The following is a 57,671-nucleotide window of genomic DNA, read 5'->3' on the forward strand; positions in this document are numbered from 1 at the left end:
TTTCATTGTTCTATCAAATAGTGCTTACGACAATTTTCTGATAATGGATTGTGTCGCATATTCATCGGGAGTGGCTGCTTTTAGCAGTATCTGATCGATATTTTCTATTTTGGTAAGTTTTGGTTTCCAGTGTGTTGAAAGCGGATTGTCTTGTTGATTTTTAATGAAATCGAATAGTTTTTGTAAGCTTGGTATTGGTGAACCTGTGCGATCATAGGTATGAGCTAAACGGTCACCAATTCTAGTATTAAATGCCTCTGTATGCGTTTCCCTGTCAGGGATGTAGGTCTTTTTCGCTTGATTCTCTGAATCTGAACATCCTGAGTTCTCATTGTTTGTGGATACAGGTTGATAGCCCTGAATATTATGACTATATGGTGAAAAATTCATAAAAACCTTGTTGTTAAGATCTCAGAGAGAACTGCATACCTTAGTGTTTGATAAAACAGAACCTAACGTGGCAAAAAAACATAAAGCTTGCCTGGGGATTGCTGCTTGCCCGCAAGTTGCTCAACTTCTTCACCCAGCCCAAGATAGATATCACCGCGAGCAGCACCTTTTATAGCACTGCCGGTATCCTGGGCAACCATCATTCGTTGGAACGGTTCGCCAGTTGCTGTCAGGGTTGTATCGAGCCAGACTGGAACGCCAAGGGGAATGTAGGATGGATCAACAGCTAATGTTCTTTCTGATGTTGCAGGAACGCCCTGTGCAGTGATGGCACCTTCATTTGAAAAGCTGAAGAAAATATAGCGAGGGTTTTGGTTTAGCAGCCAGTCTTGTTTGTCTGGATTATCTGCCAGCCATGTCTGGATAGTTTGCATGGAGACATTCTCCAGCTCGCCTTCCTGCTTTAACACTTTGCCTATGGCTACGTAGTTGTGGCCATTATGGCCGGCATAACCAACGTGCATGATTTTTCCATCCGGCAGTTCAACGTTGCCGGAACCCTGAATTTGCAGGAAGAATTTATCCACAGGGTTTTTCAGCCATAACAACACATCGCTATCTTTAGGCACGGTTTGATTAATGTCAGCCCGGCTACCGTAAGGTTTTAAAAAGCCTCGATCAAGGCGACCCACCAGCTGGCCGCTCATGCCAAAATCGGAAAGTCGAACTCTCACCAAATCCTTGGGTAGCTTTAAAAGAGGAATGGAGTATTCAGGTGTTTTTTTCAGGCTGCCAGGCATCACCGGCGAGTAGTACGCCGTAAACAGTCCCTTTTCTTGTGGCGCGATGGAAATCGGTTTGAAGTTTTGCTCAAAAAAGAGTTTGAGTTGGCGATCTGGCGTTTGTGCCAACTCTTTGCACAGTGATTTCCAGGTATTGTAGTTACCCCACAAACTGTTGTCCGTCAGCACCGAGGGGTTCAGGTGGTTACAGCTTTTCAACAGAGCAGGACGTGTAGCAATCGCCTGCTCATTGCTCCAGCCTTTTAGGTCGCTGAACTGAGCATGCTTTTGCGCCGGGGCTGGATTAAATAAACTGCAGCCAGCCAGTAGAAGGTAGCAGGAAAAGGTAATGAGCTTTCGGGTCATGAGGCAAACATAAATAAGAAACCAGCCTTAGAGCATAAGGCCGGTTTATGGTAACTGCCAATTAAATTGCAGGTGCCGGCATTTCTTTCAGCAGTTTGGCAATTTCCTGATCAATGTAATAGAGCCCTTTGTTTTCCATTCCAATCATGTCGATTTTATCAAGAATGGTTTTGAACAGCTTCTCCTCTTCGTGTTGCTCTGCAACGTACCACTGTAAAAAGTTGAACGTCGAATAATCTTTCTCGGTAAAGGCCGTGTGCGCCAGCTCGTTGATTTTTTGAGTCACCGTGCACTCATGCTCATAGGTTGCGAGGAATACGTTGCGGACAGATTCAAACTGATGAGGCGGTGCCTGAATAGCGCCAATGATTGCCATTGCTCCGGTTTCGTTCACGTAATCAAACAGTTTCTGCATGTGCTCCATTTCTTCCCGGGCATGGCGGCGAAGAAACCCATTACAACCTTCAAGGCTCTGGCTTTCACACCAGGAAGCCATTTGCAGATAAAGGTTGGAGGAGTAAAACTCCAGATTAATTTGCTCGTTGAGTTTTTCGATCATTGTTGGACTGAGCATGGAATACTCCTGAGTGCTGGTTAGCTCAGGGTTATCGCTGCGCACTTGATTGCGAATGATTTGCAATAACCCTATGAAAGGTCAGGTTTATTTGGGAGAGTCTAACCTATTGCTCAGGTTTTGCAGAGTTTTAGTATTGAGACTCTGGTAAATGAACCACCATTCCATCCATTGCATCGGTCACGACAATTTGACAGCTGAGCCGACTGTTCTCTCTGGGCTCACGAACCACATCCAGCATTTCATGTTCAGAGCCTTCTGCACGACCGGTGACGTCAATCCATGGCTCATCAATGTAGCAATGGCAGGTGGCGCAGGTGCATGAGCCGCCACACTCTCCAAGAATGCCATCGATCATGTTATCCACCGCACCTTGCATTAGCGTGCTGCCAGTCTCAATTTCTGCTTCGTATTGGTTACCGTCGTGGGTAACAAACTGAATCAGTGGCATGTAGATCCTATACAGTGTTCTTATTGTTCCGACACTGTATCGAACCTGTGCTGCAATGGGAAGATCAGCTGTTGTAGATGCCAGGTGTGTCGAATGGGCCGTTACAGCCAAGCTCCGGCCTTTTGCCGGGATGAGATAAAAAGAACTCATGCATCTTTTCGAAGTCCTGAGGAAGGTCGCCAGTCAGATCAATCGGCTCACCAATCACCACTTTTCGGGCTTTGAAGTCAAAAGAGATAGGCAGCACAGGAATATCTGCGCCCCGGGCAATATGGTAGAAACCGGTTTTCCAGCGCTGTACTTTGGAACGGGTACCTTCTGGAGCAATCACCAGAATAAATTTTTCACTGTCCCGGATCTCTTTAGCCGCCTGATCCACTCGGTTAATGGATTTGCTGCGCTCAATGGGAACACCACCAAGACCACGCATTAGAATGCCCAGAGGACCCGAAAACAGAGAATGTTTACCAAAAAAGCGCACTCGGATTCTCAAAATAAGTTTGGCGGCGACGCCAATAACAAAATCCCAGTTGGATGTATGTTGGGCGACGATGATCACATATTTATTGAGATCAGGCAGTGTGCCTTCAATTTTCCATCCACCCATTAACCAGAACACAAAGCGTCCCAGAGCGTGTTTCAGCGGATTATAAGGTGCAAAATTTTCGTGAGTTGATGACGGCATAATGAGTAGCGGTAATAACAGGGAAGCGTAGTATTTCAGAGATCGACCAGAAAGAAGAAGGCTCTGTTACAAAAATAAAACAAGACAAAACGATAACTTAGAAGTATCGCACGTTATACAGCAGTCGTCAGCTAACTGGCTAGCTAGCTTGGTTCACAGCCGATCATGGGATGAGCTTCAATAGAAACATCATCAAACTTCCACTCTTTTGGACTACCAGGGTTAATGATCACTTTCAGCTGTACAATCACTGCCTGCTCAACGTGATAGTTCTCACGACTTTCACTGTTGTCGATCAAGTTATATTCATTGAAGCAGCAGGAAAAACTAAGGGACACTTTACCGTCTGGCAGGCAGGCAAATTCAGATTCCCTTTTGGCGCCAACAGCAATAATGCCGAAGCCTTTGCCAAACAGTGAATAGCCAAAGTTTTTTAAATATTGGTCCATGGCGCTGTAGGGTGCCAGCGTGCAGAAGTTAGCCAAGACCATCATCATCTTTTTGGCTGTGCCCAGATCGTTACAACTCTCAATCGAAAAGACCTTCAGTGCTTCTTTGCAGATGACAATCAGGTCTTTATCCTTTTTGTGTTCTTCTCTTGTGGCAGATGAATCGAAAGACATGGCTGCAGAAGTGATCTGGAAATTCACGCCTTTTACTAAATCGATATCAAACTGGGTCGCGATATCATCATCGCCTTCAGAAAAACTGTTGAAAACTTGACGCAACTGTTTCGATAGATCAGTGCTCATGGCGTTATCGGCGGGATATACACCGTTAAACTGGTTGATTTTTCCGGGTATATCCAGCAATTCATCGGTGGGTAATTCAGCCGTTTGCCTTGGGTTTTCTTCAGGCGCACTTTGTATCAATTGCTCACTGGCGGAGACATCAATACCGAAAAGGCCGGTAAAACTAGCCCATGATGGGCTTTTGCAAAGCGCTTTGATTCTGCTCAATGTGCCGGATGGCTGGTTTCCGTTTGCCATGTTGCTTGCCATATTTGTTGTCCTGAGATCACTGATCTGAATAGATATCGGCAGTGATTTCAGGCTTTAAATCGACGATTTAGCGCTGGCACTTACTGCAGAAGCAGCTGCTTCTATTTCCCAGTTTTATCTCTTGGATGGGTTTTCCACAATTCAGGCAGGGCTGTCCTGCACGGCCATAAACAGCCAGCTCCTGTTTGAAATAGCCAGGTTTGCCATCGCCGCCAACAAAGTCTTTCAATGTTGTGCCACCCTGTTCTATCGCCTTGGCAAGGGTTTCGATAATGGCATCGGTCAGTCGTTCATAACGTTGTTTGGATACTTTTCCGCACGGGGTATCAGGCCTTATTCCAGCCTTAAAGAGCGCTTCACTGGCATAAATGTTACCGACACCAACGACGACTTTATTGTCCATAATAAAGGTTTTTACTGCCTGACTTTTCTTACGGGATAACAGGAACAGTCGTTGTGCGGTGAACTCGCCATCTAATGGTTCTGGCCCAAGGTGACTCAGCAGTTTGTGTTCATAAATCGGTGCTTCTGTCCACAGGACAGCACCAAATCGGCGGGGGTCGGTATACCGTAATTTTTGTCCATTAGTGAAGATAATATCGATATGGTCATGTTTGCCAACGGGCGCATCCTCAGTCATTACCCTGAGGCTACCGGACATACCCAGATGAATGATCAAGTGGCCAGAGCCAGTATCCAGCAATAAATACTTCGCCCGCCGTTTTACCGAAAGGATGGTTTTTCCTTTCAGTATTTGATTAATGTTCTCTGGAACAGGCCATCGTAAACGCGAGTCACGTACAACGACTTCAGCGACGTTGTGCCCTTCAATGTAGGGCTCAATCCCCCGCCGGGTAGTTTCGACTTCTGGTAATTCCGGCATGCTGATTCACCTTAATGCGTCATAAGGGGGAAAAGTATCCCAACTTTCAAGAAAAGAGTCATCGCATAAGCATAAATGCCGCGCTTTATTTCGAATTGAATAATAAAGACTTATATTCATTCGCTGATAGAATATCAAAACCTTCGTCCCGTTCCTGCTTGGCGTTGGATGTGTATTCTGTGAGCGACAATGACAACAAGCGTTTCTGTATTTGCCCGGTATTGGGGCGAGCTTCGTGAACTTCTCTATCTTTCTGGCCCTATTTTAGGGGCGCAATTGGCAACCACGGGTATGAGCTTTGTGGATACCAGTATGGCAGGGCAATACTCAGCCGTGGATCTGGCGGCTATTGCTTTGGGCTCCAGTATCTGGGTGCCGGTGTATTTGCTGGTACGTGGCATATTGATGGCACTGACGCCCACTGTCGCTCATATGTACGGCGCTGGTCGAACCGGTGAGGTGGCCAGTCAGGTTCGTCAGGGGCTATGGATTGCACTGTTAATGAGCCTGTTGTCGTTAGGATTTATTTTCAAATCTGACGCGATATTACAATGGCTAGAGGTTGAGCCGGAAATGGCTGGCGTTACTTTGGAGTATCTGAAAGCACTGGCCTGGGGTATTCCTGCCATCTGTCTTTTTCAGGTATTGGCTTGCTATTGCGAAGGTTTGGGCAGGACAAAACCTGGTATGGTGTTCAGCTTTATCGCTCTGGCACTGAATATTCCGCTTAACTATGTGTTGATCTATGGGAAATTTGGCTTCCCTGAATTAGGCGGTGTTGGCTGTGGTTATGCGACAGCGGTCTGTTTCTGGGCCATGTTTCTGATGATGGCTGTTTATACGCTATTTAGTCGTCAACACCGCAAGATGGGAATCTTCGAACAATGGGAACTACCAAAGCTGTGTGTCATTGCCAATCTGATGAAGCTAGGTGTGCCGATCGGGTTGGCTATCTTCTTTGAGGCGAGCATTTTTTCTGTGGTGGCATTGTTGATTGGTAAGTTGGGTGCCATTGTGGTTGCAGGTCATCAAATTGCACTGAACTTCACATCACTGGCCTTTATGCTTCCCTTAAGTCTTTCAATGGGGCTGACTATTCGTGTCGGTCAGGCTTTGGGAGCCGGTAAACAGGAACAGGCTGCCTATTCAAGCTATGCAGGTATTGTGACGACATTGGCCACTGCCACTATCAGTGCTTCTGTGATGCTGTTTATGCCAGGGCTTGTGACGTCTATTTACACCCAGAATGCTGAGGTAGCAACATTGGCGGCGCAATTGCTAATTTATGCGGCAGTGTTCCAATATGCTGATGGCATTCAGATTGCCGCCAATGGCGCTTTACGCGGTTTTAAAGATACCCGTGTGCCCATGGCCATTGTGCTATTTGCCTGTTGGATTGTGGCGCTTCCGTTAGGGTATGTTTTAGGGTTGACGGACTGGGTTGTGGAGCCAATGGGGCCTCATGGGTTGTGGATTGGTTTGGTGATCGCTTTAACAGTGGGTGCGCTCTTACTGGCAATACGGTTGCGTCAAATCATCCAGAGAAGTGCTGTAGACAACATTCAGGCGACTAAACCAAAAACATCAATTGCTTAATCTAATAAGGAGAGCAATTGAGTCGGTCTCGCCCTTTCTATTGTGGCAAAGGGCGCCGTTCTTTTATAATCTCCTCCCTTTCCCGGAGCAAATGTTCCGGCCAGATAATATCGTCGCTGCACGAGTGGATTCATGAGCAAAACGAAAGTACTTACAGGTATAACGACAACAGGAACACCACACCTGGGTAACTACGTGGGGGCTATCAAGCCTGCAATTGAGGAAAGCTGGCGCGATGATATGGCTTCCTATTTTTTCCTGGCGGACTACCACGCGCTGATCAAAGGTCGCGACCCTAAGCGCCTGCATCAGTCGACTCTGGAAATTGCGGCTACGTGGTTGGCGCTAGGGCTGGATACAGATCGTGCTACGTTTTATCGTCAATCCGATATTCCTGAGATTGCCGAATTAAACTGGATCATCGGCACGATGACTGCCAAAGGGTTGATGAACCGTGCCCATGCCTACAAAGCGGCAGTGCAGGATAACCTTGAAGCAGGTGAGCAGGATCCAGATAAAGGCGTCACTATGGGGCTGTTCAGTTATCCGGTGTTAATGGCTGCAGATATCCTGATGTTCAATGCTCATAAAATTCCGGTAGGCCGCGACCAGGTGCAGCATATTGAGATGGCACGAGATATTGCGGGTCGTATGAACCATCACTACAAAACCAAATTTGCTTTGCCAGAAGCAGTGGTTGGTGAGAGCACTGCAGTACTGAATGGGTTGGATGGTCGTAAGATGAGCAAGAGTTACGACAACACCATTCCTCTGTTTGTGCCAGAGAAAAAGCTGCTGAAGCTGGTTCGTAAGATCAAAACCAACTCTCTGGAGCCTGGTGAGCCCAAAGATCCGGATACTTGCACACTCTTCCAGATTTACTCTGCGTTTGCGGATGCTGAACAAGTAAAAGCTAAACGGCAGCAGTATGCTGATGGCGCCGGCTGGGGTGATTTGAAAAATGAACTCTTTGAGTTCTTGAACGATCACTTGAAAGCGCCTCGTGAGCATTACAATGCTCTGATCGAAGATCCTGCTTTTATTGAAAAAGAGTTGTTGAAAGGTGCTGAAAAGGCCCGTGCAGAAGCTGCGCCTTTCCTGATAGAAGTGCGCCATGCAGTAGGTCTAAGACCTCTGGCGTAAACCTGTATCGCAGCTATTGAAGAATCATTTTGATAGCTGTGAAAACCTATAAAACCTTTCTATTTTAGCGATATTTCCAGCTACCTCTTCCGTTAGGCCGTGCGTTTATGAAACAGTTTCAGATATTGATTTTACTGTCAGCGTTTCTGCTGTCTGGTTGCTCTTACCTGAATAGCTTTATGGGGAGCTCATCCCAGCAAAAAATTGAGTTTCAACTGGATCAGCTGGACACTGATGGTTTATATGGCCCGGAAGATGGCAAGCGTTCGGTGAGTTATGAATTCTGCATCCCCGGTGTTGTAGAATATGCACAACAGGTGATGTCTATTGATCAAACGGCCATTATCTATAAAGATTCTCCAGGACGAATTCAGTGTAAAAAATATGAATATTTAGTGATTGGTGAAACCTCTCAGCCAGACTTTAAAACGACACTACACAATTTAGCGACACTGGATTACGTGACCAGAATTGTTGAAGCTCACTTTGAATAATACCAATGGCGCCGGAAAAAACAGCACTCCATGATGGGGTTTTAGTTCGTAGTCGTTTAGTCAGATTGGTTTTTCAATGTCTTGCTGTCGTCTGTATCTTGCTTGGGTTGATTGGTGTTTTTCTCCCTCTACTGCCCACAACGCCCTTTCTATTACTGGCTGCTTTCTTCAGTATTCGCTCTTCCCCCGCAATACATACCTGGCTGGTTAACCATAAAATACTGGGGCCACCGTTACAGCAGTATCTAATAGACAGAAGTATCACCCGGTCTGTGTTTTATCGCGCGGTGAGCTTTCTCTGGCTGACTATCAGCCTGTCTATTTGCATAATTACTCTTGTCTGGGTGAAATGGCTGCTGATATTTATTGCTGTTAGCGTCACTGTCTATCTGAACAGACTCAAGCAACGCAATAAGAGCTAGGAGCCTGACCGAGAATAGGTTGCCCTACTTCGGTGGTAGTAAATTGGTCTAAAAATTCTGTTTTGTTCAGCAAATAGCACCACTATTTACTTCAAAAAACAGAATTTTTATCCTCAATTTTCTACCATCCTCGCTACGGGCGCTATTCTCGGTCAGCCTCCTAGTCGATTAGCTGACATACTTGACGCGACTATCTATACTCTTTCACTGCAACCACCACTTTGGTTGCTCTTGTGGCGCAGGGTGCCTGTTCATTTTTCTGAAGTGAATGAACAAGCTGAGATGATACCTGTTGAACCTGATCCGGCTAGTACCGGCGAAGGGACTGCCATGGAACTGCCGTCTATTTTTTAGCTGAATCTTCGGCTGTTTTCTTGCTGTCTTCGGGCATTATTCCAGCACTGTGCGTCACGCCTTTTTCCTAAATCAGGACGGACGCATGAGCTCTATTGTTTTTCAGAAAACAGAAACACCAAGACTTTCTCTGCTACTGAATTGGTATGCCAACCCCTACCACACCCCGATCTTCATAGCTCAACAACTGGGTTTTTATGAAGAAGAAGAAATTTTTCCTGGCATTATGGAAACCACAGACCCTTCGGATGTGACGGATTTAATTGGTCAGAATAAAGTGGACATTGCCCTCAAAGCGATGATTCATACCTATGCTGCCCGGGCAAAAGGGTACAAAGTGGTGTCTACCGGCACGCTGTTTCATGAGCCTCCCACCGGCATTATTTTTCTAAAATCCAGCGGTATAAAAGGGTTTGAGGATATAAAAGGTAAACGGATTGGCTACATTGGCAGTTTCGGCAAAATCATCATTGATGACTTGGCTCGCCGTGCAGGCATCAATGTAGGCGACTATGAGACGGTTCGAGTCGGCATGAACCTTACGGATGCAATCATGAAAGGCACGGTGGATGCTGGCATGGGTATCGGTTGTTTTCAGCAGGTTGAGCTTGAGCATGTAAGCGGACAAGAGACAGGTATGTTGCGGGTAGATGAATTGGCCGGATTGGGTTGTTGCTGTTTCTGCTCAATTCTTTTTCTGGTGCATGAATCGTATCTGGCTAAAAATCCGAACACGGTTGCAGGGTTTATGCGGGCAACTCAGCGGGGAATGCACTGGACTCTGGAAAACCCGGAAAAAGCCTGGGAGATGCTGTGTGACAAGATTCCATCATTGCGTACAGAGGTGTTCCAGAAAATATACATCAGTTGTCTTCCGTATTTCTCCAGAGATCTTGTTAATGTGGATCGGGATTGGGAAAAGGTAGGTGTCTATGCCCAGCAGCTGGGTATTACCGATGGCAGCATGGATAGTCTTAGTTGTTATACCAATGACTACCTGCCTGAACGTCCTCATGCAGAGCTTGAACCATTGGACGGACATTATATTTCAGAGCAGCTTTCTCAACAGAGTGGCGCGCTGTAAATCTTTAAGGCCTGACGATGAGTCAGGCTTGCCTCACGGTTTCGTGATGATTTCCATGGGGCGCCTATATTTACTTAGCCCGAAGAGAGTATCCCCAAGGCATGCTGAACCTCGGGCTCTCGGTGAAAACAGGCTGCCATTCCCTATCAATTTGAGTCGAGACGTTTTTGCAAAGTGACCATGAGATTCAAAAAGCAGCATTACATGATCAGAAATTGTGATCTTCAATTTACCCTGCAGCTTTGATTTTGCCTTTTAATGTCGATAGGCTGATCGCCTGATTTGAAAACGGAGTGCAGTATGGACAGTCAACTGGACCAACTGAAGCGCATGACGAAAGTGGTTGCAGACACCGGTGATATTGAAGCGATACGCCGATATCAGCCGGTGGATGCAACCACGAACCCGTCGCTGATCCTGAAAGCTGCCGGGCTCGACAGTTATCAGACTCTGTTCAAAGAGGCCATTGCTTACGGTCGTAGCTGTGCTCAGGATAAAGCCTATGGCGTACCTTTTGCCTGTGATTGGCTGACGGTTGGTATTGGTCGTGAAATTCAGCAGGTGGTACCTGGCCTGGTTTCCACCGAAGTGGATGCAAGACTCTCTTTTGATACCGAAGCAACAATTCATAAAGCCCGCCAGTTGATTGATTTATATAAGCAGCAGGGTGGTGATCCGGATCGGGTGCTCATCAAAATCGCCTCCACCTGGGAGGGCATTAAAGCGGCGGAAGTGCTGGAGAAAGAAGGCATCCGCTGTAATCTGACGTTGTTGTTTAATTTTGCTCAGGCGCAAGCGTGCGCTGAGGCAGGTGTCTATCTGATATCTCCGTTTGTGGGTCGGATTCTGGATTGGTACAAAAAGGCGGAAGGTCGCGAATACTCAGCATCAGAAGACCCCGGTGTTGTATCGGTCAGCCGGATTTATAACTACTACAAACAATATGGCTATCAAACCGTCGTCATGGGTGCGAGCTTCAGAAGCACCGGCGAAATTACCGAGTTGGCTGGTTGTGATTGTCTAACCATTGGGCCAGATCTTTTGGATCAACTGGCCGGTTCCAGCGAATCTCTGGAACAAAGATTGTTTGGTGATTCGCCTGTATGCAGTGACGAAAAGACCATTTTGAATGAAGCTGCGTTCCGCTGGGCAATGAATGACGATGCCATGGCAACCGAAAAATTGGCGGAAGGGATTCGTAACTTTGCCCGTGATCAGGAAAAGCTGGAGCTATTGGTAGCGGATTTATTTTAATGAATGAAAGGGCACTTAAAAGCGCCCTTTTTTGTATTATCTGAACTGCTTGGCAGCCATAGTAATACGGGAGATACAGGTTGGGCGCCCTTGATCATCTTCAATTTTGATTTCCCACACCTGAGTGCTTCTACCAATGTGAACGGGACGAGTGGTTCCGGTCACTTTGCCAGAAGTGGCTGAGCGTAAATGATTGGCGTTAATTTCCAACCCGACACAATAATAGCCATCTTCACAGCAAAGATTGGCTGCGATGCTGCCCAGTGTTTCTGCCAGAACGACCGAGGCGCCACCATGAAGTAGCCCCATAGGCTGAATGGTACGATGATCAACGGGCATAGTGCCCCGAAGAAAGTCGTCGCCTACTTCGGTAATTTCAATCCCTACATGATCACACATGTTGTCCCGGAACTGAGCTTTTGCGGGATCGTAGGGGCGTTTCCAGATCGACATCTTATTTTCTTTCCTTATATCTGGTTTCTCAAGCCTAGCTGATCCGGATGAGGATTCAGATAAGTTTGGCTTTTGATGTAGTCACTGCCATGATTTTCGACAAAATGGCGAAGCATGGTCATTGGCGCAATGAGCGGCACCATTTGCTGGCGATACTCTTCAACCAGTGTCAAAAACTGATTTCTCTCTTTGCTGTCCACGGTCTTTTTAACATATCCAAGAATATGCATCATGGCATTTGTATGAGATTTTCGATTTGCCCGCCGTTTCAGCGCCTGCATAAAGTGGGTGAAGTATTCATCCAGTAACTCTTCTAAAGGCAACTGTCGCCCTTTTGCTACAATCTGACCAAGCTCCTCATAGCCCTGAGGATAGTGTGCCATGAGCATGTATTTATGGGTGGAGTGAAAGTCACCCAGTGCCTTGTAAGACGGTTTCTGCAAGACCATTGTCTGCCAACGATGGTAGGCATATACCCGGGTAAAGAAATTTTCACAAAGCACCGGATCGTGCAGACGACCTTCCTCTTCTATGGGAAGTAGAGGCTTTTCTTCCATCAACACTTTAGCGTAGGCACCCGGTGAACTTTCTCCCAAAGGGTGCCCGTTTTCATGGTAAACCTTGACCCTTTCCATGCCGCAACTTGGGGATTTCTGCATAAGCACATAGCCAGAGATGCCCTTCAGGGTTGCCGCTTTTTCATGGCCAAATTTTTCCAGAGCATCCGTCACATCCAAACTGGCTGTTTCTGTACCGACCACTCTGACCTTTAATGCTTTTTGCGGGTCAGAAGACGACATGAGTTGTAAGCTTTTGGTTTCTTGAGGTTCTGCAAGTTCGCCGACCAGTCTAATGGGCTCCCTGGGCGTGCCAAGGCCGATGGCCATTTCCGGGCAGACGGGCTCAAAATGGAAAAAGCGATCCAGAGTATTTACACAAAAAGAGGAGCGTTTGTGGCCACCGTTGTAACGCACTTTCTGCCCCAGCAGGCAGGAGCTGATACCCAGTGTTATCACTTTTTCAGGATCAGGTATTGACACAATAGCCACCGGTTTTGCCTCCGGGATTTATTTTTTGGAATGGAAGTCAGGATTGATAACCTCCTGTAACTGCATGATACGATAAAAGTTTAACTTTGGTTCTAACCATTGAAAGCATTTTGTGAAGATGGAACTTTTTCTGCCTCACAGACACTAATGGCTGCGAAAACGCAAATTGATCTTAATGTGAATTTGACTGAATGATGAGACTGAAAGAACTTTTCCAGCCTACTGGCTGTCCAATAAGTGACATTACAACAGGCTTGTTGGGAGGCTGTTAAACTGTGCTGATCGTTACCGATACACCACGACTGATAGTGCGTACATGGCAGCTGGCGGATGTAAGCGCATTCTCTACGCTGTTAGGGCATGACCCGGTCGCATCATCCGGCATTGCTGCTACTGAGCCAGGCAGTATTGCTGAGACTGAGTTGTGGCGATATCAGGCTGAGCTGGATAAAAGAGGCTGGTCCCGCTGGGCCGTGGCTTATAAAGAAACGAATCAATTGATTGGCTATTGTGGTTTCACACCCTATGGCAAGCACATTGAGATGAGCTGGCGGTTTATGCCCGAGTTCCGGGGGCAGGGGCTGGTACTGGAAGCGGTTGAAGCTGTTACTCAGTTTGGTTTTAACCAACTGGGCATGGAAGAAATTATCTCCTATACGGCGCCCAATAATGAGTTCGCTCAAGGTGTTATGGAGCAATTGGGTATGGTGCTTGATCGCTTTGAAGGCTGGAGCACCTGTACGGTTGCCCGTTACAGAATCCAGTCGCCCATCTGATATTCAACAGAGCTGAATTGATTTTATTTTATTGTGTTTCCCTCAAACACAATATTCACTACCATCCTCTCTTGTTCTGCATTTTATCATTTGAGACTCTATGACTGACACTTGCCCTAATGTTCTCAAGGAATGGGAGCAACGCTTTATCGACTGCCTGCAAAATCTTGGGCAGGATCACGATGACGATTCCCATGATTTCTTTCATTTCCAGCGGGTTTGGAAAACCGCCTGTCAGATTATGGATCAGGATGGTGCGGCCGCAGATCGACTGGTTGTACTCGCAGCCTGCTATTTTCACGATGTGGTCGTGTTGCCAAAGAATCACCCGGAGCGATCCAAGGCATCAACGCTGGCTGCTGCAAAAGCCAGAGAGCTACTTCAGCATATGGCTTTCCCTGAAGCTCAGCTGGAGAACGTTTGCCATGCCATTGAAAGCCACAGTTATTCCGCAGGTATCGTGCCTGAAACGTTGGAAGCAAAGGTCGTTCAGGATGCTGATCGGATGGAAGCGTTAGGTGCTATTGGGCTGGCAAGAGTCTTTTATACGTCAGGCGTTTTACGTCAGAAGATGTTTGATCCGGAAGATCCAATGGCTGCGCACCGGGAGTTGAGTGATCGACAGTTTGCTTTGGATCACTTTGAACAGAAGTTGCTGAGATTACCTGAGACGATGCAAACGAACGCGGGCAGGGAAATGGCTGAGAGAAATGCTCGCTATTTGGCCGATTTCAGAGCGAAACTGCTTCAGGAGTTACAGGGCGACTATTCCTGAAGCCCTGAAGCTAAATATATTTAAAGAGCCAGAGCCTCTTCAAAAGCGGTAACCATACGCTGGGTTTGGGCGAGATCTCCCAGCGTGACTCTTAACCCCATTTTTCCATCACTACTGGCTTTTGGGCGAACCAGAATTCCTTTTGATCGCAAGTGCTGCTCAATCACTGAACTGTTCTCTGGAAATGCCCAGATAAAGTTGGCTGCACTGTTCCAGAAAGAAATGTTTTTCTGCTGTAAAAAAGACTCAAACAACGGCTTTGATTGCTCCATCACTTCCGATACATAGTCGTGTGTGTATTCCGGGTGATCCAGCGCTGCATGAATGGCAACAGCGGCAAACTGATTGACGTCGTATGGGCCACGCACATTGAGCAGTGCATTGATATTGTCTGGGTGACTGATGACATAACCCAGCCGAATGGAAGGCAAACCCCAAGTCTTTGAGAATGTTCGGGTAATCAGCATATTTGGGAAGTTCATCACCTGATCAGCGATAGTTGATTTCGAATACTCAAAATAACATTCATCCACCAGTATGGCGGTATCCGGCGCGGCTTTGGCAATGGTCAGGATATCTTCGACGCTGGTGGGTGTACCACTGGGGTTGTTGGGGTTGGCGATGACGACCAATCCTGTTTCTGGAGAAAGGGCCTCCAGAACAGCCTGAAGGGGAAAGCCGCCATCTTTCGTGTATTCGGGCTCGATAACCTTAAGGTTTTCTACTCCGGCACATTGCTGATACATGGCAAAGGTAGGGCTGGGAATAATGATTTCATCTCCCGAAGAACAGGCAGCGCGGATAATAATATCAATGCCCTGATCAGAGCCATTAGTAATCATGACCTGCTCCGGCTTAACGCCAGCATAATCCGCTATTTTCTCATTCAGGTTGCCATAGGCTGGATACACTTGAATCCGGTCATTCTGAATAAAATCGATCAGCGCTTGTTTGATGTGGTGGCTAACCGGCAGGGTTCTTTCATTAAAATCCAGCAGCAGATGCTCATGGGGATTTCTGCCTTCCAAAGGCGGGGCGTAGGCGCTCATCCTTGTAATATTTGGCTTGAGTATGGTCATCAGCGGGGTCTCTGCCATTTTATGGTTAGCTTTCAGCGTGTTGCAGTATATACCCAAAGGATTTCAAGTTGCTATGCGGCGGCAAGTGAGCGAGACCTTTAGAAGGTGTCGTGGTGATCTAATAGTCCGCTCATCTAATACTTATTGCTAGTAATTATATTTATACAATTAACTATAATTAATTGAGATTTGTGCCAAGGGAATGGTGAAAATATGTCTGGAGTAAATGGATCTTCATACATACCGGGAAGTCAGCCTGTTACTGGTCCTGTTTATCCTGCACAGGGCAAAAACAAGGGGTTTAAGAATTACCTTCCATTATCACTAGCAAATGTTGCGCCTCATGTCGCCAAAGAAATACATGAAAGAGATATCCTGCCAGTGGCTTCTGTTTCTCAGGTCAACAAAGAACCTGTTGTAAAGTCATTGGAAAAACAGTTGATTGGACAGAAAAATTACAAAGCCAAACTGGAAGAAAAGAAGGAGATTGCCATCTCCGTTGATTCGATCAAGCAAACGATACAAACAACAGAATATGTAAAAGGTGGCCCACAAGTCACTTTCCAATATAAATGTGGAAAGACGGTTAGCGTTATTCCTCCAGACCCTGGTTTAAAGGATGTAGAATTGAATAAACTTAGGGGACTGCTAACTAAACAGATCGGTCAATTTGAAAAGAAATTCGGGCAGGATCCCAAGAAAATAGACCAAAAAATCAGTCTTGCCGAAGAGGGAATAGCGGAAACCAGTAAAAGCTTGTGCGAACATATGCCAAATTCGAAGGCTTTAGCTTATGTTCCGGAGAAGCCCTCCAGTTATTCAATTGACACTTATCTGCCTGAATGGCCAGAAGGTCATCAGATTAATGGATTCCCTTCTACAGCTCATCGAGTTGATCACTCTAGCCATAGGCCAGAAACTGATCCTGCTGAAGAGAATGGTAAGGGTGAAGTATTTAAACTGAAACCTGCTGAAAACCGTGCAGTTATCGAGAAGCCTGTTCAACCTACGGTTACCTCTGGGCAGGTGCTGGAACGCAACAAAGACCAAGAAGACGCACTGGCAGCTCAAAGCCAGAAAGTGGATGCTGCTCTAGCAGAGCTGACCACTCAACTGCAGGATGTTGGTAAAGACAGTGCTGTTACTCCAAAGGCAAATAATAATTGGCATAAAGACGCATCTGTTCTCGGTGCCATTGCTGATTTGGGCGATGTAATTGAACAGTTTAATGTTGCAAACCAGGCATCAACAACACTCCCAGAGCCTGACGTCACAACCAGTAATAGAAATGTGCAGGATTCAGCAGCGAATTCTGCCAACAATAATACGAATAAACTTGATCAAGGCGATGAAACACTACCTCCACCCCCATCACCTTTTGTATTTCTAAATACTTCAAAAGAAAATAGCGAGCATTTGGTTGATTTCTCTGATCTGCCTCCACCGCCTTCTTTTTTAGAGGGAATCGAGAACAGTGAGGCTCGGATGGAACAGCCGAATCCGGCTCCGTTACCTCAGGTGTCTGGGGAAGCTGGAAATGCAGAGTTTGATTGGCCTCTTCCACCGCCACCTCAGGGGAGTAGTGGTAAGGAGAATAACCCACTGATCAACAATGATTTGCCGCTCCCGCCACCACCGACGGAGATCGTTGATAATACTATTCAAAAAGACGCACAAAAACCGGTTAAAGTTGATCCTGCACGAGAAAATGTTAAACAAGGTTTAGCGCCAGATAAAAAAACAGACGTTGAGCGCAAGGAGCAGGTGAGAAACTCAGAGGCAAAGCCATTTAAACCTACAGTGTATGTGAAGCCAGAACCTCAGATTAAAACCGTCTCAGAACCAGCTCGTCCTCCCGGGTTTAGATCTTTTAATTTTTCTGGAAAAAAACAGAAGGCTGAAAGCAGGACTGACAATACCACCGCAACCTCCCTGAAAAAAGAAAGCAAAGACAGTGTTCAAAATAACGCGTTTCTAAAATCAGAGAGCTTGGCTACTAAGGGATTTATCAACTTAGGCAATACTTGCTTTGCTAACAGCGGCCTCAAGGCTCTGATCTATGGCTACCCTGATTCTTTTTTCGCAACGCTCGACTCTTTAACTCTTGACGAGAGTCGTGACCCTATTCGCAAAGCACTCTTGAATCTACGTCACAGCCTTTTGTCAGAGGGCAATCTAACACCGAACAACACAGCTCAGGCATATCAGGAGCCATTGAAGGCCTTGTTTGGTGCGTGTTTTGATTACGGAATAAAAAAGGATAGTCAGACTTTTAAGTTTATTTTTCCCAAAGATCCAAGAATAGAGGGAAATGCCATCATTCAACATGATGTTACTGAGTTCATTAATGAACTTATGGATGTGTTGCAGATCAACGAAAACTATACTGGCTCCATTCTCTCAACAGCGATAATGCATCATATATCCGCTGGAGATGATGTGAATGTTTCAACACCAGTAGGCTCGCCAGATATTGATAATATTCTTAAAATTCCACTTAAGGAAGGTCAGTATCTTTCGCTTCAGACGCTCATTACAAATAAACAAAATAATCGTTCTGAGCTTGATCTTGGAAATAGCATACCCTCTGAGCGCTGGGAGGCGGCAAACTATCAAAAAGGAAATTATCAGGCTTTAGAATCTTGGATCGAGCGTAGGGGAATAGAATCACTGAAAGGAGAGACTTCAGATCAGCTCTTTGTGGATGTAAAAACGTTTAATATATTACCGGTTCAGCTTATGTCCTATGCAGCAGGTAGCGGAGGCGCTGAAGGTCAATCAAGAAAACTGATTCGAGAAACAGAGGCTCTTAAAGCGGAACTCGACCGACCATTAACTATTTCTGTGATTGATAAAAAGTCGAGACAAGAAAAAACAATCACACTGCGTTTAAAAAGCTTCTGTTTGCACATTGGTGGTTCAGATGGTGGACATTATACTGCTGCTGTCAATCATGCAAAAGCTGGCGAAAAAGACCAGTGGTGGCTTCATAATGACCAAACCGTAGATAAAATTGAATCGTTACCTACAGTGGATGGACAACCTTATCTGTTATTCTATGAGAAGGTCAGCGAATAGCACATTCCCCAGATGACTCTCTTCCCATCATCCCTGATAATTCAGGGATGAAAGAAGTATATATTGTCCCCGATTGCCATGAACCCTTAACTGAACTTTATCGTGACGATCATATTGTCGTGGTAAACAAGCCGTCAGGCTTACTCAGTGTGCCAGGGAAACCGCCAAATGACCGTGACAGCGCCTTGTCGCGGCTTCAGAAAATCAATCCTGAAACGCGAGTGGTTCATCGTCTGGATATGTCCACATCGGGTTTAATGGTGTTTGCTCTGAATATTGAAAGTCATCGTGCGCTCAGTATTCAATTTCAGAACCGCGAAGTAGAAAAAGAATACATCGCCGATGTATGGGGAACGCTGGCGTCTCCAGAAGGCAGTGTGGATCTTCCACTTCGTTGTGACTGGCCAAATCGGCCTAAACAGATGGTGGATTTTGAATTGGGAAAGCCATCTCTAACGCACTTCCATTTTCTGGAAAGTAAAAGTGATGATATCCACCGGGTTTTGCTAAAACCGGTTACCGGGAGGTCTCACCAGCTCAGAGTGCATATGGCGGAAATTGGACACCCAATCATTGGGTGTGAGTTTTATGCGCACCCTGCAGCAAGATATGCCAGTGAAAGATTGCATTTACACGCTAGCCGTCTTTTGGTTTATCACCCATCGACACTTGAGAGGATGGGCTTTGTTGCGCAGGTGTCGTTTTAGGGGAGGTTATTTTGTTTGAGCCTCCCGAGGTATGAGATGCTATGGAGGCGCTTTCCTCACTACCTTTGTCTCTTGGTTTGTGTAGGCAAGAAAATAGATTAGAGAATGCCCCAAACTTTTTCTTGGGCAGCTTTTCTGTTTCATTAATCAAAGTTTGAGAGCCACTAAAGGGCGTACCCTCGTTATCTTTTATTGCCCGAGCTTTAGAGTCAAAGGAACCATGAGGCGAGTGAGTCGGCGTTGGTATATTTGCTTCATACTTTGATGTGCTAGAAGAAGAAATTTCTTTTACAAATTCTTGTAACTCAAATGCACGTTCAGGCGGCGCTTCTTTCACCTTGTGTGAGCTTTTAAATGGGTTGCCGAGGTGGAAAAAAGAGGTTTTTTTAGGTGTCTTTTCTGATGTGGAGTTTTTAGGTGTATCTAGGCGATTATCGTCACTAGCTACTGATGCCCTTGACGATAAGTGAGTTTGAGTAGAATTGCCATTTAAGCTGTAACTATCAGGCTCTCTATTGTGTTTTTTGAGACTGTTAAAGAAGTTTGCGATATCTGCAGGTTTGCAGTCTCTACGAAAAATACAATAGTAGGCGACGCCTCCAATAACGCAACCAACAACCGCACCAACAGGCCCACCAACGGCAGCCCCTGCAGCAGTTGTCAGGGCAAAGGCTGTAACTCCAGCTGGCACTGCACTGAGTATGGCGATACCGACAGATTTGGCAACATCTCTGCCGCTCACTCTTCCTTTGCAACATTGGTCTTCAGAAGATTTTGGCGCTAAGCCAGGTAGAGAGTCAGGGGGGGTGCTAGCATTAGGAGCAAGGGATGGTAGAGACATTTGGGCAACCTATAAAAGATATAAAGCAATAAACTCAATGATATAGTGAGGATATAAAGTGCTTTTCGCCCATCTCTGACAGGAAACTTGGCGAGCAAGTTCCCTGTTTTTCTCAAAATATTTTATTCAACACCCTGACTACGCAGATAATCATCATAGGTACCATGGAAATCCACAACACCAGAGTCTTTTATCTCGATGATGCGGGTTGCCAGAGAAGATACAAACTGACGATCGTGAGAAACAAACAACAGCGTGCCGGAATAATTTTCCAACGCAAGGTTGAGAGATTCGATGGATTCCATATCCATGTGGTTAGTCGGCTCATCCATCAGCAGAATATTTGGACGCTGTTGTATAAGTTTGCCAAACAACATACGACCCTGTTCTCCACCGGAAATCACCTTCACGGATTTTTTCAGATCACTCTGTGAAAACAACATCCGACCGAGTACGCCACGAATTACCTGCTCATCGTCGCCTTCGTTCATCCACTGGCTCATCCAGTCGAACAGATTCATATCCAATTCAAAGTCAGAACTGTGATTCTGGGCGTAGTAACCAATGTTGGCGTTTTCTGACCACTGGAACTCACCGGAACGCGGCGCCATTTTACCCGCCAACGTGTGCAGCAACGTCGTTTTACCGATACCGTTCTGACCGATAATGGCAATACGTTCGCCCACTTCCACCATTAGATTTACGTTTTTAAACAGATCATCTTCATAACCCTGGCTCATCTTCTCGACGACCAGCGCATTCCGGAACAGTTTCTTTTCCTGCTCAAAGCGGATGAACGGGTTCTGGCGGCTGGAAGGCTTGATTTCAGCCAGCTGAATTTTATCGATCTGCTTGGCGCGGGAAGTCGCCTGTCGTGCCTTGGAAGCGTTGGCCGAGAAACGGCTGACGAATGACTGCAGTTCGGCAATTTGAGCTTTCTTACGGGCGTTATCTGCCTGCATGCGCTCACGAGCCTGAGTCGCCGCGGTCATGTACTCATCGTAGTTGCCCGGCATGATTTGCAGCTTGCCGTAGTCCAGATCCGCCATGTGCGTACACACACTGTTCAGGAAGTGACGGTCGTGGGAAATGATGATCATGGTGCAATCGCGCTGCTTGAGAATATCTTCCAGCCAGCGGATGGCATTGATGTCCAGGTTGTTGGTCGGTTCGTCCAGCAACATAATGTCTGGATCAGCAAACAGTACCTGAGCCAGCAATACGCGCAGTTTCCAGCCCGGAGCAACCGCGCTCATCAGGCCGTAATGCTGATCGATAGGAATATCCAGGCCCAGCAGCAGTTCACCGGCACGGGCTTCGGCAGAATACCCGTCCATTTCGCCAAACTGAACTTCCAGATCCGCAACGCGCATGCCTTCTTCTTCAGTCATATCGGCTTTGGCATAAATGGCGTCGCGTTCTGCTTTCACTTTCCACAGTTCAGCGTGACCCATAATGACGGTGTCGATGACGGTGTATTCTTCGTAGGCCCACTGATCCTGGCTCAGCTTCGCTATGCGCTCGTTGGAGTCTTTATTGACGTTACCGGAAGACGCTTCCAATTCGCCGCCCAGAATCTTCATAAAGGTTGATTTACCACAACCATTGGCACCAATAAGTCCGTAACGATTGCCTTCGCCAAACTTGACGGAGATATCCTCAAAGAGGGGTTTGTCACCGAACTGCATGGTGATATTAGCTGTTGAAATCAATTTGGTGTCCTGTGCTGAGTATTTTAAAAGTAAAGCGGCGCAGACTACCTTGGCTACGGCCTCCAGCCAATAGGTAATTGGCTTTTTCTTTATGCTATTTTAGAAATGATTGTCCGGAAATCACTATCGACCAGCTTTGCAAAAATATCAATTCAGTGTGAAAGAGCTGTAGACCTGATATTGATTATCATCCGGATCGGGTTACACTGCGGATTTATTGTACATCATCTAACCCAATGCCGATTCAGCTGTGTTGCCCTATTTGTCATGAAAGCCTCGCCACTACACCTTCTGGTGTTTGTTGCCCTGGTAGTCATCAATTTGATCGCGCCCGTCAGGGGTATCTGAATCTTTTACCCAGTCATAAAAAGAAAAGTAAGCAGCCGGGTGATGATAACGACATGGTGGCAGCCCGCGCCCGGTTTTTAAGCAAAGGGCATTATCAGCCGGTTGTGAATAAATTGGTTGAACTCATTCACCATGTTGGTGGTCATGTTGATGGCGAGAGAATTCGAATTCTTGATGCCGGATGTGGGGAAGGATTCTACACCACAGAAATTCAACAAAAGGTGTCAGGCAGCGATGTGTGTGGCGTTGATATTTCCAAGCCCGCTATTTTATCGGCCTGTCGTCGCAGTAAAGATATTGAGTGGCTGGTGGCCAGTGTCAGTCAGCTACCTCTTATGGGTAACCAGTTTGATGTGATCATCTCAGTGTTCTCCCGAACCGACTGGCAAGAGTTTGCCCGGCTGCTGAAACCCGGTGGACATGTTTTGATGGTGACGCCTGGTCAGCACCATTTGCTGGCACTCAGGCAGCTAATTTATCAGGATGTCCGACCCTACCCGGAAGATAAGCGGGTGCAGGATTTACCTGAAAACCTGTCGTTGGTGAACAGTGAAGAGGTTAAAGAGCGTATGATGCTGGAAGGCGCAGAAACCATTATGGATCTGCTTACCATGACGCCCCATTACTGGCATGTAAAACCAGAACAGAAAGAGGCGCTTGAACAGCTGACAAGTCTCGAATGTGAGCTGGAGATGCGTGTTTCGGTATTACAAAAGAGGTGACTTTCCGAGTCACCTTTATCATTTTTCTATAGAGCGCTTAGGAACTGTCCCTGAATAACTTCACTGCTCAGAGAAGCGTTTTCCGTTTACCGTAAAAGCACAAGCAGCAAGGCTTTTACGGACAACGGACAACGGACAACGGATAACGGATAAGGCTTCTGGTTAAATGTGGAAGTTATTTTGTGACAGTTCCTTAGTGAGACTGCTTAAGCCTTTTAGCATAAAGAATCGTGTTGTACCCGGCGGTGGCAATACTGTTGCCGGCAACAAAAAAGAAAATAACAAGAATGACGTTCAGTACAGAGAAGTCGGTTAGCAGCCCGGTTAAGCGAACAAACCCTTCAAAAAAGAACAGGTAGATACCAAAGACGTAAGGTATATGGCTGAGAAGCCCTGACATCAGACGTCTTGCGCCTTTGTCCAGCCCGGTCATGATCCCAATAGAAAGCAATGAGCCCGCCAGTAAAACGATTGGAGCAACACTACTGCCTTTAAGAGTCAGCTGAATAATTGCAAGTGTTAGAACAACTGCCAGTAAAACATCTGATTTAAGTGCGAGCAGTGCAAAAAGATCGCGTTCACTTTTTTCAGCACCGCTGATAATGGCATGAGACATGATACACCCCCTATCCAGAGCCCCTATCCAGAGTAGGCTGAGGCCATGGCTCAGTTATATCACCAGTAAAGATGCGTAAAGTTGATGTAAGGCAGTATTTTTGCCTGCATCTGACTTATTTACATTTCTATCTGACGTAAGTAGGTAATACTTTGTAATCGGATATTTTGTTCATTTGACCAGGAAACAGTTCAAACCTTTGGTAGCCAAGCCTTAAGTCAGTATAAATCGCAATATTTATGCTCCGAAAAATAGTCGAAAGCAAACTATCACCTACTTAGGATTATTGTTGTAATTAATTACCCGAATAGAAATGCGATAAGTATCTCGGAAAATGTCTAAGGCTTTCAGATATATAAAGAAGAGCGAAAGCTATAGCATTGTTAAGCCACCAAGCAGTGCTAGTGGTTTTTGAATGACTTCTGAACTCAATTCCATATGTTTTCATATAAACTCAGTCTGCTATAGCTTTAAAATCTATTGCGATGGCTGATGACCTATAACAATTTATATCTTCCAGATAACGTGTTGTCATTTAGGTAAGCAGTTATGGGGATCTTTTCAGCTGTGGGTTCATGCTTGGCGTCATTAAGCTCTGACTCTTGGGGCAGTGTTATTGATAAGGCTGGTAAAAAAGGTGGTTTATCAAGCCTACAGGCGTCGACTGAGTCTGAGTCGGGCTCCTATCATTCTCGAAAAGTAAAAAGCCATCATTTCAGCAAGCCTTTTATTCAGGTAGGCAATTGGATAGCAAACCATCTGAATCCTCGTTCATTATTTGTGGAGAAGGGAACCCACAAGATAAAACATAATGATGATGAAGTAAGAACATTTATACCGAGAGGTACTCCTTCACCCTTATCAGCTGTTCTCTCGTTCGATAACCCACCACTGGTAGAGGCTCAACGAGTAGAGTTGGTTAACCCTGAGCCTGTGAAACAAGCCTCTGAGCCTGTCGGAAATAAACAAAGCAGTATTGATTTAAAGTTAACTGAGACGATGGCGTGTTGGGTAATAAAGGTTTTGTGCCTGAATACCGCTGGAGTTAAAGGCGATCCTGCAATTGCGGAGTTTCTGGAATCAAATAATGAAGAAGTGATTGATGCCTTGAGAGCAAAAGTAGACGAACGTCTTTGTGAAAAAACAGAGAAATATCTTGATGCTATAGACAAGGCTGGAAAGCTTATTAAGCAAAGATTGGTGGATATGAGGCCACTTTTCAAAGAGAAACTTGAGCTTAGTTCTGAGAATCAGGCATTAGAAAAACAACTGTCCAAGTATATTGGAGGGAACACTTTTTCAGTTGATAACCTCGAATCAGGCTGCGACTCTGGAGTCACCTCTTCACCGGAAGAGGTGAAAAAAACATTGAAGGGTGAGATGACTCGTGAGCAAGCGTGGGATAATTATCGGGCTGCGCTAGCCACTATGTCCAGAGTAATGTTAGCAGAGTTCAGACTGCAGCAACCTGATGAAGTGATTGAGCTATCCAGGACTATAACTGATAGGCAACAGGTGTTTACTGGATTTCTCGAACAGGCAAGTGATGCGAGTATGGCTCAGGTAGAACACGCCAGAGATGATTTGTTCAGGTTTGAAGAAGCGGTTCTAAAGGCTGAGGAAGCATCATTCAGAGCAAAAAACCGACCTTTTTTATTGGGTTTAAGAGCTCAACTAATTGATACTTTAAGCAGTCATAAGCGTTTGTTTGAAGAAGTGGTAGCTTTAAAAGAGTTGAATTTAGCGCTTCATGATCAGCTTGAGGCAATGGAGCGAAAGCATATAGGATTAATTTATCATCTCCCCTTTGATTATGGTCAAACGTATACAGGTATAGATAGTTTTGGTGACGAGATTAGCTTTACACTGCTATAACGCCTCTTAAGGACATATATTATTACTTAAATTGATGTTTTTAAATAAAAAAGTTCTAAAAAACAGGGTGTTATAGGGCTATGCAAATATCGTTTGCTGATCGATAATAGCTCTCATTCAAAGCAGAAGAGTTTGCTCTGCTGACCCATGCGGAACTTTAGTAGTATGTTTTCGATCTCAATGTCTAATTGCTGTTGTTATAGAACCGCTTGATTTGATGCCTGCAGGGCATTGTTCGCTACACGTCAACTCTAATTGAACCGATAAAACCTTTAATAACAGGGAATTAGTGCCATGTCTTTTGCTGTGCTGGTCAATATTTCAATTATGGTGGGGCTACTTTATGTTCTATACCATTTTCAAAAAACGTATATGCCGTTTACCCGGCGGGTTTTTATTGCTCTGGGCATGGGCGTTGCCTACGGCGCCTGCCTTCAGGTCTTTTATGGTTTCCCTTCTGAAACCCTGACGGAGTCCATCGGTTGGTTCAACATCATTGGCAATGGTTATGTTGGCCTGCTGAAAATGATTGTGGTGCCATTGGTGATGGTGTCGGTAATCTCCGCCATATTAAAACTTAAAGGTGCTGGCGCTCTTGGGCGAATCAGTGGCTGGATTCTGGCGCTGTTGATGATCACGGTTTCTATTGCCGCCGTCATTGGTATCGTTGCTGCGCTCGGCTTTGGTTTGAGTGCCGAAGCGATTACCACCGGTGCCAGAGAAGCGGCGCGGGGTGAACAGCTTCTGACAACTGTCGCCCGTGTAGAGAACCTGTCTATCCCGGGTATGCTGGTCAGCCTGATCCCTGCAAACCCATTCCTTGATATGACCGGTGCGCGCAGCACTTCGATTATTGGTGTGGTCATTTTCTCTGCTTTTATTGGTGTTGCCGCGCTTGGCCTGCATCGAAAGGAAGCAGTGATCGCTGGAAAATTTGAGAGCTTTGTTGAAGTTGCACATGCCATTGTCATGCGCATAGTGACGCTGGTTTTACGACTAACGCCGTTTGGCATCCTTGCGTTGATGACCAAAGTCGTCGCGGGCAGTAACTTCTCTGACATTCTGCAACTGATCCAATTTGTTATTGCTTCATATACTGCACTGATCGCTGTTTTCGTCGTGCATTTGATTATGGTCACCATGGTAGGTGCCAGCCCGGTGCAGTTTATTCGCAAGATTTTACCAGCCCTGACCTTTGCATTTACCTCCCGAAGCAGTGCGGGCACGATGCCACTGACCATTCAGACACTAACCCAGCGTTTAGGTGTCTCTGAAGGTGTATCCAACTTTGCCGCTTCATTCGGCACGACAATTGGCCAGAATGGCTGTGCCGGTATTTATCCTGCCATGTTGGCGGTGATGATTGCGCCAACGGTGGGTGTGGATCCAACCAGCTTCAGCTTTATTGGTACTTTGATTGTCACCATTGCCATTGGTTCATTCGGTGTTGCTGGTGTTGGCGGTGGTGCTACCTTTGCGGCGCTGATCGTTCTATCTGCCCTTGGCCTTCCTGTTGAACTGGCTGGCTTGCTGATTTCCATCGAACCTCTGATTGATATGGGTCGTACCGCAGTCAACGTCAGTGGTGCCATTACCACCGGTTTTGTGGGTGGTCGTGCCATGGGTGAGGTGAATATGGACACCTTCAACAGTAACGATTCCCCTGAACTGGATATGGATACCGTCTCCTGATGTCTGTCCTCAATCAATCCGGCGATTCTGAAGCGCTCAGAATCGTCATCATCGGTGGCGAGGCAGCGGGCATGAGTGCCGCTGCCAAAGCTCGCCGTGCGGCTAAAAATGCAACGATTGTCGTTTTTGAACAATCGGATGTTATTTCCTTCGGCGCCTGTGGCTTGCCTTACTATGTGGGCGACTTTTTTTCCGATGCCAAAGAGATGTCGGAGTTTACCCCTGAGCAGTTCGCTGCCCGGGGAGTGGATGTTCGCATACGACATCAGGTCCTTAACATCGATACAGATCAGCAAGTGGTTCACGCCAAAAATCTGGAAACCGGTGAAACCATTGAACAACCTTATGATCAGCTGATGATTGCTACGGGCGCTGAACCCATTGTTCCACCGGTTACAGGGCTTGCTGAATCACTAAAGAATGGTCGCACCTTCTGCGTTAAAACCATGAATGATGGTTTGCGATTGAAGGAAATCGTTTCCAGCCCGGAAATCAAAGACGTTGTTGTGATCGGTGCTGGCTACATCGGCCTGGAAATGGCGGAAGCGTTGATTAGGCAGAAGAAAACAGTACGCCTCATCGAAAATGCGCCTCTGCCACTGGCAGCCACATTTGATAGCGAAGTGGCTGAGCTGGTAATGGATGCGTTAACTGCTGATGATGTGCGATGTCACTGGCAAGAATTAGTTCGTGCCGTCTCAGAAACAGATAATAAACGACTGCAGATAAATACTGACAAAGGTGAATATTCTGCAGACTTGATTGTGCTCTGTACCGGTGTGAAACCTAACACCCGTTTCATTCAGAGCCTTGATCTGGAGTTTATGCCCAATGGCGCCATTGTTACCGACAGTCAGGGCAGAACCCGAATCCCCAATATCTTTGCTGCAGGTGATTGCGCCACCGTGGTTCACGGTCAGCTGAATAAACCAGTCTGGATTCCACTGGCAACTTACGCCAATAAAATGGGTCGTTTGATTGGCGAAGTGATGGCGGGTTCTGATAAAACATTCCCGGGCGCTTACGGTGCAGCTTGTGTCAAAGTGCTTGGTCTCGAAGCGGGCAGAGTGGGGCTGAGCGAGAAAGAAGCGCTGGAAGCGAATCTCGATTATCAGACAGTGGTCATTAAGGATAAAGATCACACGAACTATTATCCGGGTCAGTCCGACATTCTGGTGAAGCTGGTGTACGAGACAGGCAGTAAAAAACTGCTGGGCGGTCAGATTGCCGGTGGTCGTGGTGCCGTGCTGCGAGTGGATGCCATCGCGGCAGCCATCAAAGGTGGGTTGACTACAGAAGATCTGGGCATGATGGACTTCTGCTATGCGCCACCATTTTCCCGCACTTGGGATGCACTCAATGTGGCAGGAAATATAGCCCGATAAATTAAGTGCTTTTGAAAACCCGTAATGGCCTGTTGTTAGGGTCTGTTGACGTTTCGTTGCGAGGCTCAGTGACTCAGAAAAAAGTCCACCGCGCGAAAGGCTTGTGAAGTGCGTAGTTATTCTACGTCGAGCAAGCCTGACAAAGCGGTGGGCATTTTTCTGAGTCACCCGAAGGGCGGATCAGGGCGCCCCTATGTCGTTGTTCCAGCGCCTTGAAAGGCAATGAGCATTCCTGCGGCACTGCGCCTAGCCATAGGAGCGCCCTGATCCGCTGAGCACGCAACGAAACGTCAACAGACCCTAAAGAAGCATTGATCTGAATCAATATTCATTCATATTGAAATATCAGAAAATGTGCGTATAAACCGCAACAGGCTTACGGTGATGACTAAAAATAACACAGCATTTAAACGACACTCCCCTGGGGCGCTTTATTGGCTCTCTCTCTTTGTCGGACCATTGGTTCTACTGCTCACTATTGTGCTGCCAGCCCCCGAAGGTATGGAAACCCATGCCTGGTATATGGTTGGCGTAGCGACCATGATGGCAATCTGGTGGGTTTCCGAAGTGGTGCCGATTCCGGTGACTTCTCTGTTACCCATACTGCTTATCCCATTGCTGGGTATTGCCAGCATCAAGCAAGTGACAGCCCCTTACGCTCACCCAACCATCTACCTCTTCTTTGGTGGTTTTATGTTGGGTATGGCTATGGAACGCTGGAATCTGCATAAACGAATAGCGTTGCATATTATGTTACGCACCGGTGTTCGGCCGGATCGCCAGATTGCTGGCTTTATGATTGCTACTGCTTTTTTGAGCATGTGGGTATCCAACACCGCAACCAGCGTGATGATGTTGCCGATCGGTATTTCTGTGGCATCCATGGTCTCTGGCAGTGATGAAAAAGAGAATACAGACTTCAGTAAAGCGCTGTTGTTGGCCATTGCGTACAGTGCAAGTATTGGTGGCTTGGCGACGTTGATTGGTACGCCGCCTAACGCGCTATTGGCTGCGTTCCTGTCCGAGAATTACAACATGGAAGTGGGCTTTGCCCAATGGATGATGGTGGGTTTACCCATGAGCTTGCTCATGCTGGTGGTTGCCTGGTTCTGGTTGACGCGTTTTGGTTTTAAACTCTCAAAAGAAGAAAACCCGGAAGCACGAAACGTCATCGGCAAGCAGCTGAAAGATCTTGGCGCCATGAGCCGGGGTGAGAAAACCGTTGCCATTATTTTTACGGTAACTGCCCTTTGCTGGATTTTCCGACCCTTCCTGAAAGATTACATTCCCGGTCTTTCTGACACGATCATTGCCATCGCCGCAACCATCAGCTTATTTGTGATTCCGGTGAAAAATGATGAGCGCGTTTATGTTATGTCCTGGGAAAAAGCCCGGGAAATCCCCTGGGGCGTATTGATGCTCTTTGGTGGTGGTTTAACGCTGGCAGCCCAAATCAAAAGCACGGGGCTGGCAACGTGGGTGGCGGATGCCATGAGTATCGCCAATGGCATGCCGGTACTGTTGGTGGTGGCGTTTGTGGTCACGGTTATCACCTTCCTCACAGAGCTGACCAGCAATACGGCAACTGCAGCAGGCTTTCTGCCGCTGATGGGAGCCCTGGGCGTTACCTTGGGTATTGATCCGGTTCTACTGGCTGCACCGGCCGCACTGGCTTGTAGCTTTGCGTTTATGATGCCCGTGGCAACACCGCCAAACGCTGTCGTCTTTGGTTCTGGCAAATTGGCCATTACCGATATGATGAAAGCTGGCTTTGCTCTGAACATTATGGGAATTTTGTTAGTAACCTTTGTGGGTTACTTCTTGATTGGCGCTTTCCTGCTTTAAAAAAAGCCCATCAGAAATCTGATGGGCTTTTCTTTTTTAGGTTAGGTGCTTTGAATGCTTACAGCTCAAGCATAAACGTTCTGGCATCTACTTTATCTTTTAGCTCACCTTTGCTTTGCAAGAAGTCAGCAAACGCCTGATAGCGACCCACGTCTTTAGCCGCTGGCCTCAGATCAAATCGTGAAATCGTATCAAACCACGCACGACGATTCAGTTCGTTATTCAGCTTTTCAGGGCTGTAATCCCGGAAGATTTCCCAAGACTTATCCGGGTTATTCACGATGTATTGGGTGCCCAGTTCGATAGCGCGAAGAAAACGACGGATAGCGTCTTTATTGTGCTTCTTGCTGTTGGCAATAAAGATCAGCTCATCGTAAGGAGGAATGTTGTTTTCCTCGTAGTAGAACATGCGGCCTTTCTCGCCTTCGATCGCCAGCTGGTTCAGTTCAAAGTTACGGTAAGCGCCCATAATGGCATCCACACGGCCGCTCATTAAAGAAGACGACAGATTCCAACCAACGTTCACCAGTTTTACATCTTTCGACGTGAAGCCATAAGGTTCAAACAGGGTATCCAGAATGGCGTTTTCGATACCACCAATGTTCAGACCAATGGTTTTGCCTTTCATATCTTTCAGGGATTTTACCGGGCTTTCATCCAGAACCAGCAAACCATCCAGCGGCGTAGCAACCAGCGTACCTGCCCAAGCCAAAGGCAAGCCATTAGCAACACCGTGAATCAGGCTTGGCTGATAATAAACGGCTAAATCTACATCTCCCGCAGCAACCAGTTTTGGTGGCAGGTTTGGGTCTGCAGGTTCCTGGATTTTTACCTCAAGCCCCTGATCTTTAAAGTAACCGTTTTGCTGGGCAATGATGATCGGGCCGTGGTCCGGGTTTACGAACCATTCCAGCATCAGAGTCAGTTCTTCAGGCTTTTTTTCTGTTTGCTCACTGGCCTGCACATTCACTGCAAATATCAGCGACAGCGCAAAAAGGAAACAGTGTTTTACGGTTTTTTTCATTATTTACTCCTGTGACGTTTCTGGTTTCCATGGAATGAGGCGACGTAAGAGTTTATCCGTCGTGTAATAAAGAGTGACTGAACAAAAGGCGAGTACGGCAAGGGCGGCAAACATCTGGTCGACCCACAGTCGTGCATTGGCCTGCAGCATCAAATAACCAAGACCAGCACTGGACCCTACCCACTCGCCAACCACCGCACCAATAGGCGCTACCACCACAGCAACCCGAAGACCGGAAGCCAGAGCCGGTAATGCTGCAGGCCAGCGAATGGTTCTGAGAATGGCAAAACGGCTACCGCCCATGGTTTGCGCCATATCCAGCCAGCCTTGATGCGTATGGCGCAGGCCGTCATAACAGCAGGTAGCAACGGGGAAGAATATTACCAGAATGGTCATAACGACTTTCGATGTCAGACCATAACCAAACCAGAGCATCAGAATCGGTGCCAGGGCAAAAACGGGAATGGCCTGAGTGATCAACAGTGGTGGCAGTAACCAGGGCCTGAGCACTGCGAAGTAAACCAGCATCAGAGCCAGGGCGATGCCCAACAATACACCCAGCAAAAGACCCAGCAGCATTTCACTGAGAGTGACCAGGGAGTGTTCCCAAAGCAGGCCGGCGTTCTCCGCCATGCTCTTGGCCACTTCCCAGGGGCCGGGCAGAATGTAGCTGGGCATATCAAATCCAGCGACCAGCCCGTGCCATAATGCCAGCATGGCGATAAAGACAATAAAAGGTTTAATGCTGTTATTCATTTATACAGAGTCTCCCTCTGAAAACGACTCATGTCGTAAACGATCCAGCAATGTGCCCTGAAGTGACATCAGTTCATGGTTATCCAACGAACGTGGCGTGGTGCCGGAAGGGACAATGGCATCGGTTAATCGGGCAGGGTGACCACGAAGGTGATAAACCGCATGACCAAGACGAAGCGCCTCCAGCGGATCATGAGTGATTAATAGCACGGTGCGATTTGCCAATAACTCGCAGGCAAGGTCTTGAAGATTCAGGCGGGTAATGGCATCCAGTGCGCCGAAAGGTTCGTCCATTAATACTAACGGGCGGTTTTCCATCAGTGTTCGGGCAAGAGCCGCTCTCTGCCTTTGGCCGCCAGAAAGGTGTTGTGGCAGCACATCGGCTTTATCAGAAAGACCGACTTTCTCCAGAATGGACATGGCTTGATCGGTAGTTTCACCCGATAACAGCGGCCGACGCTTCAGTCGATCTCCCCAAGTTCTTCTCAAGCGCTGCCCAAGGGTGATGTTTTCCAATACCGTAAACCAGGGCAGCAATAAATCTTCCTGAGACATCCAGGCAATACGATGGTTTACCGGAAAGCCATCTTCGCATATGACTTCACCACTCACATCAGCGCGGCTGTTGTCATTGCCGCTTAATCCTGCGATCAGGCGCAGCAGGCTGGTTTTACCGACGCCGCTGCCGCCGAGCAGGCAAGTCCATTTTCCACCTTGCATGGTCAGGTTGAGATTTTCAAAAACGAGATGATCGCCAAATCTCAGGCTGGCATTTTTTACGATAACGTCAAACATGGGCCTGCCGGGGTTTCCTTAACTGTTTTGCCAGGTACGGTAAAAATGATGAACCGGACCATGGCCTTCTTCTGGCTTTCCAGCTATGTGCAACTGGTTCGCATGGGCAATGGCTTCAGAAATATATTCTTTACCTTTATAAACGGCATCTGTCAGAGAAAAGCCTTTCGCCAGTAATGCGGTGATAGCAGACGACAATGTGCATCCAGTGCCGTGGGTGTTGCGGGTATAAATCCATGCAGATTCAAGCGCATGAAGCTCTTTGCCATCGTGGAACAGATCAATGGCTTTGCCTTCGCTGCCAATCAAGTGTCCGCCTTTCAACAATACGGCACTGGCGCCCAGCTTCATTAAAGGCTCGACCATGGCCTTCATGTCATCGATAGATTCAGGTCGTGGGCAGTTTAATAAAACAGCAGCTTCCGGCAGGTTAGGAGTAATGAGACTGGCTTTGGGAATCAACTTGCTTTTCAGGGTAGCGATAGCGCTTTCCTGCAGCAGCACGTCGCCGCTGGTGGCTACCATAACGGGGTCAACGACAAGATGCTGAATGGAGTAATCAGTGATCGCCTGGGCAACCGCATCAATCACTTCAGGTTGGCTGAGCATGCCAACTTTGACCGCCGACACGGGTAAGTCGGACAATACAGAATCTAACTGTTGTCGTACAAAGGCAGGCGTGACGTCAAAGATACCCTGTACCCCCAGGGTATTCTGGGCAGTCAGTGCAGTAATTACGGAACAGCCATAGGCACCAAGGGCTGAAAAGGCTTTCAGGTCAGCCTGAATACCGGCGCCGCCGCCACTGTCAGAACCGGCGATGGTTAACGCGATGGGTGTAGAAGGCATACGCCCGGAACTCCATTATGTGTCCGAGCTGGCGGGATTTCAGCGGGTTTCAGATTGCCACGTTTTCGGTTGAGCAAATATTGATGGATCTTGTACTTGTTAAACGAGCACCTAAATCCATTTGCTCTCAGGCAGTAAAAGCCCGTTGGTTTCCTACGCCAGCATTATCTGGTTCAGGTTCTATGGGTTTTTCTCAGCTTTTCGACGCATCGTAAAGCACCCCAACCAACGGCAGAGAGTCTATGGGGTTTGATTGCCAGTGTCCAGCTTCATAAAGTGGCACAAGCGTTAGCGCACTTTCCGGGCGATAGGGAAGTACAGTGCGTAAGGCAGGTGTCTGAGAGTGCCCATAATGGCAGCAAAGATTCGCGGGAATCGAATTTCAAATCGCTTGCTTGCCAAGCCTTTGATGATAATGCTGGCTGCTTCATCAGAGTCTATAAGGAAGGGCATTGGGAATGTGTTTTTATCCGTTAGAGGCGTTTTTACAAAACCGGGGTTGATCACTTTGAAATGGATGCCATGATCAGAAAGTTCTGAGTGCAGTGATTCAGCCATATTGATTAACGCTGCTTTCGTTGCGCCATAACCTGCTGCTTTAGGTAGACCACGATAACCGGCTAGAGACGCGTTAATAGCGATTAGACCTTGGCCTCTCTGTATCATGTCCGGCAGCAGCGCTTCGATACAATAGCTGGTGCCCATGATGTTCAACTCAACCTGTTGTCGTACATCGTGGCTATTGAAGCTTTCAGCTGGGATCGGAATGTAGGTTCCTGCATTCAAAATGGCCTGATCAATGCGACCATGATCTTCCATCATTTTTTCAACGATTCCGTTGACCACACTTTGATCGGTAATGTCCAGCGGATAGGCAAGGATCTGACCGGGCAGATTCTTTGATTTATCCACCAGATTAGCAAGGTGCTCATGATTTCGGGCACTGGCCAGCACCGTCATTCCCTGTTTTGCCATGGCAAGCGCCAGTGCTTCTCCAATTCCCTGACTGGCGCCGGTAATCCATACGACAACCGGCTTGGTTTTATGGTCTTGTGTCATAAATAAATTCCAGCGCCCGTTATTGTTTTTCGAATGACACTGTCAATGTGCCAAGTTTAATTCCCCACTTGCTCATGGTGGCAATGTTGATCAGTACACCGTCGTCTTGTAGATACATCCAGTCATCTAAGGTAACTACCCATTCTCGACCATCAATAGGCAGGCGTAATTTGTATTTAAAATTAAAAGCATTGCCAGCGCCACGGCCAATGGCTTTGCCGACAATATCTCCAGCCCGACCTTCGTAGCGGCCATCACCGAGAATATCAATTTCCCAAATGCGGTCAGAGGTCGTGCCGTCGGAGTAAATAAATTCTTCGTTCAGGGTGAGTTTATTGTTGCTGATCTCGCCATTCATCAATACTTTAAAGCGTGTTTTCACATTGCCAAAACGATCTTGAAACATGCCCCATGCAACGGTTTCACCTTCAAAGTAATCTTCAATGAGCAGTGGGGGTTCGCTTCCTGCAAAATCTTCTATGTCCACAGTGGTGCATCCTGTTAAAAGTCCAATAAAAGAAAACAATAAAAACGCTTTTGTGAAATATTTGATCAGCTTCATAAACCAGCCTCCTCCAGTGGACGAGTCAGTTTGTACAGACAGACGTCGATGCTTTTAAACTGGAAGCCGGTTTCACAATACGCCAGATAAAACTCCCACATTCGTTTAAAGCGCTCGTCAAATCCCAAAGGCTCAATGGATGGCCAGGCTGCCAGAAAGCGTTGTTTCCACTCATCCAGAGTACGGCCATAATCCTGACCAAACGACAATCGATCCATAATCTGCAGGCCGGCATTAGCACTTTGTTGTTCAATGATGCTGTCCGTCGGCAACATACCGCCGGGGAAAATATAACGCTGAATAAAATCCACACCACTGCGGTATTCCTCGAACCGACTGTCGTCAATCAGAATGGCCTGAATAACTGCAGTGCCACCGGGTTTGAGGCTGTTGTAGAGTTTGTTGAAGTAGATTGGCCAGTGTTCTTCGCCCACCGCCTCGATCATTTCAATGGAAACGATATGATCAAACTGACCTTCAATATCCCGGTAATCCGTCAGGCTGAAATGTTGTGATGGGTGGCTTGAAGCCTCTTGAGCGTAGGCAAGTTGTTCTGTGGAGAGGGTAACGCCCTGATAATGGCCATGATATCCACGATGTCGTTCCCCAATAGACTGGGCAAAGCCACCCCAGCCGCAGCCAATCTCTAACACGGATTGATCATCTTTGAGCTGCAGCCAATTAAGAATCTGGTTGTATTTATTATGTTGGGCGGTTTCCAGTGAGTCATCTTTATCAAGGTATAGTGCGCTGGAATAGGTCATTGAGTCATCGAGCCACTGGCGATAGAAGTCATTCCCCAGATCATAGTGCGCAGCAATATTGCGACGGCTGCCCGCTTTACTGTTGCGGCGCAGCTTGTGCAGAAGTCGGTTAAATAAACGGCTGAAAAGGCTGGACGACAATAGTTGTTCAAGCGGCTGTTCATTGTGCATGGCCCAGTCTGTTAATGCTTTTAGATCCGGGGTGCTCCAGTCTCCGTTTAAGTAAGCCTCTGCCCAACCCAATAAACCATTGCTGCTTTGGCGGATTAAGCTCATGGGTTGATGAATGTGAAGCGTTGGCAGAGGGATGCCAGATTTGCGTTCGCCAATCTCAAAGGATGTACGACCATCGAATTGAATCGAAATCTGTGAAATGCCCGCCTTGCTGAGTTTGTTTTCCAGCCAGGAGAAAGCAGATCGAAATGCCGGGCGTTGTGTGTTGGTGATATTAGTAGAGCTCGTCGGATTCATAGTTTCCTCTCTTCTATTGCTCGGCTATTGGGTGCTCGGCTATTGATTGCGCGGCTATTAGTAGCTCTGGTGTGGCTAAAAAAGTAACCCCTTGGGTTATGTTTAAAAATGGATATGCCTTTAATCCATAAACGCAATGCTTCCCAATGAATGGCAGCCACTACTTTGATGGTCTGCATTGGTAAAAGCAGCATTTGTTTTACGATGAAACGGTCGCTGATGCGGTGATGTAAACCGGTAAAAACGGCAGTGAATAGCTTTCCTGCGTCGTTGTTTAGCGTAATACCCAGAGCAACCTTCTCGCCGGGTGGTTTTACCCGAAAGTGGTAATAGCAGTTCATGGGGAAAAAGGGAGAAACATGCAGTTGTTTATCGGCACGGTGACGTACGGCAAATTGCTGGTTTAGTTCATTAGATAGGTTGCTCTGCGCTTTATTATCCACAGAAGCAACGTAGGCATGACGTTCTTTAAAGGTGTTGCTGACTTCATAAACAATAGCCGTCAGTTGTTCGTTACTGTAGCAAAAGTAAACAGCCAGTGGGTTAAAGGTATAACCCATAATTCGGGGATAGCAGAGCAACCTGACCGTGTCGGGCGAGTCAATGCCATGCTGTTGTAATAGCCGACTGACTTGTGTTTTCAGTGGAAGGTCAGAACCATCGCCATAATCACCATCATAAAAAGAGACAGCATTAAACCGATTTCTGGAAAAGAATCGCTGGGAGTCAGCCAATTCATCCAGTTCATTCAGGTCAATTAGCCAGGAAGCCACACGATATGAGAATCGGTGCTTCTTTGGCTTTAACCGGTTATGCATCAGCTCACCGGTATAGACAGAAGAGTGCATGATCAGAGCTCCTGTTAAGCCGGTTGAGCTGGTTGAACTTCAGAGCTCTGATGTAAAAAGCCAGGAATATGCAATCGGTCATTTTCCCCTTTCACCTGCCACGGACGACGAATGCCGCCCAGACTTTCGGCAACGGCAAGACCGGACTGAAGGCCGTCTTCGTGAAAGCCGTAACCCATCCAGGCGCCGCAATACCATGTGCGGTTTCTACCTTGAAGTTCCCATATCCGGCGCTGGGCTTCAAGAGCTTCCAGATTAAAAACCGGGTGGTCATAAAGATAGCAACCATGAATTTTATCGGTATCTGGTTCTTTGGCAGGGTTGAGTGTGACGAACAGATTTTGTCCTTCTAAATGCTGCAAACGGTTCATCCAATAGGTGACCGATGGTCCGGTATCGCCGTCAGCATCCTTGGGAGAACTGAGGTAATTCCAGCTCGCCCAGGCGTTTTTGGAAACCGGCATCAGCTTTTCATCGCTGTGTAGCAGGGCTTTGTTGCGTTGGAAAGAAAAACCGCCGAGCAGGTGTTGCTCTAATTCGTCCGGGTCTGACAACAGCTCCAGAGTTGTATCTGCATGGGAAGCCATAACGACATGATCGAAAATCCACTCTTTACCTTTGATATCGGTAAGGCGAACTTCATTGGAATAGCGTTTGATTTTGCGGATACATCGATTGGTTAATGCATCTTCACCCAGCTCTTTAATGATGGTTTGAACGTATTCACGGCTGCCGCCCTGAACGGTTTGCCATTGAGGGCGATCACTCAGCTGCAACAGGCCGTGATTCATGCAGAAACGGAGAAAGGCTAATGCTGGATAATCCAGCATTTTGTCCGCCGGCGTCGACCAGATGGCCGCGCCCATGGGAATCAAATGATCTTGGATAAAGCGCTGACTAAAGCGTTCGCGATGAAGCAGTTGCCCCAACGTTAGATTGGCATCAATGGTTTCAAGCCATTGTCCGCTGTTACGGTAAAAGCGCAGAATATCTGCGATCATCAACCAGAAGCCGGGTTTGATCAGGTTCTTTTTCTGGGCAAAAAGGCCATTGAGATCTGTGCCGGCGTATTCCGTAGAACCGTTGCCCAGAGAAACGCCAAAAGACATCTCGGTGGGTACATAAGGTATTTGAAGATGCTTAAAAAAAGCGGTCAGGTTCGGATAGGTTCTTTCATTAAAGACAATAAAGCCGGTATCCACCGGCACGGGATTTTCAGCCCCTACAGTGACAGTGTGACTGTGACCACCAAAGCGATCATCTTTCTCGAACAGTGTTACCCGATGTTGCTTTGAAAGAAGCCAGGCGCAGGAAAGACCACTGATTCCGGAGCCGACAACGGCGATGTTCATTCCTTTCTCGGACACAAAAAGCTCCTTGTTATTGGTTATGCCAATTCTGTTTTGTGGCATTACGAAAGAAAAAACAGATTGGATCATAAGTGATTGATTTATGGTTTTACTTTTCGAAAAGACGAGTGCTCTTAAAAGGTTCGCTTCTATCTAGTGCAGCCAAGCGTTTTAAGGCATCCATCCCCGTTCATCCTGAGCGGAGTCGAAGGATTAAAGCACCACACTTCGACTCCGCTCAGTGCGAACGGTATGGGTATTAACGCTTCCTAGCACTAGGTAATTAGGTTTAGTGATCTGGTTATCAAAAAAGATCCCTTTTCCAACCTTCTACGTATATCCTGTAACATCAAAGAAAATATAAAAACTATGGTACATCTCAGGCTTGTTGATAACTCTATGGATTTAGAATCTGATCAGGTAAGTCAGACGCAGGACTTCAGGCAGATGCTTGTGGATCTTGCGAAGCATCAAGATAAATTATTGTTTATGCAGTTGTACGATTACTTTTCTCCCCGCATCAAAAGCTTTCTTGTAAAGAAAGGTGCCTCTGCTGAGCTGGCAGAGGAGTTGGTGCAGGAAACCATGCTCACCGTCTGGAAAAAAGCGGCCAGCTATGATCCGGAGAAGGCCACGGCATCCACCTGGTTGTTCAGGATTGCCAGAAACCTTTGGATTGATCGTCTGCGTAAAGAAAAGCCAGATTTGTTATCGCCATTAAGTGTGTATCCGGAAACTGGCTACACCCCAAATATGGATGTTTGTGATTCCGGAAAAATCAAAAGTGCGCTGGATTCCCTGCCATTGCAGCAGGCTCAGCTGGTTTATAAAGTCTATTACGAAGGAAAAACCCACAGGGAAATTGCTGACGACATGGGTATGCCCATTGGCAGCGTGAAGTCAGGTTTGCGCCTGGCATTTGATAAATTGCGGTTTCGCATGGGAGGTGAATCATGAGCTGCAACCACCACCCGGACCTGAGCACATTGCTTAATTATGGTGCCGGCAGTCTTTCCGATGCGTTGGCCATGGTCGTCGCCTGTCATCTTGAGTCATGTGAACATTGCCGTCATACGGTGACGGAAGCTGAGAATATTGGCATGGCATTGCTAAAGGAAGTGTCTGCTGATGACATGTCCAGAAATGCCAGAGATAACATGCTGGCCATGTTGGATGATCATGCCATTGAGCCACCGCAAGTTGTGATTGAAACGCCACAGAAAGAAGGTGATATCCCTACTCAACTTCGCCCGTTGATTGGCCAATGGTTTGCCGATTTGAAATGGAGCCGGGTGGCACCGGGCTTGAAGCAATTCATATTGCCCGCTTCCGACGGAAAACTCAGGCTGCTCAACATTGCTCCCGGCACGTTCATGCCTGCGCATGGGCACTCGGGCTCCGAACTTACGCTGGTGCTAAAAGGTTCCTACAGCGATGAACTGGGCCGTTTTCGAGCGGGCGACGTGGCGGACGTTGATCCGGACGTCACCCACCAACCGGTGGCAGACACCCATGAAGGCTGTATTTGCCTCATTGCTACCGATGCGCCTTTGCGGTTTAAAGGCTTGGTTCCCCGCCTCCTTCAGCCTTTCTTCCAGCTGTAATACCAATGGCGTTTTTAAATTGTGGAACGAGCAAGTTATTTTGGGCGACTGGTCAAGGCGAAGAGACGAGTCATAGCCGTAGCTATGGCGAGGAACTTCAACGCAGATCCAGCCGGTCAAAATAGCTGCGCAGCCCATAATTTAAAAACAGAATTGGTATAACCCCTTCCTGGCAGGTTAATTGCAGAATTTTCTGCAGTTGACCTGAACTTTTTTCTCAGGGAATCTGTCTTAGTTTCAGGTATAACTGTTTGGTCAACTTCCCAGAGAGAGTTCTACATGACGTTTACTGCTCTTGTTGCAGTGGCTGCATCCTCATTATTGTCCTTTGCCGTGGCTTGGGTGGTGTGTCGTCAGAGCCAGCAAAGTGAACATACACACATGCATCGTGATAACGAGAGCCTGCAGGTTCAGGTGTCTCAGTTGTCCGATCAAAATATTTCACTGCAAGCGGCGCTGGATGAAAGCCAGTCAAAGCGTCTTAGCGAAACGACAAATTTGAATGAACAGGTTAATCAGCACCAACTGAAAGCCGGTCGCCTTGAAGCGATTCTGATCAGCGAGCGCAAACGGGAAGCTGAAAAAAGCCGTGACCTTCAGGAGCGTTCGAAAGAATTGTCTCAGGAAAGGGCAGAGCGAAATCAGGCAGAGCAACGGGTGCGTGAGCTGGAAACCCGCCTGGAAGAACAGCAGGCGCAAAATCAGAAGGCGTTGATGCAACTGCAGGAAAACAAAGAAGCCCTGAAGCAGGAATTCAAACACCTGGCTCATGAAATTTTTGAGGCCAGAGGCAAAGTATTCTCCGATCAGCATCAACAACAACTCAGCGCGTTGCTGACACCGTTCAAAGAACAGCTCGGCGACTTCCGTAATAAAGTGGAAGCCGCTCATAAAGAAGACAGCGCAGGCCGTGCAGCGTTGAAACAGCAGCTGGAAACCATGCACCAGCTCAATCGCCAAATGACCGATGAAGCTCAGAACCTTGCCAAAGCCTTGAAGGGCGATAAAAAGCTGCAGGGTAACTGGGGTGAAATGCAGGTTGAAACCATTCTGGAAAGCAGTGGTTTGGTGAAAGGGCAGGAATACGAACGGGAACCGAATTTCAAAGATGACGAGGGGCAAAATAAGCGCCCGGACTTCATCGTTCGCCTGCCGGAAGGAAAGCACCTGATTATCGATTCCAAGGTGTCGCTGGTGGATTACATGGCTTATGTGAATGCGGAGAGCGACAAAGACCGTGACGCAGCCATGGCGCGCCACATTCAAAGCATTCGTAACCATATCAATAGCCTGAACCAGAAAGACTACCCGAGCCTGCCAGAAATCAAAACGCCCGATTTTGTCTTTATGTTCATGCCCATTGAGCCGGCGTTTATCTCAGCTTTCCAGTACGATCAGCAGCTATTTAACGAAGCATTTGAAAAACGTATTGTTGTGGTGACACCCACCACATTGTTGGCGACCTTGAGAACCGTTGCCAATCTTTGGACCATTGAACGACAAAATGCCAATGCCCGTAAGCTGGCGGATAAAGGTCGTCAGGTGTACGACAAGTTGCGTATCTTCGTTGAAAAAATGGAGAAACTGGACTCTCAACTGGGCAATGCCCGTACTACCTACGATGAAGCCATGAGCACGTTGAAACACGGTCGTGGGAATTTGATTGCTCAGGCGGATCAATTCCTCGCCCTGGGTGTTCGAGTGAAAAAAGAGTTACCCGCAAAAACATTGGAAACAGCGGATCTTGGCACCGGTGAAATAGACGCTTTGTTAAAGGTGGAAGCAGAAGCTGAACAACCTGAAACGTCTTCCGTTGAGGCTGCTGCACCAGATCTGCAAGAAGACAAGGTGGCACCGACTTCAGAAGCTGATATGGCAAAGGCTGAGGAAGCCGAAGCCGAAGCAGTAGAAGAGACTATCGACGAACCGGTAGTCGACGTAGAAAGTAAATTGTCCAAAGGTACGAGTGAACCAGAGCCTGTAGCGGTAGATCAAGATCTGCAGGAAGCGTCAGAGTCTCTGCCTCAGGAATCTAAGCCTGAAGAAACAATCAATGAACTACCGGATTTTGCAGAGATCGAAACCCGCCTGGAAATGCTGAACACCGAACTGCCAGCTCTGGAAGATGAACTCGCCAGATTAGAGCAGGAATACCCTGAGGCAACCTCCACTTTTTCTGAAGAAAACTACCGATCAGAAGACGGTAACCCTTAGGCGGGCGGGTGAAATAGCGTATTTATCCCCACTGTGCCGGTATCGATGATTTCAGTATGCTTTGTTGAAACTGAAACCACCGTGCTGGCAAATACCACATGCAGTCTACCCCCAATTTATCCCTGAAAGCGGATTTTGTACTTCTCTTTGTCGGTATACTGGCTGCGACGGGCTGGTTGTTCTCAAAATTCGCTATTGGCGGTATGCCGCCCATGGGCTACATCGCTATCCGTTATATTGGTGCAGCGGTAATTATCTTTCCATTTGCGATTTCTCAGCTTTTCAAGCTCTCCAGTAGTCAGTTATTAACCTGTCTCGTGGTTGGACTACTGCAAACCTGCGCCATGTATTTCTGGATTCAGGCTGTGGATAATTCCACCCAACTTGGGGAAGGCGCTTTTATCATGAGCCTCTCCTTGATTATGGTGCCATTTCTGATACGGCTGCTGTTTGGTACTAAAATCGATCGGCTGACACTGTACGCGCTGCCTTTTGCTGTCGGTGGTATTGCTCTGCTGGCCATAAAAGGCAGTTGGCAGTTTGAAATGGCACAGCTATTGTATCTGACCGCAACCCTGTTTTTTGCCCTGCACTTTATCTACACCAGCCGCTTTTCCCGTGATATTCCAGCCATGGTCACCACGTTTATGATGCTACTGGTTCCGGGTGTGATTAGCGCCGGAATATCATACTCCGTTGAAAGTTGGCCTGTCGCCATTGCACCGGAATTCTGGTGGTGGGTCGTGGCTGCCGTGGTGCTGTCAACGAGCCTTCGTTACTTTCTTTATACATGGGCGCTTAAGCACTCTGAACCAAGCCATGCTGCATTGTTGATGATACTTGAACCGGTATGGACAGCGGTTATGAGCGTGATCTGGCTCGGGGAAATCCTGACTGAGCAAAAGGTGCTCGGTTGTGTGTTGATCCTGACAGCGCTGGTGATTTCCCGGTGGAATGTCATTAAAAAGCCATCAACTGTTCAAACTGCTGAATTGCTGCGGGAATAACTGACTAAGAATATAATCGTAGCGGCTGGCAGGTGCCCGGTGTCGTTTATGTGCAAGGTAGATGGTTTCGTAAACCGGTATCGATAGTGGCACGATATGGATACCGGCCTTGTTGTGGAACGCCCTGACCATAGATTCTGGAATAACTGTGAAACCGTGCCCAGCTGCCACCGGCTCCAGAATCAGATTAATCTGGTTAATCGCCCCTTTTACCTGAAACTCAGAGAGATGCTGAAACTCTGGGAAGTTGGCTTTCAGCACCGCAGGAATATGATGATGTGCGTCTGGATGAATAATGACGCCCAGATGGCAAAGCTCATCAAAAGCGACTTTCTTTATTGCTGATGGCACTACAAGGCAGAGCGACTCTTGCTCCATAGCTGTAGTGATTAACTCCGGTGTATCCACCTGATGAGTAATTAAGCCGATATCAACGGTGTTATTAATCAGCTCACTGATAATTCGGTGATTAGGCGCCACTTCAAAATGGATGATCAAGGCCGGATGCTGTTTTTGAATGTCGCACAACTGTGGATAAAGGCGCATCGCCAGCGCTCCCGGGCTACTCAAACGACAAATGCCTTCAAATGGGCTGTCTTCTCCTAAAGTTTCTTTAAACTGCTGCTCTTGAGACAAAAAGTCGCGGGCAAACTGCAACAGTTTTTCGCCTTCCAGTGTTAGCTCAAAGTGCTTTTCAAACCGGTTGATCAACGGCGACTGATAATACGTTTCAAGTTTACGAATGTGTTGGCTGACGCCGGGTTGAGTCATATGCAGCAATGCCGCCGCTCGAGTAAAGTGCTTCTGCTCGACAAGGGTGACAAATGTTCTTAACCAGAGAGGATTGACCATAACGGGATGTCTATAAAAAACGGTTATCAACTGCATCACAAACGATAATTTTCTGTACTCGTCATCAGCTTCTAAACTGATTCTACTGTTTACGAGGTACAAGACAATGACAGACCAAGTATACCCAAGAACTTTTTCACACATCGGTATTTCTGTGCCGGATCTGGAAAAGGCCGTTAAATTCTACACCGAAGTACTGGGCTGGTATCTGATTATGCCACCCACAACCATTACAGAAGACGACAGCGCCATCGGTGAGATGTGCACCGATGTGTTTGGTGCCGGTTGGGATCATTTTCGTATCGCGCATTTATCGACAGGCGATAAAATTGGCGTGGAGATTTTTGAGTTTAAAGGTCAGGAAAACCCTGAAAACAATTTCGAATATTGGAAAACCGGCATCTTTCACTTCTGTGTTCAAGATCCGGATGTTGAAGGGCTGGCAGAGAAAATTGTTGCCGCTGGTGGTAAAAAACGGATGGCAAAACCCCGCTTCTATTATCCGGGTGAAAAGCCATATCGCATGATTTATATGGAAGATCCGTTTGGCAACATTCTCGAGATATACAGCCACAGTTATGAACTGACCTATTCTGCTGGTGCGTATAACTAAGGAATCGCCCCGAAATAAGAATCACATTTACTGAGGCCTTGAAGCATTGTTGAGACCGCTATCCGTAGTCCGTGATCCGCAAAAGCGCGGGTGGCTCCAGCTTTCTCGGAAAACGGACAACGGAAAACGGTAATTGAAATGTGGAAGTTACTTCAGGATAAACATTAAGCCTGTTAAAGACATTCCCAGTTAAATCACCTAACGTATTCCTCCAACGTAATAGCGGCTGGAGGAATACCATGTCATCAACGTCTAATAATTCTAAAAATGTGTTGATCACCGGATGCTCTTCCGGCATTGGGCGGTCATTAGCGCTTGAGTTTCATCAGCGCGGATACCGCGTGTGGGCAACGGCTCGTAATATAAAAACCTTAGAAGACCTATCCACCAAAGGCATGGAAACACTTGCCCTCGATGTTACCGACAAAGAACAGGTGCAGAAGGCAATAGAGCACATTTATCAAACGGATGGCCATCTCGATATTTTGGTGAACAATGCCGGCTACGGCAGTATGGGGCCACTGATCGACTTACCGGGAAACGAACTGGAAAGACAATTTTCAACCAACGTCTTTGCTCCCATGACGCTGGTACGCTCTATCGCTCCAAAAATGTGCCAGCGCCGGCAAGGCACCATTGTCAATATTGGCAGTGTCTCCGGTGTGCTCTGCACGCCATTTTCTGGCAGTTACTGTGCATCGAAAGCCGCCATTAATGCGCTTTCGGATGTATTAAGAATGGAGCTGAAGCCTTTTGGCGTGCGGGTTGTGACGGTTCAACCCGGCGGTGTTCGATCCAAATTTGGTGATACGGCCAGTCAGGTGCTGGATACAGTAATGAAGCCAGATAGCATTTATGTGCCCATCGAGCGGCAGGTTCAGGCCAGAGCAATGGCTTCTCAGGACAACCCGACACCAGCAGAACAGTTTTGCTCCGATTTAGTGGATAAACTGGAATCGGGGCGCAGGCTGAATATCGTGCGATTAGCGTACGGTAGTTTTGCTTTCCCGCTGCTCAAAGCCCTGGTTCCCACCACTTTGTTGGAGAAAATTCTCCGTAAAAACTTCGGCCTTGACCGATTGGAATAAATTTTCGGTTTCTAGGAGCCTGACCGAGAATAGGTTGCCCTACTGTGGTGGCAGTAAATTGGTCTAAAAAATCTGTTCTGTTCAGCAAATAGCACCACTATTCACTTCACAAAACAGAGTTTTTATCCTCAATTTTCTACCATCCTCGCTACGGGCGCTATTCTCGGTCAGCCTCCTAGGTACTTTTCCCTTTGCCTTTGGGCAAAAGCTGATATAAAGTACGCCACCTGTTCAGGGCTGAAAGGCTTTGGATATACGGTGAGGTGTCCGAGTGGCTGAAGGAGCACGCCTGGAAAGTGTGTGTACGTTAACCCGTACCGAGGGTTCGAATCCCTCCCTCACCGCCATTGTTAAAAATGTTGAAACTTTGCCGAAAGGCAGAGAAAAAGAACAACGCACTCGTAGCTCAGCTGGATAGAGTACTCGGCTACGAACCGAGCGGTCGAAGGTTCGAATCCTTCCGAGTGCGCCATATTAAAAAGCCCTGCTTGAACAAAGCAGGGCTTTTTTTTATGAGCTGATATTACCAGGGTAAGCAGGCTCAGTCCTCGAGTAGTTTAAGTATGCCGTTTCCCTTGGTGTCGCTTCCTGATAAATGCACTGTTAACCGTCCGATGATGGTTACCTCATCAAACGCTTGTCGTTCGACTTTTGAGTAAAAGATCAGATGGTTTGATAAAACGCCTGTTTTGAGCCGGTAAGCATAATAGGTTTTTAATTTACCAGCGTCGTTGTAGGACTCTTCAGGGTACGCAAAAAAGTCTTCGATCTGGTTCACTTTTCCGGAAACAACAATATCGATTCCGTGTCTCAGATTTTCGGGTGTTAAGTCTACAGGATCGGAATGTGCTAAGCAGGCAAGCGCTAGCGAGCTCGTGCAGGCTAAAATTCTAAGGAGGGATTTCATAAGTCAACTGCCCATTATTACTGGTGACGTGCTCATCATAGACCAATCCTTGGCAGTACAGAGTTTGAGCAGGCATTGACAATAGGTTGACACGCGTCAAAAAAGATTGGTCCCGAGGCGAGCAAAATATAAACAACTTCGATAATAATACGCTCGGGAGAATCCAATGCTTGTTCTACAGTTTCTGTTCTTGCTGTTCATGCTCTATATCGGCAGTCGAAAAGGCGGCATCGGCCTGGGTGTCGTATCGGGCATTGGTCTGGTTATCGAAGTGTTTATTTTCCGAATGCAACCTACCTCGCCGCCGGTGACGGTGATGTTGATCATATTGGCGGTAGTCACCTGTGCTTCTATTCTCGAAGCAGCGGGTGGTTTGAAATACATGTTACAGGTGGCTGAAAAAGTACTTCGTAAAAATCCCAGGCAAGTTACCCTGCTTGGGCCTTTGGTTACCTATATCATGACGTTTATGCTGGGCACCGGTCATTCTGTGTATTCTGTGATGCCTATCATTGGTGATGTTGCCTTGAAAAATGGCATCCGCCCGGAGCGACCTATGGCCGCAGCGTCCGTCGCTTCACAGTTGGCGATTACCGCCAGTCCATTGTCTGCCGCTGTTGTCTACTTTCTTGCGCAGCTTGGGGATATCAATACGTCGATTTCGTTGTTAAGTATTCTTGGTGTGACTGTGCCGTCTACTTTGGCAGGGACGGTTATTCTTTCTATGTACAGTATGCGCCGTGGCGTTGAGCTAAAGGATGACCCTGAATATCAAAGACGAATGGCCGACCCGGTACAGCGCAAAAAAATAGAAGAAACCACGTCCACCAGTCTTGATGAAAAGTTGCCAATAGCCGCCAGGCATTCTGTGTATCTGTTTCTGGCCGGCCTTGCCAGTATTGTGTTGGTTGCCATGGTTCCTGAGCTGAGAACGATTGGGGAAAAGACCATTAAAATGAGTGTGATTATTCAGATGGTCATGCTGGCCTTCGGCGGTATTATTTTACTTCTGACCAAAACGGATGTGAAGAAAGTGCCAGAAGGTGTGGTGTTTAAATCCGGTCTGGTGGCTGCCATTGCTATTTTTGGTATTGCCTGGATGAGTGATACCTATTTCCAACATGCCATGCCGGTGTTTCAGGTATCCATCAAAGACATGGTAACGGCGCACCCTTGGACCATCGCGTTCGCCATGTTTATTGTGTCTGTTGTGGTGAATAGTCAGGCAGCTACGGCGCGGATGATGCTGCCAGTCGCTTTAGGGCTTGGATTGTCTCCACAGCTGTTGATTGCCATTATGCCTTCTGTCTACGGTTACTTTTTTATTCCTAATTACCCATCAGATATTGCGACTTGCAACTTTGACAATACAGGCACAACCCGAATCGGTAAGTATTATTTTAACCACAGTTTTATGATGCCTGGTCTTATTGGCGTGAGTTCTGCGTGCAGTATTGGTTATGTGCTGGCTCAGATTTTAATTTAAAGCAGGCGTTTTTTTGAAGAAAAGGTAATCAGGCAATCGCTGAAAAGCAGACTGCCTGATTTCCACACCTATCTTACCGACCTGCATCAGCAGGATAACCACTGTGCGTCATATCGTTAGTCAGATAAATCGGGCTTCTTTCGCTATTGACAGTATTGGTCAATGCCTCGTGAAGCTCGAGATAATCTTTGTCCGATAAACCTGAATCGCCGTCAATAATCAACGCATAATGATATTCATCGCTATCAGCGTCTTCCCAGATGGCTGCAACATGACCGCTGTCGTTTGACGCCTGAGGATCATTGATAATAACCACTTCATTACTGGTTTGGCTCAGCGGAGCATTAATGGGCAAATGGCTGAACACACCATGATCAGTAATCACGACGAGATCTTGGGTGTTAAAATGGCGGGGAATGTAAATCTCCGTGGGCGCATCACTCTTACGACCTTTCCAGGCCAGAAACGCAAACTTATGGTTGCGCAGAAATTCACGGCTGGAATGCTGGTTTGGAAGGTTTTCCCGAATGCCGTGGTAAGCCAGAATGGCACCTGCCTCATCAGGAACCAGCCCTTCGTAAGCAAAATGCATCAGCTCACCTTGCACGGCTCTTGGATACGCACGCTCAACAAGCGTTGGCTGAACATTATAGTGCTCACCAAAATCACGAATGACAGAGAAGTTCTCTCCGTTCCAGGCATCTTTATCGGTAATCAGTTTATTTGGATTACCGTTTTGGTATTCATGGTGATTGTTGTAATAGATATCCCATTGCCATTGTACACCGCTAACCAACGGGGTGTAGAAGTCTACAAAGCGGTCTTTACCATGGCTGCGATCGGAAGACTCCATGGCTTGGTAGGTACCATTAACCACACGCTCAGTGTCATCTTTACCATAGCCTGAAAGCCACATGCCAAACTCCGATGTCAGCACCGCAAGGTTCAGGAAGCGGCTTTCATCCCGAATCTGATCCAAATTGTCAAAGTAGGCGCCATTTCGTGCAATAGAGCTATCGAATATTCCCATGCGTCCTTGATCATAAAAGTGCGGGGTGAACACAAAGCCATCTCCGGGTTGGTAATTCAGGTAGTGCCCGCCGGTGGCTGGTGCCGGGAAGCCAACAATGGAGCTCCAGAAAACCATGGGCTCTGCATACACGGGTTTGTCGTTTATGCCCTGCTTATTTAGCTCTGAGCGCACCATTTCATAAAAAGGCCACAGCAGGTGGTTATCAAAGTCCTTATACGACATTTGACCTAAGCCTCCATCGAAGGGCTCATTGAGTGGTTCAAACCCGAGGATGTGAGCAAATTCATCATCGCTCATATTGTCTTTAATGTATTTTGCGACCTGACCAATCTGCCACACAAAGGCAGATTGAATGTAGGTTAAATTGGCGGCCAGATTTCGTTTGGTCGATGGGGTTCGCAATTCAAACTGTTGGCCAGTGTTGTCCAGAGAGCACTCCCACAGCTTCAGGTTTCCGGTGTTATCGATAACGCATTTGTTGAAGTCAATGGCACTATGAAGACGACCATGGTGATCAATAACAAACCGTTGCGCATTGGTGCCATTGCAGTGGTAGATTTGTATGTCGGTATTGTTTGAGGTCCGTGCGCCGGCTACATCCAGACATTGGTTGTTGTTTTTAGCCAAGCGCAGTGTACCGTCCTGCTGATAAAGCCAATGTTGATGGGGTTGCTGGTTGCAGGGGGATGTGACGACAGTGGTTGAGTCCCCGGTGTTGCCATGTTCTGTTTCTGCGCATTTATTATTGGCAGGGAGGAATAACTCTGCCGGCTCTAAGTTTGTGTCCATTACCCAATGATCATTCCAGAATGATTTCATGGCATTACGAACGGCGCTGTCCGACTGTTTATGTGCAGACCAGGTCAGCAAGCATGGGAAGCCGCAGTCGTCTTTACCATTGATGGCGCTCACTGCCCATTCAGGAGCGCCGTTACCAGTATCTTTTGATTCAGAGGTAAAGGTGTGGCGACTGAAAAGGTCGGAATGATAATCCACCAGTACATATAGTCCGTTGTGAATGGCTTCTTTCATGTACGCAATGGCGTTATCCAGATAACCATAATCAATGGTGTCCGGTGCCGTATGAATACCTTCCCAGGCGACGGTATAGCGCACCATGTTAACGCCAGTGTTATTAACTAGTTTGTTAAAACTGGTTTTGGCATCGGAGGTATTGGCAAAGGGCTGAAAGCCAAACTCTGCGTGTTTTACTTTGCCTGAGACGTTAAAGCCGCGCAGGCTGATTTCTCTGCCAACACCATCAACAAACACTTTATCTTGTTGGTTCTGATAGATTTTCGAGCGAACAGACAGTTGGGTAGTGGCTGCATTCTTTTCAGGGAGCTGGTGTGGGGTCGTGGAGGCTGGGTGACTGTACGCCGTTGCTCCATAGAGGCATAGAGCAGAAGATAGAAGAGTACGTTTGAAGAGGTGAGCCATAGTTGGCCTCCTTTCAATGATGGGAGGAATAAATTGCTGGGAGGCTTAGGAATAGAAATGAAAAGCAGTAACATGCGCGATTCTTTTGACTCCAAGTCAGTAGAGTGTAGGGGATAAATTGGCTGTCGTGTGGAAAGTAACCAACGACTCTCCGGGGGCTGTTGCATGTTGTGCATACGCAGAAAATCATAAGCCGATACGCCAATACCCGACCAAAACCCGGTCAATACTCTGGAATGTTGACACGGTAGAAAATAGGAGTATTATTCCTTCTCCGATTAAGCACTTAGTTGAGTGTTTTCAACGGATTACGCACTCGTAGCTCAGCTGGATAGAGTACTCGGCTACGAACCGAGCGGTCGAAGGTTCGAATCCTTCCGAGTGCGCCATATACGAAAAGCCCATCTCATTGAGTTGGGTTTTTTTGTGTCTGTATGTTTTGTTCGAAAAAAAGGGAGCAATCAAGCTCCCTTAATGACTGAGTTCAGGCAACTACGGGAAGCGGGTCTTCCTCAAGGTGAGTGCCCAGCTGATCTTCTGCCTGCTGTGCCAGATACAGATTTCGGTACTGTCCATCCTGTCCAAGCAGCGCTTCGTGGGTTCCGCGCTGCACGATTTGACCCTTATCCATCACCAGAATCTGATCAGCATCCTGAATTGTCGAAAGGCGATGGGCGACAGCAATCGTCGTTCTGTTTTCCCGCAAAGTAATCAGCGCTTCCTTAATATGATGCTCAGTTTCACCATCGATGTTGGCGGTGGCTTCATCCAGTAACAGTATTTTTGGGTTCTGCGCAATGGTTCTTGCGAACGACAGAAGCTGCCTTTCTCCAGTAGAGAGGGCTTTACCGCCAGGGCCTGGTTTATGCTCGTAGCCATCACTCAGGTTGCTGATAAAGCGGTCAGCATGAACCTTTCTGGCTGCGACCAATACATCATCATGAGTGATCTGCTGATGATTCAGGCTGATATTCTCAGCCATGGTGCCGCTGAAAATATAGGGCTCCTGAAATACCAGGCCGAGCCCCTGACGCAACTCGTCTTCCGAGAGATTGGTCAGAGATTGGTTATCAATCAGAATCTCACCTTGCTGATGTTGATAAAAGCGCATCAGCAAATTAATCACCGAGCTTTTACCGCTGCCGCTATGGCCAACAATGGCAATAAACTGCCCGGGCTCAACAGTAAAACTGACATTATCCAGCGCCTGATTTTTGGAATCATACGACAATGATACGTTCTTGAATTCCAGCTTGCCGTTGTTGATTTTCACGGCCTCAGAAGGTTGGTGCTGGTTAGACTCAGTTTCTTCATTTAACACCTGAAACAGTCTTTCAGAGGCCACCAGAGATTGTTGCAGACTGCTCATCTGCATAGTGATCTGTTTGAAAGGTTCAAAGAAGCGATTCAGGTAGTTGATGAATGCGTACAACGTACCGATTTCAACCACAGAGAAACCAGACTGATAACCAAACCAACCCACCACCACGGCAAGGGCAATACCACCCAGCAAGTTGGTGAGCGGCATGAGCAGTACGCTATCAATGTTGATGTTCTTACGCTTAAGATCGCTCCACTCTTTATTGTCTTTATCAAACTGGTTCTGTAGCCAGGCTTCCTGACCCATGGCCTGCACAATACGAATGCCGTTCAGGGACTCATTAAGCCGGGTGTTGATGTTCGCCAGCTGACTTCTAACACCGTGCACCACAGGGTGGCTAATCTTTTGATAGAGATGGATAGACAGCAGCAGCACCGGAATCAGTGATGCCGTCATCAACATCAGTCGAACATCCAGCAGGGACATGGCGATAAAAATGCCAACCACCCGGAAGAAGGCCTGAAGAATAGAAGGAATAACGCCCACAAACATCTGGCGTAATACTTCAGAATCATTGGTAATGCGAGACACCAATCGCCCCGTCGGCTCACTGTCAAAATAACGCATAGGGAGCTTAAGGGTGTGAGCGAACACCATTCGTCGGATGTCGTGTATAACTTTCAGCGCACTGTTTTGAAACTGCACATTCTGAATGTACTGGAGAATGGACGCACCAAGATAAGTACCCAGCAGGGCCGAGCCCATCATGGCAAGTCCCATAACGTCGTCGTTCACACCCGGGGCAATGTGCTCATCCAGAATGATTTTCATGATCCATGGAGAGAGCATCTCCAGGCTGGTGGCCAATAGCAGTATCAGAAAGGCGCCCAGAAACTGCCATTGATAAGGTCGGGCATACTGAACTAGCTGTAACAGCCCGCGGTAGCCTGATGTTTTCTTGCGATCTTGTGCTAACAACGTAGTAATCCTCAGGCAACATCAGGTTGGTGTTTAGTGGCCGACGGCTGAATATCCAGCGGTTGCAGTAGCGTTCTGGCCTGTTGTCGGAAAATCTTTGCATACCATTGCTCGCCGACCATGGTGTCACTCATCAGCTGATCATGGTTGCCTTGTTCGATAATGCGCCCTTGATCCAGCACCAGAATATGGTCGGCAGTAATCAGTTCTGGTAGACGTTGAGTGACCAGAATAATGGTTTTCTGACCTTTCCCTTCTTTCCTGATAGCCATCAGGTTTTTCAAAATGATGGATTCGGTTTTCATGTCCAATGCACTGAAGGAGTCATCAAGCAATAACACAGGTGCATCCGTCAGTAATGCCCGAGCCAGTGCCAGGCGCTGTTTTTGTCCGCCAGACAGGTTGATGCCATGCTCGCCCAGTAGTGTGTCGTAGCCGTCTTTAAAACCAATGATTTCATCATGGATAGCCGCGAGTCTGGCGGCTTTCTCTACAAGATCAAAACTGGCTTCAGGGGATGAGAAGCGGATGTTGTCAGTAATGGTGCCTGAGAACAGCATGGGCTCTTGAGGAACCCAGGCCAGTTGTTTGCGTAATGAGGCTATGGTCAGCTGTGGCAAAGAGGTGCCACCCATTTTAATGACAGAACCTGCCGAGAGATCAAACTCACGCAGTATCAGTCTCAACAGTGAGCTTTTACCGCTGCCGGTGCGGCCAGTTATTCCGATGAATGACCCCATCGGGATATCTAAGGCGATGTCTTGAAGTACCGCTTCTTTTTCATATCCGAAAGATTGGATATCAATAGAAATAGTTGTATCGCCAGAGACGTCTATTGCATCGTCAGCATTCTGTATTTTAGGTTCACGGGATAACAGTTTCTCAAGGCGACCCCAGGAGGCACTGCCTCTTTGGAAGACGCTGAACTGCCAGCCAAATTGCAACATCGGGCCAAGCATTTGGCTGAGGTAAAGGGTAAAGCTGGTCAGCAAACCCACTGTTAACTGATCATGGCTGATTAACCACGCGCCACCCATCAATGCGAGTACAAAAGAAAGGCCAAAAAAGAGGCTGACGCTGGGGCCAAAGAGAGAGTCTACTTTTGCAACGCTGGCATTGGCTTCCACCGCTTCAGCAGAAAGCTGTTCAAAACGTTGTGTCTGTCGTGTGGTTAGCTGATGCGCTTTGACGGCGCGAATGCCAGTGATGGATTCCCGGGTTTCTTCGTTCAGGTTAGAAAAGGCAGCCTGAGCTTTACCAAAGCGTGCATAAAGTGCCACACCATAGCGTTTGGTCAGCCAGACCAAAATAGGAAATGGCAGCATAGACAGCAGTGTTAGTTTACCGCTGACCAGAAAAACCATGGCAAACAGCACGGTAAAGCCGGCGATGAGAGAATCAATCAGCGTCATGATGCCAACGCCAACACTTTCTTCCACGGCATTCATATCATTGGTGGCGTGAGCCATCAGATCGCCAGTGGTGTGTTGTTGATAAAACTCTGGAGACAGTTGTGTGAAGTGGGCAAACAGTCGGCTGCGCTGATTACGGATCAGTTCTATGGAAGCGCCGTACAGCTTGGCACGCCAAACATAGCGAAAGCCATAAACCGCAATGCCGGACACCACAATGCCGGCAACATAGAGGGTCAGCTGATGATTTGTAAGGCTATTGTCTTTTATTCCGTCAATGACAAGACCAATCAGCCAGGGTGGCAACAGGTTCAGGGCGGAGACAATCTGCAGGCAAATAAATGCCAACAGATACTGCTGCCAATAGTCCCGCAGGATAAACCTGAGTTTCCAAAGTAGTTTCAATGGGTGCTGCCTTTTCTATTTTAAGAAGTTCTTTCGTACTAACAGTGCATTGAACTGAAAATGATTCTCATGGTCAACGAAGGGATTACCGAATACACCCTTCGCCGGACGAGAGATAAGTGCGTGTAGGGAGCTATCCAAAAGGACTTATTGGATAGACAATGGTTCCACAGAGACTGGGATAGTTATTTTCTACGAAATCGCCCCATCAGAAAATCTTTCAGCATTACCCAATCACCCAGAAAGCTGTAGAGAGGGTGTTTAAACGTCGCTGGCCGATTGTGTTCAAAAAAGAAGTGGCCAATCCATGCGAAGAGGTAACCACAAATGATGGCTGGTAACAGGAAAATATATTCACCAGTAAGTAGTGCATAACCTGCAATGCAAAGGCCGAGAGTGCTGCCGACATAATGCAGGCCTCGGCAGATACGGTTGCTGTGCTCTCTCAGGTAAAAGGGGTAAAACTCGGCGAAACTGTTAAAGCCTTCTGTCTTTTTAGGGTGTTCGACTGCATTCGACATGGGACTGAACCTGATATTTTTATTATTTGAATTATCACTATAAAAGTTAACGGTCAGGATGGCGAGTATGTTGACTGTGAATTTAACTACAATGGTCAGATGTCTTCACAGGTATGCTGTGGCGAATACCCGGCAAGTAGATGTTTGTGCTTACAAGCCCTTATGCGACTACTGAAAACTGACGGTTTATTCCTTCCTATTAGGTGAATTCCCGCCTATAAAAAACCAACTATTCCAATAGGATATAGGCATTCCAACCTGATTGATTTATGCCCAATAACACTAAGGAGTCCATCTATAAATGTGGAATAGACTGAATAAATCCATGATGTTTTGTCAGATGATGTTTGGCCTCTCCTTTTACGGCGTTATGGTCATCCTGACTCGTTTTTTCCTGGAAGATCTGCAATACAATGAAGCAGACACCATGATGATTGTTGGTGCCTTCTCGTCTATTGGTCCGTTGTTTGCGATTGCCGGTGGTTTTATCGTTGATAAGTTCCTTGGCTCCAAACGTGCGCTGACGTTTTCCTATATCAGCTTCACCCTGGGCTATGCACTGTTAGTGTTTGGTGCATCCATTAAAAGTGTGCCGCTTTCTCTTGTGGGCATTGCGCTTGCCAGTTATGCTCGTGGCTTGATGTCTCCTTCATACCCGAGCCTTTATAAGCGCACCTTCCAGTCTCAGGAAGATTTTGAAAACTGCTACCCAATTAACTATTCCGTTAACAACATTGGTGCGTTGTTGGGGCAGTATCTGTACCCAATGTTTGTTCTGGGTATTGGATTCACAGGTGGTTTTGCGCTGTCTGCTGTGATGGCTGCGCTGGCTGTTGGTGTACTGTTCGTGTTCAATAAACCACTGGTTGAAGTGGGTGAGAATATCGATAAGGACCCCGTGCCGTTTAAGCAAATGGCCATGTTCATTGCACTGACAATCGCCATGCTGGGTATGGTGTTCTTCATGTTTTCCGATATGGAGACCGGGCAGTATGTGGTTTACGCCATCGCGGCTTCTGCGGTTCTGTACTTCTTTGCCCAGATGTTTAAGGCAACCCGCTCAGAAGCATTACGCATGGGCACTATCCTAATTATGGGTGTTCTGACCACTGCCTTCTTTGTTTACTATGGCCAGATGATGACGTCTATGACCATGGTGACTATCAATACCATGCGTGGCGAACTGTTGGGCTTTATTCCTCTGGCACCGGAAGCATCCATGGCTCTGAACCCGCTGTGGTGTATTGTGGCTGGCCCTGCGATTACAGCGATTTTTACCAGCATGGAAAAACGTGGCATCAGCTGGAGTACTGCGACAAAGACGTCTATTTCCTTCATTCTTGCTGCTGCAGCCTTCGGTGTGTTGACCATGGCAGTAAAAGGTATTGGTGAAGATGTGGTGATCAGCCCGAATGTATTTCTGGTGATTCACGGCTTCCTGGCGTTCGGTGAAGTCATTGTTGGCTCGCTGGTGGTTGCGTTTATTCTGTCTGTGGCGCCAAAGCGTATGGAAGGTTTCTCGGTTTCTCTGTTTTACATTGCCATGGCGCTGTCTGGCATTGTTGGCGCAGTGATCTCTGGTGCCGTCGCCATGGAAAAAGGTCAGGAAGTGACTCAGCAATTTGTGCAGACTGTGTATGGTGACTATTTTGGCATGCTGACCATGGCTGCTGTTGCTATGGTCGCTGTTGCTTTGGTCGCTTCCGTGATTGTGCGAAGAATGCTGGCCGCTGCTGATGATTGTGATAAAGAAGGTGAAGTCGCTACACCTGCTATGGCTTGAACCTTGATTTAATTTCAATATTTATGCGCTGACTCTGGTCGGCGTTTTTTTTATGTTTCTTTTACTATCAGCAATATCGATTAACATGGATTAAAAGA

The 57,671-nt window shown here is 47.2% G+C and carries 51 protein-coding genes, 3 tRNA genes and 2 riboswitches; of the genes, 26 read left to right on the forward strand and 28 right to left on the reverse strand.

The window, feature by feature from the left end:
* Window positions 1–24: 24 nt before the first annotated feature.
* From Q1B11_RS13090 to mutM, 7 genes are all read right to left on the reverse strand, one after another.
* On the reverse strand, window positions 25–390 hold the full coding sequence (locus Q1B11_RS13090) for a hypothetical protein (RefSeq protein ID WP_299733408.1): 366 nt from the start codon (window positions 388–390) through the stop codon (window positions 25–27).
* 62 nt (window positions 391–452) lie between these two features.
* Window positions 453–1,538 carry an MltA domain-containing protein gene (locus tag Q1B11_RS13095; protein WP_299733410.1) on the reverse strand — a complete coding sequence of 362 codons (1,086 nt, stop codon included), beginning with the start codon at window positions 1,536–1,538 and terminating at the stop codon, window positions 453–455.
* A 61-nt stretch (window positions 1,539–1,599) separates the two neighbouring features.
* A complete protein-coding gene (gene ftnA, locus Q1B11_RS13100) occupies window positions 1,600–2,112 on the reverse strand; it encodes a non-heme ferritin (protein ID WP_299733412.1) in 513 nt (170 codons plus the stop codon).
* 130 nt (window positions 2,113–2,242) lie between these two features.
* Window positions 2,243–2,563 (reverse strand): 2Fe-2S iron-sulfur cluster-binding protein, encoded by a 321-nt coding sequence (locus Q1B11_RS13105; RefSeq protein ID WP_067516085.1) that lies wholly within the window; start codon window positions 2,561–2,563, stop codon window positions 2,243–2,245.
* A gap of 64 nt (window positions 2,564–2,627) precedes the next feature.
* Window positions 2,628–3,248 (reverse strand): lysophospholipid acyltransferase family protein, encoded by a 621-nt coding sequence (locus tag Q1B11_RS13110; protein WP_299733415.1) that lies wholly within the window; start codon window positions 3,246–3,248, stop codon window positions 2,628–2,630.
* A 143-nt stretch (window positions 3,249–3,391) separates the two neighbouring features.
* Window positions 3,392–4,249 carry a hypothetical protein gene (locus Q1B11_RS13115; RefSeq protein ID WP_299733417.1) on the reverse strand — a complete coding sequence of 286 codons (858 nt, stop codon included), beginning with the start codon at window positions 4,247–4,249 and terminating at the stop codon, window positions 3,392–3,394.
* A 67-nt stretch (window positions 4,250–4,316) separates the two neighbouring features.
* Entirely contained in the window at window positions 4,317–5,132 is an 816-nt protein-coding gene (mutM, locus tag Q1B11_RS13120; RefSeq protein ID WP_299733419.1) for a bifunctional DNA-formamidopyrimidine glycosylase/DNA-(apurinic or apyrimidinic site) lyase, read from the reverse strand.
* A 189-nt stretch (window positions 5,133–5,321) separates the two neighbouring features.
* Here mutM and Q1B11_RS13125 point away from each other — a divergent pair, with 189 nt between their 5' ends.
* The 6 genes from Q1B11_RS13125 to tal all read left to right on the forward strand — a co-directional run bounded on the left by Q1B11_RS13125 (window position 5,322) and on the right by tal (window position 11,479).
* Window positions 5,322–6,728 (forward strand): MATE family efflux transporter, encoded by a 1,407-nt coding sequence (locus tag Q1B11_RS13125; RefSeq protein WP_299733421.1) that lies wholly within the window; start codon window positions 5,322–5,324, stop codon window positions 6,726–6,728.
* 132 nt (window positions 6,729–6,860) lie between these two features.
* Window positions 6,861–7,871 (forward strand): tryptophan--tRNA ligase, encoded by a 1,011-nt coding sequence (gene trpS / locus Q1B11_RS13130; protein ID WP_299733423.1) that lies wholly within the window; start codon window positions 6,861–6,863, stop codon window positions 7,869–7,871.
* A gap of 107 nt (window positions 7,872–7,978) precedes the next feature.
* Complete coding sequence (locus Q1B11_RS13135; protein WP_299733425.1) at window positions 7,979–8,365, forward strand: hypothetical protein; 387 nt, start codon at window positions 7,979–7,981, stop codon at window positions 8,363–8,365.
* Between the two features lie 5 nt (window positions 8,366–8,370).
* A complete protein-coding gene (locus Q1B11_RS13140) occupies window positions 8,371–8,787 on the forward strand; it encodes a YbaN family protein (protein WP_299733427.1) in 417 nt (138 codons plus the stop codon).
* 229 nt (window positions 8,788–9,016) lie between these two features.
* Window positions 9,017–9,130, forward strand: a riboswitch (TPP riboswitch).
* A gap of 96 nt (window positions 9,131–9,226) precedes the next feature.
* The gene (locus Q1B11_RS13145; protein WP_299733428.1) at window positions 9,227–10,225 is read left to right on the forward strand and encodes an ABC transporter substrate-binding protein; all 999 of its coding nucleotides are present in this window, start codon (window positions 9,227–9,229) and stop codon (window positions 10,223–10,225) included.
* A gap of 300 nt (window positions 10,226–10,525) precedes the next feature.
* Window positions 10,526–11,479 carry a transaldolase gene (gene tal, locus Q1B11_RS13150; protein WP_299733430.1) on the forward strand — a complete coding sequence of 318 codons (954 nt, stop codon included), beginning with the start codon at window positions 10,526–10,528 and terminating at the stop codon, window positions 11,477–11,479.
* 36 nt (window positions 11,480–11,515) lie between these two features.
* On the opposite strand, the gene Q1B11_RS13155 is transcribed toward tal, so the two are convergent.
* Window positions 11,516–11,932 carry a hotdog fold thioesterase gene (locus Q1B11_RS13155; RefSeq protein ID WP_067516056.1) on the reverse strand — a complete coding sequence of 139 codons (417 nt, stop codon included), beginning with the start codon at window positions 11,930–11,932 and terminating at the stop codon, window positions 11,516–11,518.
* Between the two features lie 14 nt (window positions 11,933–11,946).
* Window positions 11,947–12,981, reverse strand: a complete 1,035-nt coding sequence (locus Q1B11_RS13160) for a DUF523 and DUF1722 domain-containing protein (protein WP_299733436.1) — start codon at window positions 12,979–12,981, stop codon at window positions 11,947–11,949.
* A 275-nt stretch (window positions 12,982–13,256) separates the two neighbouring features.
* Between Q1B11_RS13160 and Q1B11_RS13165 the strand changes: the two genes are divergently transcribed.
* Entirely contained in the window at window positions 13,257–13,757 is a 501-nt protein-coding gene (locus Q1B11_RS13165; protein WP_299733438.1) for a GNAT family N-acetyltransferase, read from the forward strand.
* A 100-nt stretch (window positions 13,758–13,857) separates the two neighbouring features.
* Window positions 13,858–14,532 (forward strand): phosphohydrolase, encoded by a 675-nt coding sequence (locus tag Q1B11_RS13170; protein WP_299733440.1) that lies wholly within the window; start codon window positions 13,858–13,860, stop codon window positions 14,530–14,532.
* A 20-nt stretch (window positions 14,533–14,552) separates the two neighbouring features.
* On the opposite strand, the gene Q1B11_RS13175 is transcribed toward Q1B11_RS13170, so the two are convergent.
* Window positions 14,553–15,629, reverse strand: coding sequence for a histidinol-phosphate transaminase (locus Q1B11_RS13175; RefSeq protein WP_299733442.1), 1,077 nt, complete (start codon window positions 15,627–15,629; stop codon window positions 14,553–14,555).
* Between the two features lie 195 nt (window positions 15,630–15,824).
* Here Q1B11_RS13175 and Q1B11_RS13180 point away from each other — a divergent pair, with 195 nt between their 5' ends.
* Together Q1B11_RS13180 and Q1B11_RS13185 are read left to right on the forward strand one after the other, a co-directional pair.
* On the forward strand, window positions 15,825–18,689 hold the full coding sequence (locus Q1B11_RS13180; RefSeq protein WP_299733443.1) for a hypothetical protein: 2,865 nt from the start codon (window positions 15,825–15,827) through the stop codon (window positions 18,687–18,689).
* Window positions 18,690–18,736: 47 nt separating this feature from the next.
* Complete coding sequence (locus Q1B11_RS13185; RefSeq protein ID WP_299733444.1) at window positions 18,737–19,396, forward strand: pseudouridine synthase; 660 nt, start codon at window positions 18,737–18,739, stop codon at window positions 19,394–19,396.
* Here Q1B11_RS13185 and Q1B11_RS13190 read toward each other — a convergent pair.
* Both Q1B11_RS13190 and Q1B11_RS13195 read right to left on the reverse strand, forming a co-directional pair.
* On the reverse strand, window positions 19,326–20,138 hold the full coding sequence (locus tag Q1B11_RS13190; RefSeq protein ID WP_299733446.1) for a hypothetical protein: 813 nt from the start codon (window positions 20,136–20,138) through the stop codon (window positions 19,326–19,328). The genes Q1B11_RS13185 and Q1B11_RS13190 overlap by 71 nt on opposite strands.
* A gap of 221 nt (window positions 20,139–20,359) precedes the next feature.
* A complete protein-coding gene (locus Q1B11_RS13195; protein WP_299733448.1) occupies window positions 20,360–21,949 on the reverse strand; it encodes an ABC-F family ATPase in 1,590 nt (529 codons plus the stop codon).
* A gap of 236 nt (window positions 21,950–22,185) precedes the next feature.
* Between Q1B11_RS13195 and Q1B11_RS13200 the strand changes: the two genes are divergently transcribed.
* Window positions 22,186–23,019 (forward strand): putative RNA methyltransferase, encoded by an 834-nt coding sequence (locus tag Q1B11_RS13200; protein ID WP_299733450.1) that lies wholly within the window; start codon window positions 22,186–22,188, stop codon window positions 23,017–23,019.
* Window positions 23,020–23,212: 193 nt separating this feature from the next.
* Here the strand turns inward: Q1B11_RS13200 and Q1B11_RS13205 are convergent, their stop codons facing one another.
* A complete protein-coding gene (locus tag Q1B11_RS13205; RefSeq protein WP_299733452.1) occupies window positions 23,213–23,635 on the reverse strand; it encodes a hypothetical protein in 423 nt (140 codons plus the stop codon).
* Window positions 23,636–24,184: 549 nt separating this feature from the next.
* Here Q1B11_RS13205 and Q1B11_RS13210 point away from each other — a divergent pair.
* The 4 genes from Q1B11_RS13210 to Q1B11_RS13225 all read left to right on the forward strand — a co-directional run bounded on the left by Q1B11_RS13210 (window position 24,185) and on the right by Q1B11_RS13225 (window position 30,432).
* Window positions 24,185–25,510 carry a hypothetical protein gene (locus Q1B11_RS13210; protein WP_299733454.1) on the forward strand — a complete coding sequence of 442 codons (1,326 nt, stop codon included), beginning with the start codon at window positions 24,185–24,187 and terminating at the stop codon, window positions 25,508–25,510.
* Between the two features lie 294 nt (window positions 25,511–25,804).
* Window positions 25,805–27,202, forward strand: coding sequence for a cation:dicarboxylase symporter family transporter (locus Q1B11_RS13215; RefSeq protein WP_299733456.1), 1,398 nt, complete (start codon window positions 25,805–25,807; stop codon window positions 27,200–27,202).
* Window positions 27,202–28,587 carry a CoA-disulfide reductase gene (locus Q1B11_RS13220; protein ID WP_299733458.1) on the forward strand — a complete coding sequence of 462 codons (1,386 nt, stop codon included), beginning with the start codon at window positions 27,202–27,204 and terminating at the stop codon, window positions 28,585–28,587. Before Q1B11_RS13215 ends, Q1B11_RS13220 begins: the two co-directional genes overlap by 1 nt.
* A gap of 384 nt (window positions 28,588–28,971) precedes the next feature.
* Window positions 28,972–30,432, forward strand: coding sequence for a DASS family sodium-coupled anion symporter (locus tag Q1B11_RS13225; protein WP_299733460.1), 1,461 nt, complete (start codon window positions 28,972–28,974; stop codon window positions 30,430–30,432).
* A 58-nt stretch (window positions 30,433–30,490) separates the two neighbouring features.
* Here the strand turns inward: Q1B11_RS13225 and Q1B11_RS13230 are convergent, their stop codons facing one another.
* The 9 genes from Q1B11_RS13230 to Q1B11_RS13270 form a co-directional block, all read right to left on the reverse strand.
* On the reverse strand, window positions 30,491–31,456 hold the full coding sequence (locus Q1B11_RS13230) for an ABC transporter substrate-binding protein (RefSeq protein ID WP_299733462.1): 966 nt from the start codon (window positions 31,454–31,456) through the stop codon (window positions 30,491–30,493).
* Between the two features lie 3 nt (window positions 31,457–31,459).
* Entirely contained in the window at window positions 31,460–32,212 is a 753-nt protein-coding gene (locus Q1B11_RS13235; protein ID WP_299733464.1) for an ABC transporter permease, read from the reverse strand.
* Complete coding sequence (locus Q1B11_RS13240) at window positions 32,213–33,007, reverse strand: ABC transporter ATP-binding protein (protein ID WP_299733466.1); 795 nt, start codon at window positions 33,005–33,007, stop codon at window positions 32,213–32,215.
* Between the two features lie 18 nt (window positions 33,008–33,025).
* The gene (gene thiD / locus Q1B11_RS13245) at window positions 33,026–33,856 is read right to left on the reverse strand and encodes a bifunctional hydroxymethylpyrimidine kinase/phosphomethylpyrimidine kinase (protein ID WP_299733468.1); all 831 of its coding nucleotides are present in this window, start codon (window positions 33,854–33,856) and stop codon (window positions 33,026–33,028) included.
* A gap of 133 nt (window positions 33,857–33,989) precedes the next feature.
* Window positions 33,990–34,090: riboswitch (TPP riboswitch) on the reverse strand.
* 54 nt (window positions 34,091–34,144) lie between these two features.
* Window positions 34,145–34,915 (reverse strand): SDR family NAD(P)-dependent oxidoreductase, encoded by a 771-nt coding sequence (locus Q1B11_RS13250; RefSeq protein WP_299733470.1) that lies wholly within the window; start codon window positions 34,913–34,915, stop codon window positions 34,145–34,147.
* A gap of 19 nt (window positions 34,916–34,934) precedes the next feature.
* Window positions 34,935–35,477, reverse strand: coding sequence for a DUF3833 domain-containing protein (locus tag Q1B11_RS13255; RefSeq protein WP_299733471.1), 543 nt, complete (start codon window positions 35,475–35,477; stop codon window positions 34,935–34,937).
* Entirely contained in the window at window positions 35,474–36,712 is a 1,239-nt protein-coding gene (locus Q1B11_RS13260; RefSeq protein ID WP_299733473.1) for a cyclopropane-fatty-acyl-phospholipid synthase family protein, read from the reverse strand. The genes Q1B11_RS13255 and Q1B11_RS13260 overlap by 4 nt, the downstream gene beginning before the upstream one ends.
* The gene (locus Q1B11_RS13265; RefSeq protein ID WP_299733475.1) at window positions 36,709–37,560 is read right to left on the reverse strand and encodes a DUF1365 domain-containing protein; all 852 of its coding nucleotides are present in this window, start codon (window positions 37,558–37,560) and stop codon (window positions 36,709–36,711) included. The genes Q1B11_RS13260 and Q1B11_RS13265 overlap by 4 nt, the downstream gene beginning before the upstream one ends.
* A gap of 14 nt (window positions 37,561–37,574) precedes the next feature.
* Window positions 37,575–38,927 carry an FAD-dependent oxidoreductase gene (locus Q1B11_RS13270; RefSeq protein ID WP_299733477.1) on the reverse strand — a complete coding sequence of 451 codons (1,353 nt, stop codon included), beginning with the start codon at window positions 38,925–38,927 and terminating at the stop codon, window positions 37,575–37,577.
* A 381-nt stretch (window positions 38,928–39,308) separates the two neighbouring features.
* On the opposite strand from Q1B11_RS13270, the gene Q1B11_RS13275 reads away from it, so the two are divergent.
* The 4 genes from Q1B11_RS13275 to Q1B11_RS13290 all read left to right on the forward strand — a co-directional run bounded on the left by Q1B11_RS13275 (window position 39,309) and on the right by Q1B11_RS13290 (window position 43,734).
* Window positions 39,309–39,866: a sigma-70 family RNA polymerase sigma factor gene (locus Q1B11_RS13275; protein ID WP_299733479.1), complete on the forward strand. Its 558-nt coding sequence runs from the start codon at window positions 39,309–39,311 to the stop codon at window positions 39,864–39,866.
* Window positions 39,863–40,513: a ChrR family anti-sigma-E factor gene (locus tag Q1B11_RS13280; RefSeq protein WP_299733481.1), complete on the forward strand. Its 651-nt coding sequence runs from the start codon at window positions 39,863–39,865 to the stop codon at window positions 40,511–40,513. The genes Q1B11_RS13275 and Q1B11_RS13280 overlap by 4 nt, the downstream gene beginning before the upstream one ends.
* Before the next feature lie 279 nt (window positions 40,514–40,792).
* On the forward strand, window positions 40,793–42,727 hold the full coding sequence (gene rmuC / locus Q1B11_RS13285) for a DNA recombination protein RmuC (RefSeq protein ID WP_299733483.1): 1,935 nt from the start codon (window positions 40,793–40,795) through the stop codon (window positions 42,725–42,727).
* Between the two features lie 98 nt (window positions 42,728–42,825).
* Window positions 42,826–43,734 carry a DMT family transporter gene (locus Q1B11_RS13290; RefSeq protein ID WP_299733485.1) on the forward strand — a complete coding sequence of 303 codons (909 nt, stop codon included), beginning with the start codon at window positions 42,826–42,828 and terminating at the stop codon, window positions 43,732–43,734.
* On the opposite strand, the gene Q1B11_RS13295 is transcribed toward Q1B11_RS13290, so the two are convergent.
* Window positions 43,699–44,586, reverse strand: a complete 888-nt coding sequence (locus Q1B11_RS13295; RefSeq protein WP_299733487.1) for a LysR family transcriptional regulator — start codon at window positions 44,584–44,586, stop codon at window positions 43,699–43,701. The genes Q1B11_RS13290 and Q1B11_RS13295 overlap by 36 nt on opposite strands.
* Before the next feature lie 106 nt (window positions 44,587–44,692).
* On the opposite strand from Q1B11_RS13295, the gene Q1B11_RS13300 reads away from it, so the two are divergent.
* From Q1B11_RS13300 to Q1B11_RS13315, 4 genes are all read left to right on the forward strand, one after another.
* The gene (locus tag Q1B11_RS13300) at window positions 44,693–45,199 is read left to right on the forward strand and encodes a lactoylglutathione lyase family protein (protein WP_299733489.1); all 507 of its coding nucleotides are present in this window, start codon (window positions 44,693–44,695) and stop codon (window positions 45,197–45,199) included.
* 239 nt (window positions 45,200–45,438) lie between these two features.
* The gene (locus tag Q1B11_RS13305; RefSeq protein ID WP_299733491.1) at window positions 45,439–46,287 is read left to right on the forward strand and encodes an SDR family oxidoreductase; all 849 of its coding nucleotides are present in this window, start codon (window positions 45,439–45,441) and stop codon (window positions 46,285–46,287) included.
* A 257-nt stretch (window positions 46,288–46,544) separates the two neighbouring features.
* A tRNA-Ser gene (locus Q1B11_RS13310) sits at window positions 46,545–46,634 on the forward strand.
* Window positions 46,635–46,682: 48 nt separating this feature from the next.
* Window positions 46,683–46,759, forward strand: a tRNA-Arg gene (locus tag Q1B11_RS13315).
* Window positions 46,760–46,828: 69 nt separating this feature from the next.
* Here Q1B11_RS13315 and Q1B11_RS13320 read toward each other — a convergent pair.
* Complete coding sequence (locus Q1B11_RS13320) at window positions 46,829–47,194, reverse strand: hypothetical protein (protein ID WP_299733493.1); 366 nt, start codon at window positions 47,192–47,194, stop codon at window positions 46,829–46,831.
* A 166-nt stretch (window positions 47,195–47,360) separates the two neighbouring features.
* On the opposite strand from Q1B11_RS13320, the gene Q1B11_RS13325 reads away from it, so the two are divergent.
* Window positions 47,361–48,680 (forward strand): anaerobic C4-dicarboxylate transporter, encoded by a 1,320-nt coding sequence (locus Q1B11_RS13325; protein ID WP_299733495.1) that lies wholly within the window; start codon window positions 47,361–47,363, stop codon window positions 48,678–48,680.
* A gap of 73 nt (window positions 48,681–48,753) precedes the next feature.
* Here the strand turns inward: Q1B11_RS13325 and Q1B11_RS13330 are convergent, their stop codons facing one another.
* Window positions 48,754–51,153 carry a ricin-type beta-trefoil lectin domain protein gene (locus Q1B11_RS13330; protein WP_299733497.1) on the reverse strand — a complete coding sequence of 800 codons (2,400 nt, stop codon included), beginning with the start codon at window positions 51,151–51,153 and terminating at the stop codon, window positions 48,754–48,756.
* Window positions 51,154–51,465: 312 nt separating this feature from the next.
* Between Q1B11_RS13330 and Q1B11_RS13335 the strand changes: the two genes are divergently transcribed.
* Window positions 51,466–51,542 (forward strand) — tRNA-Arg (locus tag Q1B11_RS13335).
* A gap of 95 nt (window positions 51,543–51,637) precedes the next feature.
* On the opposite strand, the gene Q1B11_RS13340 is transcribed toward Q1B11_RS13335, so the two are convergent.
* The 3 genes from Q1B11_RS13340 to Q1B11_RS13350 form a co-directional block, all read right to left on the reverse strand.
* A complete protein-coding gene (locus Q1B11_RS13340) occupies window positions 51,638–53,452 on the reverse strand; it encodes an ABC transporter ATP-binding protein (protein ID WP_299733499.1) in 1,815 nt (604 codons plus the stop codon).
* A gap of 11 nt (window positions 53,453–53,463) precedes the next feature.
* Window positions 53,464–55,269, reverse strand: coding sequence for an ABC transporter transmembrane domain-containing protein (locus Q1B11_RS13345; RefSeq protein ID WP_299733501.1), 1,806 nt, complete (start codon window positions 55,267–55,269; stop codon window positions 53,464–53,466).
* Between the two features lie 185 nt (window positions 55,270–55,454).
* On the reverse strand, window positions 55,455–55,790 hold the full coding sequence (locus tag Q1B11_RS13350) for a DUF962 domain-containing protein (RefSeq protein ID WP_299733504.1): 336 nt from the start codon (window positions 55,788–55,790) through the stop codon (window positions 55,455–55,457).
* A gap of 301 nt (window positions 55,791–56,091) precedes the next feature.
* Here Q1B11_RS13350 and Q1B11_RS13355 point away from each other — a divergent pair, with 301 nt between their 5' ends.
* Window positions 56,092–57,573 (forward strand): MFS transporter, encoded by a 1,482-nt coding sequence (locus tag Q1B11_RS13355; RefSeq protein ID WP_299733506.1) that lies wholly within the window; start codon window positions 56,092–56,094, stop codon window positions 57,571–57,573.
* Window positions 57,574–57,671: the final 98 nt, after the last annotated feature.

It is taken from the genome of uncultured Endozoicomonas sp. (assembly GCF_947495845.1).
GTDB lineage: Bacteria > Pseudomonadota > Gammaproteobacteria > Pseudomonadales > Endozoicomonadaceae > Endozoicomonas.

What these genes read in the sequence shown, in the direction of transcription:
- Q1B11_RS13220 (WP_299733458.1), top strand. Translation starts at nt 27,202, where the DNA reads ATGTCTGTCCTCAATCAATCCGGCGATTCTGAAGCGCTCAGAATCGTC.
- Q1B11_RS13095 (WP_299733410.1), bottom strand. Translation starts at nt 1,538, where the DNA reads ATGACCCGAAAGCTCATTACCTTTTCCTGCTACCTTCTACTGGCTGGC.
- Q1B11_RS13330 (WP_299733497.1), bottom strand. Translation starts at nt 51,153, where the DNA reads ATGGCTCACCTCTTCAAACGTACTCTTCTATCTTCTGCTCTATGCCTC.
- Q1B11_RS13325 (WP_299733495.1), top strand. Translation starts at nt 47,361, where the DNA reads ATGCTTGTTCTACAGTTTCTGTTCTTGCTGTTCATGCTCTATATCGGC.
- thiD (WP_299733468.1), bottom strand. Translation starts at nt 33,856, where the DNA reads ATGCCTTCTACACCCATCGCGTTAACCATCGCCGGTTCTGACAGTGGC.
- Q1B11_RS13255 (WP_299733471.1), bottom strand. Translation starts at nt 35,477, where the DNA reads ATGAAGCTGATCAAATATTTCACAAAAGCGTTTTTATTGTTTTCTTTT.
- trpS (WP_299733423.1), top strand. Translation starts at nt 6,861, where the DNA reads ATGAGCAAAACGAAAGTACTTACAGGTATAACGACAACAGGAACACCA.
- Q1B11_RS13210 (WP_299733454.1), top strand. Translation starts at nt 24,185, where the DNA reads ATGGGGATCTTTTCAGCTGTGGGTTCATGCTTGGCGTCATTAAGCTCT.
- Q1B11_RS13300 (WP_299733489.1), top strand. Translation starts at nt 44,693, where the DNA reads ATGACAGACCAAGTATACCCAAGAACTTTTTCACACATCGGTATTTCT.
- Q1B11_RS13115 (WP_299733417.1), bottom strand. Translation starts at nt 4,249, where the DNA reads ATGGCAAGCAACATGGCAAACGGAAACCAGCCATCCGGCACATTGAGC.
- Q1B11_RS13215 (WP_299733456.1), top strand. Translation starts at nt 25,805, where the DNA reads ATGTCTTTTGCTGTGCTGGTCAATATTTCAATTATGGTGGGGCTACTT.
- Q1B11_RS13320 (WP_299733493.1), bottom strand. Translation starts at nt 47,194, where the DNA reads ATGAAATCCCTCCTTAGAATTTTAGCCTGCACGAGCTCGCTAGCGCTT.
- ftnA (WP_299733412.1), bottom strand. Translation starts at nt 2,112, where the DNA reads ATGCTCAGTCCAACAATGATCGAAAAACTCAACGAGCAAATTAATCTG.
- Q1B11_RS13235 (WP_299733464.1), bottom strand. Translation starts at nt 32,212, where the DNA reads ATGAATAACAGCATTAAACCTTTTATTGTCTTTATCGCCATGCTGGCA.
- Q1B11_RS13185 (WP_299733444.1), top strand. Translation starts at nt 18,737, where the DNA reads ATGAAAGAAGTATATATTGTCCCCGATTGCCATGAACCCTTAACTGAA.
- Q1B11_RS13275 (WP_299733479.1), top strand. Translation starts at nt 39,309, where the DNA reads ATGGATTTAGAATCTGATCAGGTAAGTCAGACGCAGGACTTCAGGCAG.
- Q1B11_RS13280 (WP_299733481.1), top strand. Translation starts at nt 39,863, where the DNA reads ATGAGCTGCAACCACCACCCGGACCTGAGCACATTGCTTAATTATGGT.
- Q1B11_RS13105 (WP_067516085.1), bottom strand. Translation starts at nt 2,563, where the DNA reads ATGCCACTGATTCAGTTTGTTACCCACGACGGTAACCAATACGAAGCA.
- Q1B11_RS13240 (WP_299733466.1), bottom strand. Translation starts at nt 33,007, where the DNA reads ATGTTTGACGTTATCGTAAAAAATGCCAGCCTGAGATTTGGCGATCAT.
- Q1B11_RS13155 (WP_067516056.1), bottom strand. Translation starts at nt 11,932, where the DNA reads ATGTCGATCTGGAAACGCCCCTACGATCCCGCAAAAGCTCAGTTCCGG.
- Q1B11_RS13250 (WP_299733470.1), bottom strand. Translation starts at nt 34,915, where the DNA reads ATGACACAAGACCATAAAACCAAGCCGGTTGTCGTATGGATTACCGGC.
- Q1B11_RS13205 (WP_299733452.1), bottom strand. Translation starts at nt 23,635, where the DNA reads ATGTCTCATGCCATTATCAGCGGTGCTGAAAAAAGTGAACGCGATCTT.
- Q1B11_RS13110 (WP_299733415.1), bottom strand. Translation starts at nt 3,248, where the DNA reads ATGCCGTCATCAACTCACGAAAATTTTGCACCTTATAATCCGCTGAAA.
- Q1B11_RS13305 (WP_299733491.1), top strand. Translation starts at nt 45,439, where the DNA reads ATGTCATCAACGTCTAATAATTCTAAAAATGTGTTGATCACCGGATGC.
- Q1B11_RS13135 (WP_299733425.1), top strand. Translation starts at nt 7,979, where the DNA reads ATGAAACAGTTTCAGATATTGATTTTACTGTCAGCGTTTCTGCTGTCT.
- rmuC (WP_299733483.1), top strand. Translation starts at nt 40,793, where the DNA reads ATGACGTTTACTGCTCTTGTTGCAGTGGCTGCATCCTCATTATTGTCC.
- Q1B11_RS13180 (WP_299733443.1), top strand. Translation starts at nt 15,825, where the DNA reads ATGTCTGGAGTAAATGGATCTTCATACATACCGGGAAGTCAGCCTGTT.
- Q1B11_RS13230 (WP_299733462.1), bottom strand. Translation starts at nt 31,456, where the DNA reads ATGAAAAAAACCGTAAAACACTGTTTCCTTTTTGCGCTGTCGCTGATA.
- Q1B11_RS13090 (WP_299733408.1), bottom strand. Translation starts at nt 390, where the DNA reads ATGAATTTTTCACCATATAGTCATAATATTCAGGGCTATCAACCTGTA.
- Q1B11_RS13170 (WP_299733440.1), top strand. Translation starts at nt 13,858, where the DNA reads ATGACTGACACTTGCCCTAATGTTCTCAAGGAATGGGAGCAACGCTTT.
- Q1B11_RS13260 (WP_299733473.1), bottom strand. Translation starts at nt 36,712, where the DNA reads ATGAATCCGACGAGCTCTACTAATATCACCAACACACAACGCCCGGCA.
- Q1B11_RS13290 (WP_299733485.1), top strand. Translation starts at nt 42,826, where the DNA reads ATGCAGTCTACCCCCAATTTATCCCTGAAAGCGGATTTTGTACTTCTC.
- Q1B11_RS13140 (WP_299733427.1), top strand. Translation starts at nt 8,371, where the DNA reads ATGGCGCCGGAAAAAACAGCACTCCATGATGGGGTTTTAGTTCGTAGT.
- tal (WP_299733430.1), top strand. Translation starts at nt 10,526, where the DNA reads ATGGACAGTCAACTGGACCAACTGAAGCGCATGACGAAAGTGGTTGCA.
- Q1B11_RS13125 (WP_299733421.1), top strand. Translation starts at nt 5,322, where the DNA reads ATGACAACAAGCGTTTCTGTATTTGCCCGGTATTGGGGCGAGCTTCGT.
- Q1B11_RS13265 (WP_299733475.1), bottom strand. Translation starts at nt 37,560, where the DNA reads ATGCACTCTTCTGTCTATACCGGTGAGCTGATGCATAACCGGTTAAAG.
- Q1B11_RS13295 (WP_299733487.1), bottom strand. Translation starts at nt 44,586, where the DNA reads ATGGTCAATCCTCTCTGGTTAAGAACATTTGTCACCCTTGTCGAGCAG.
- Q1B11_RS13200 (WP_299733450.1), top strand. Translation starts at nt 22,186, where the DNA reads ATGCCGATTCAGCTGTGTTGCCCTATTTGTCATGAAAGCCTCGCCACT.
- Q1B11_RS13350 (WP_299733504.1), bottom strand. Translation starts at nt 55,790, where the DNA reads ATGTCGAATGCAGTCGAACACCCTAAAAAGACAGAAGGCTTTAACAGT.
- Q1B11_RS13145 (WP_299733428.1), top strand. Translation starts at nt 9,227, where the DNA reads ATGAGCTCTATTGTTTTTCAGAAAACAGAAACACCAAGACTTTCTCTG.
- mutM (WP_299733419.1), bottom strand. Translation starts at nt 5,132, where the DNA reads ATGCCGGAATTACCAGAAGTCGAAACTACCCGGCGGGGGATTGAGCCC.
- Q1B11_RS13355 (WP_299733506.1), top strand. Translation starts at nt 56,092, where the DNA reads ATGTGGAATAGACTGAATAAATCCATGATGTTTTGTCAGATGATGTTT.
- Q1B11_RS13225 (WP_299733460.1), top strand. Translation starts at nt 28,972, where the DNA reads ATGACTAAAAATAACACAGCATTTAAACGACACTCCCCTGGGGCGCTT.
- Q1B11_RS13175 (WP_299733442.1), bottom strand. Translation starts at nt 15,629, where the DNA reads ATGGCAGAGACCCCGCTGATGACCATACTCAAGCCAAATATTACAAGG.